Source organism: Alterinioella nitratireducens, assembly GCF_013155465.1.
Lineage (GTDB): Bacteria > Pseudomonadota > Alphaproteobacteria > Rhodobacterales > Rhodobacteraceae > Alterinioella > Alterinioella nitratireducens.
Map to the genome: position 1 here is coordinate 1 of NZ_JABJVX010000007.1, position 55,137 is coordinate 55,137.

Sequence of the window (55,137 nt, forward strand, 5' to 3'; positions counted from 1 at the left end):
GATCTCGCGCCGAAGCCGATCATTCTCTTTGGCGAGGCTCAAATCTTCTTTCGACACGACATCAGTGTCTCGATGCGCCGTGATCCACTTGTTAAGTGTCGACATGCCGACACCGAGATCATCAGCCACCTGCTTGCGCGTCAGTCCACTGGTCAGGGCAATCCGCACCGCATCTTGCCGGAATTCGTCCGTCCGTTTCAGTCCCATAGTCAGTCTCCTTTGTTGCAGTAAATGCTATCAAAGGAGCGGCATCAAACCGTGACAGGTCCACTCCGGATACCTCTAGGCCCTGGCACGCGATGACCGGAGTTGGGGCGGCGATGATCCGCCGGGGGTGGTATACTTCTACGCCCCCGGGCGCCACGGTGAAAACGCCGAGACGTTCCTGACCGGGTTCGACGGGACACTGCAACTCGACGGATATACGGGCTACAACCGGCTGACCAAACCGTCCCGCAAGGGTGGCGAGCCGATCGTTGTCGCGCATTGCTGGGCGCATGCGCGCCGCAAGCTCAAGGAAATCTTCGATCGCGACGGTTCCGAGATCGCCGCCGAGGGCCTGCGCCGGATCGCCGAAATCTACGCCATCGAAAAGGACATTCGCGGCACTTCCCCCGGACAGCGCCTGTCGGCCCGTCGGGCACGATCCGCCCTTCTGGTCGCAGCCTTCGGCACCTGGCTGCAAGCACAGCGCCTGCGCATCTCGGCCAAATCGCGCCTCGGCGAAAAGCTCGCCTACATCCACCGTCACTGGGACGGATTGCAGACCTTCCTGACTGACGGCCGCGTCGAGATCGACTCCAACAAGGTCGAGAATTGGGTCAGGCCGATCGCTCTGAACAGAAAAAACGCGTTGTTCGCGGGCCATGACGAGGGCGGCAAGGCATGGGGCCGCATCGCATCGCTGATCGAGACCGCAAAGATCAACGGCGTCGAACCCTTCGCCTATCTGAAATCCACGCTCGAAGCTATCGCTGCGGGCCATCCGCGACATCGCATCGACGAGTTGCTTCCTTGGAACCTTCAGCCATCAAGCTGAAATCCCGGTGCCATTCAGCCGCCGCTTACGATCAAGCTGTCCCATGCCCGGATCAAGCGGGAGCACGTCAACGTCCCCGATTCGCGGCCCGCGATACTGGTGAGAGACATATCCTGTTGCCGAAACCGGTTTCGGAGCCGAATGTATGATTCGGAGGAGGAAAATCGTGGCATTATCGAAGGGCCAGTCGAAAGGGCGGTATCGCGTGACGATCAACGATCTGTCGCGGGAACTGGGCCTGACCAAGGGCACCGTCAGTCGGGCGCTGAACGGCTATGACGACATCTCCGAGTCGACGCGCACGCGGGTGGCGCGCGCCGCCGAACGGATGGGATACCGTCCGTTGGCACAGGCGCAGGCGATCCGGACCGGCATGGCCCGGGCATTGGGACTGGTGCTGAACGCAGGGCCGGACAACACCCACAAACCCTTCCTGACCGATTTCCTCGACGGCATCTCGCGGGCCGCGTCGGAAGAAGGCTGGTCGCTCAGCATCGCCACCGCTTTGGATGAGCAGGACGAGGTCGCCACCATCGCGCGGCTGGTGGCCGAGCATAAGGTCGATGGTTTCATCCTGCCGCGCACGCGCGTCTCGGACCCGCGCATCGACCTGTTGCGCGACCTGGAGGTTCCCTTCGTGCTCTACGGGCGGACCGGCGACACCGAGGGCTGTGCCTGGCATGACATCAGCGGCGAGGATGCGATGCGCGACGCGGTCCTGCGCCTGCACGGGTTGGGCCATGTCCGGATCGGGTTCGTCAACGGGGATAGCGGCTTCAACTACGCGCCGCTGCGCCGCGACGGATACCTGGCCGGGCTTGCCGAGGCCGGGTTGCCGCATGACCCCGACCTGGTGCGCTCGGGCGCGATCACGCCGCAACAGGGCATGGCGCGGGGGGCCGAACTGCTGGACCTGCCCAACCCGCCGACGGCCATCGTCTGCGCCCTGGACCGGGCGGCGCTTGGCGTCTATCGCGCGGCCGAGGCGCGCGGGCTGCGGATCGGCCGCGACCTGTCGGTCATCGCCTATGACGGCATTCCCGAGGCCGCGACCGCGACCCCGCCACTGACCACCTTTGCCGTTGATACCCGCGCCGCCGGGGCCCGCCTGGCCAAGCTGCTTTTCGCGCGCATTCGCGGCGCCGACCTGAACCATCTGCGCGAGGTCGTTCCCGCGCATCTGATCGCGCGCGGCTCGGACGGGCCGCCACCCAATACCGAACCGGGACCGGCAAGAAACACCGGCCCCACACCACCAACACAAAAGGGAGAGACTTGATGACAATGATGACCACAGGCACACGGGCGCTGCTGCTGGCAGCGGCATCGACGCTGGCGCTGAGCGCCGGGGCGGGGGCCGAAACGATCCGCTTCTGGACCACCGAGGAACAGCCCGAGCGGCTGGCGGTGCAGGAGGCGATGGCCGCCGATTTCACCGAGGAGACCGGTATCGAGGTCGAGGTGATCCCGGTCACCGAAAGCGATCTGGGCACCCGCGCTACCGCAGCCTTTGCCGCGGGCGACCTGCCGGACGTGATCTATCACACGCTGCAATACGCGCTGCCCTGGGCCGAGGCCGGTATCCTGGACACCGATGCCGCGACCGACGTGATCGAGAACCTGGGCGCGGAAACCTTCGCCTCGGGCGCGCTGGAAATGGCGAGCTTTGCGGGTGGCTATGCCTCGGTTCCGGTCGATGGCTGGACCCAGATGCTCGTCTATCGCGCCGACCTCTTCGCCGAGGCCGGGCTGGAGCCGCCGAACAGCTACGAGAACGTGCTGGCCGCGATCGAAGCGCTGCACAACCCGCCCGAGATGTACGGCTTCGTCGCCGCCACCAAGGTCGATGAGAACTTCATGAGCCAGGTGCTGGAGCATGTCTTCCTGGCCAATGGCGTCAGCCCCGTCGGTCCGGACGGCCTGCAAGAGCTGGATGTCGAGGCCACCACCGAGGTGCTGGAGTTTTACCGCGCCATCACCGAGGCCAGCCCCGAGGGTGAGCTCTACTGGCAGCAGAGCCGCGAGCTCTACTTTGCCGGACGTGCCGCGATGATCATCTGGTCGCCCTTCATCCTGGACGAGCTGGCCGGCCTTCGCGACAGCGCCCCGCCCACCATCAACGATGATCCCACCACCCGCGACCTGGCCGCGGCCACCGGTATCGTGACCACTTTCTCGGGCCCGTCGAACCCGGACGGGGCGGCCTGGGGCGACATGCGCTATTTCGGGATCACGGCGGATGCCGATACCGATGCCGCCATGCAGTTCGTCGAATACTCGATGAACGAGGGCTACACCGCGACGCTGTCGATCGCGCCCGAGGGCAAGTTCCCGGTCCGTCGCGGCACCGCCGAGGATCCCGACATGTTCACCGAAGCCTGGGCGGGCCTCGATGTCGGTGTCGACCGCCGCGCGCCCCTGAGCGACCTCTATGCCCAGGAGATGATCGACGAGATCGTCGGCGGCCTGGACGTGGCACAGCGTTGGGGCGTCGAGGACGGGCAGCTGGCGCTGGCCAGCCGCATCATCAACAGCCAGATCATCAACCGTCTGGTGCGCGAATACATGGACGGCGTCCGCGACGCCGAGGCCACGGTCGCGCTGATGAACGAGGAACTGGCCAGCATCGAGTAGGCCAAGGCGTTTCAGGTTCTGACGAAAACTGCGGATCGGTTTTCGCGTTCGGCCCTGAAAGGGGCGAGGCAGAGAAAACCGATTCAGCCCGAACCTGAAACGATCCAGGCCATGATCTCGCGGTCCCGGCCCCTTGTTGCGGGCCGGGACCGCACCCCGCCATCCTCTTTCGTAGGAGACTTCGCCGATGACTGCTGCCACCCCTCCCAAGGGCAGGGGCCCGCTTGCGCGCCGCGAGGCGCGACTGGCCTGGGGCCTGCTGCTGCCGACACTGACCGCCGTGATGCTGGTCGTGATCCTGCCGCTGCTGGCGATCTTCTGGATCAGCGTCAAGCCAGTCGAACTGTCCGACCTGCGCGCGCCCGCCCCGGTCGCCAACGAACAGATGCGCGGCCGTCCCGCAGAGGCGGGCGACGAGGCAAGCTGGCGCTTCCGGCTGCGCAATTCCTCGCCCGAGGCGCTGATCACCGGCGTGACGCTGCGCGATGTGGTGCCCGACGGCTTCGAGATCGCCGAGCTGGACCCGCGCTGCACCATCGAGGGCGAAATCCTCGCCTGTGACCTTGGCGATTTCGAGGGCGGCGCGCGCGAGACCATCGAGATCCCCGGCATCGTGACCCAGGCCTATTTCGACAACGATGTCGATGTGGACGCGACCGAGCCCGCCCTGACTGGCGACGCCGACTTCGTGCTGACCAATTTCGAGTTCACCTGGGAAAACTTCGCCCTGCTGTTCGACAGCCGCGATTTCTGGACCGTGATCGGCGCGACCCTGTTCTACACCGTTTTCGGCACCATCGGCGCGCTGGTGGTGGGCCTGTTCGCGGCGCTGCTCTTGAACCGCGAGTTTCGCGGCCAGGGCCTGATGCGCGGCTTCTACCTCTTTCCCTATGTCGCTCCGGTGATCGCGGTGGCGTTTTCCTGGGTGATCCTGTTCGACCCGTTCTCGGGCTCTGTCAATGCGCTCCTGGTCCAGATGGGCGTCAGCGACAGCGCGATCAATTTCTTCGGCGAGCGGCCCCTGGCGCTGATCATGGTGACGGTGTTCGAGATCTGGCGCTATTTCCCGCTGAGCTTCCTGTTCATCCTGGCGCGGATGCAGTCGATCGACACCGACATGTACGAGGCCGCCGACATGGATGGGGCCTCGCCGTTCCAGAAGTTCCGCTATCTCAGCCTGCCGCAGCTGATGGGGATCCTGTCGGTCCTGTTCCTGCTGCGCTTCATCTGGACCTTCAACAAGTTCGACGACATCTTCCTGCTGACCGGCGGCAATGCGGGGACGCGGACGTTGACGGTCAATGTCTACGAGCAGGCTTTCGCGCTGTCCAATATCGGCGCGGGCGCGGCGGTGGCCGTGGTCATCATGCTGGCGCTTCTGTGTTTCTCCTGGCTGTTCTTCCGCTTCATGTCACAGGAGGAGGGGCTATGAGGATCCCATGTTTCGTCGCCTTCGGCGCCGACCCGTGCGAGGGGCCAGCCCCTCGCGCTCCCCGAGGTATTTTCAGCAAAATGAAGGAGGATCGGTGATGGCTGGCTTGCGTCAGGGACGGGTGATCGGCCCGCAGATCGCGGTTCTCTGGGCCTATGTGATCGCGCTCAGCGTGTCGGTGCTGCTGTCGTTCACCACCGGGGCCGCGTTCCGGCCCGGCGTGATCGGCGCGCTTCTGATCGGCGTTGCGGTGGGGCTGGCCGCGGTGCAGGGGCTGCGCGGATGGGCCCTGGCGGGGCTGGCGGTGGCGCTGGCCATCGCGCTTGGCTTCACGCCTGTCGGCGTGATCCGCTTCGGCGACGGGACCGGCGCGGGGCTGAAACTGCTGGCGGGGGGGCTCTTTGGCCTCTCCCTGGGGCTGCCGCTGTCATGGATGATGGCGGGCTGTCCGGCGGGGGCGCTGACCCGGCACGAATTCGAGGAGGCCGAGATCCGGTTCCTCACCGGGTTCGGCTATATCTTCTTCACCGCCATCGTCGCGATCCCGTTCTACGTGATGGTGATGACCAGCCTGAAAAGCCAGGGCGAGCTGATCGCCAACCCGCTGGATTTCACCATCGACCTGAGCCAGGGCTGGGGCCTCTTCCGCTCCTATGTGGAGCTGTTCCGCGACTTCAACTTCGGCAGCTACCTATGGACCAGCTTCTATGTCTCGGTCCTGACCGTGCTGATCACGCTGGCCTTTTCGATCCCCGGCGCCTACGCCATCGCGCGGCTCAAGTTTCGCGGCCAGAAGCCGATGAGCCGGTCGATCCTGCTGATCTACATGGTGCCGATGATCGTTCTGGCGCTGCCGATCTATATCGCCTTCTCCATGCTGGGGCTGCGGAACTCGATCCTGGGCATCGTGATGATCTACCCGGTCACCACCATTCCGGTCTCGCTCTACATGTTGCAGGGCTATTTCCGGGGCCTGCCCGCCGAGATCGAGGAGGCGGGGCTGATGGACGGGCTGAGCCGGCTGAAGGTGATCTGGAAGATCACCCTGCCGCTGAGCCTGCCGGCGCTGGCCTCGGTCAGCCTCTATGTCTTCATGATCGCCTGGAACGAGTTCCTGCTGGCCTTCATGCTGCTCGACGATCCGTCGCGTTTCACGCTGACGCGGGGGGTCGCGATGCTGAACTCATCGGAAGTGCCGCGCCAGCACCTGATGGCGGGCGCCGTCATCGCCACGGTGCCGGTGATGGCGCTGTTCCTCGGACTCGAAAAATTCATGACCCGCGGCCTGACCGCCGGGTCGGTCAAAGGATGACGCAAATGCAGACCCTGACGGATACCCGCGTCGACGCCCTCGATTCCGAGGCCCGCCGCATTCTTCGCCTGAACGACCGGGGCGGCTATACCGTGCCGACCGACGGGCTTTACCCCTACCAGTGGAACTGGGACAGCGCCTTTGCCGCGCTCGGCTTTGCCGCGTTCGATGTCGATCGGGCCTGGACCGAGCTGGAGACGCTGATGGCGGGCCAGTGGCAGAACGGCATGCTGCCGCATATCCAGTTCCACCAGGAGGATGCGGGCTATTTCCCCGGCCCCGGGGTCTGGGGCACCGAGGGCGCGCCGGGCAAGGGGGCGGGGCGGGTCGCCTCGTCGGGGATCACGCAACCGCCGGTGGCCGCGAGCTTTGCGCTGCGCACCTACGCCAAGGACGGCGCGACGGGGCAGGACCGGTTGCGGGCGCTGTTCCCGAGGCTGATGAAGCTGCACCGCTGGTTCATGGAGAGCCGCGCCGAAAGCGGGGCCATCGCCATCGTCCACCCCTGGGAATCGGGGCGCGATAATGCCCCCGACTGGGACAGCGCCATGGCCGCCTTCGAGCCCGAGGGGGTCGAGCCCTACACGCGGCGCGATACCGGTCATGTCGATCCCAGGATGCGCCCGACCAAGGCCGATTACGACCGCTATATCTGGCTGGTCCAGTTCGGCCGCGACACCGATTGGGACGACGCCGCCTTTGCCGAACGCAGCCCCTTCCGCGTGGCAGACCCGACCATGACCTTTACCCTGATGCGGGCCAGCCGCGACCTGGTCGGGATCGCCCGCATCCTGGACGAACCCACGGAGGAGATCGAGGGCTGGATCACCCGGCTGGAGGCCGGGGCCGAGACGCTGTGGAACGAGAAGACCGGCTGTTACGACAGCCGCAACCTGCGCACCGGAGAGCTGAGCGGCTGCGTCTCGAACGCGTCCTTTCTGGGCTGGTGGGGCGGCCTGCGGCAGGGCCAACCTACCGAGACGCTGCACCGGGTGCTGGCCGATGCCCGCTACGCGGTGCCCAGTTTCGACCCGGCGGACCCCAGGTTCGACAGCCTGCGCTACTGGCGTGGCCCGGTCTGGGGGGTGATGAACATGATGGTCTCGACGGGCCTGCACGAGGCCGGACTGACCGACGAGGCCGAGCGCATCCGGCGCGACACCGTGGCATTGATCGACCAGAACGGCTTTGCCGAATATTTCGACCCGCAGGACGGCACACCCGCCGGTGGCGGAACCTTCACCTGGACGGCCGCCATCTGGCTTGGATGGGCCTCCCCCACGGCACAGGAGCGTTGAGACATGGGCGCGATCACACTGAACGCAATCGAGAAATGGTTTGGCGACGTGCAGGTCATCAAGGGCGTCGACCTTGAGATCGAGAAGGGGGAGTTCATCATCTTCGTCGGCCCGTCGGGCTGTGGCAAGTCCACCCTTTTGCGGATGATCGCGGGGCTGGAGGAAATCAGCCGCGGCAGCCTGGTCATCGACACCCGCGAGGTCACCGCCGAACCGCCCGCCAAGCGCGGCCTGGCGATGGTGTTCCAGTCCTACGCGCTCTACCCGCATATGTCAGTGCGGGACAATATGGGCTTTTCGCTGCTGACGGCGGGCGCACCCAAACCCGAGATCAGGGAAAAGGTCGATGCGGCGGCGCAGGCGCTGCGGCTAGAGGAGTATCTGGATCGTCGCCCCAAGGACCTGTCCGGCGGGCAACGCCAGCGGGTCGCGATCGGGCGGTCGATCGTGCGCGACCCCACCGCGTTCCTGTTCGACGAGCCGCTGTCGAACCTCGATGCCGCCCTGCGCGTCGAGATGCGCCACGAGATCGCCAAGCTGCACGAGCAACTGACCGCGACGATGATCTATGTCACCCATGACCAGGTCGAGGCGATGACGCTGGCCGACCGCATCGTGGTGCTGAACGCAGGCCGGATCGAGCAGGTCGGCACACCAAGGCAGCTCTACGAACATCCCGCCAACCTCTTCGTGGCGCAATTTATCGGCAGCCCCAAGATGAACGTGTTGCCCTGCACCGTGTCGGACGGCCAATTCAGCCTTCAGGGCGGGCGCGGCGGGGCGGCACCGGGCGCGGACGGCGCGGTGCATCTGGGGATCCGGCCCGAGGTGATCAGCATTGTCGAACCGGGCGACGGGCAGCTTGACGGGCGTATCGACCTGGTCGAGTACCTGGGCGCGGATACCTACCTGATCGTCGATTGCGGCGCGGTGGGATCGCTGATCGTGCGCGCCAGCGGCGAGAGCGAGGCCAGGGTCGGCGACCGATTGGGGCTGGAATTCGCGCCTGACAAGCTGCATTTCTTCGACACTGACGGGGTGGCGCTGGCCTGAACCCGGTGCAAACAGGGGATTGATATGAAACGCTCGCACGTCAACCGTATCCTGACCGAGGCGGAGGGGATGATCCGAAGCCACGGCTTTGCCCTGCCGCCTTTCGCAGCCTGGACGCCGGAGGAGATGATCGCCAACAAGACCGCCGCGCGCGCCCTGATCGAGGCGCGCTGCGGATGGGACGTGACCGATTACGGCGGCGGCGATTTCGACGCTTTGGGCCTGGCCCTCTTCACCCTGCGCAATGGCCGACTGGCCGACCTGCAACGCGGCGGCGGCATGTGTTACGCGGAAAAGCTGCTGATCTCGAAACAGGACCAGGTCGCGCCGATGCACACGCATGTGATCAAGGCCGAGGACATCATCAACCGCGGCGGCGCGACCCTGATCGTGGAGCTTTACGGGTCCGACGATGACGGAAACTATGCCGAGGATCGCGGCGGCACCGTGCTGCGCGACGGCATCGCCTATGACTTCGCCCCCGGCGAACGACTTGCCTTCGCGCCGGGCGAAAGCGTCACCCTCATGCCGGGCGACTGGCACGCCTTCTGGGGCGAGGGCGGCGACGTGCTGATCGGAGAGGTCTCGACCGTCAATGACGACGAGACCGACAATATCTTTCGCGATCCGGTGGGCCGGTTTTCCACCATCGAGGAGGATGAGGCCCCCATCCACCTGCTGGTCAGCGATTACGCGACATGGCTGACAGCATGATGAATGACGCCGGGGCGGTGGGTCTGACGGCAACCGGAACCCGCAGAACGGGAACGCCGTGATGACCGACCCGGCCCTGGACCCGCGCGCGTTCCTGACCGGGCTGTTCCGCTCTGCCGTGGATGCCGCAGACCCGATGCAGGTCGTCGCCGCGCAGTTGCCGCCGCGCCCGTCGGGTCGCCTTCTGGTGATCGGGGCGGGCAAGGCCAGCGCGCGCATGGCCGAGGCGGTCGAGGCTGAATACGGACCCTGCGAGGGCCTCGTCCTGGTGCGCTACGGCTATGCGCGGCCCTGCGAGGGGATCGAGATCGTCGAGGCCGCGCATCCGGTGCCGGACGCTGCGGGGGAGGCCGCGACCGCGCGGCTGCTGGATCTGGTGAGGGGGCTCACGGCAGATGACCTGGTGATTGCGCTGATTTCCGGCGGCGGCTCATCGCTGCTCTGCGCGCCGGTCGAGGGGCTGACGCTGGCCGACAAGCAGGATCTCAACACCGCGCTGCTGGCCTCGGGCGCGCCCATCTCGGCGATGAACCGGCTGCGAAAGGCCGCCTCCCGCGTCAAGGGCGGGCGTCTCGCGGCGGCCTGTGCCCCGGCGCGGGTGCTGAGCCTCATCATTTCCGACGTTCCGGGCGACGCGCCCTCCGAGATCGCGTCCGGCCCCACGGTCGGCGACCCGGATGCGGACGGGCCGGGTGTGGCCGAGATACTCGGCCGTCACCGCATCGACGTGCCGACCCATCTGCGGCGCGCGCTGCTGGAGGGTGCCGCACCGCTCAAAGCCTCGGATCCCCGGCTTGCCCATGCCGATGCACAGGTGATCGCGGCCCCGCGCCAGTCTCTGGACGCGGCCGCGGGCCTGGCCCGCGCCGCCGGAGTCACAGTGCGCCAGCTAGGCGACGCGCTTGAGGGGGAAGCCCGCGATCTGGCCACGGCACAGGCCGCCGAGGCAATCGACATCGCCGCCGCTCTGGCGCCCGGGGATGCGCCCGTGCTGCTCCTCTCGGGGGGGGAATGCACCGTGACGCGGCGCGGCGACGGGGTCGGCGGGCCCAATGCCGAGTTCGCGCTGGCGGCCATTATCGCGCTGGCTGGCCACCCGCGCATTCACCTGATCGCTTGCGATACCGACGGCGTTGACGGCGCGGCCGAGGTCGCGGGGGCCTATGCGGGCCCCGAGACGCTCACCCACGCTGCTGCGGTTGGATGCGACCCGGGCCTTGCGCTCGATACCAACGATGCCCACGCGTTTTTTGCAGCGACCGGCGGTCAGATCGTCACCGGCCCGACGCTGACCAATGTCAACGATTTCCGCGCCGTGCTGATCCTGCCGCCCGAAATGGCGACAGGGGCCGGGTGATCAGCGAACGCCGCATGCGCGATGGCCCGCCCGCCCGTTCAAGTCGCCCCTAGCTGGCGGCAGTGACGCCGTTCGACGCAGGATAGAGCCACGCGGTTGAACCGATCTCGACCTCTTCATAGAGGTCGATGATATGCGCCATCACCATCCGCACGCAGCCGGAACTGGCGCGGCTGCCGATGGACCAGGGCTGCGGCGTGCCGTGAATGCGCAGATAGGTGTCGCGGTTGCCGACATAGAGATAGAGCGCGCGCGAGCCCAACGGGTTGGTCGGGCCACCGGGAACGCCATCGGCATATTGCTCATACTCTTCCGGGTTGCGGCGGATCATGTTGGCGGTCGGCGTCCAGGAGGGCCAGCGCGCCTTGCGCGCGATGGTGTAGGTGCCGGGCTCATAGAGGTCACCGCGCCCGATGGCGACGCCATAGCGCATCGCGGTGCCGCCCTCGCGGATATGGTAGAGGTAGCGCGCCACTGCATCGACATGAATATCGCCCGGTGTCAGACCCGGATTGGCCTCGACCAGCCGGGGCAGGAACCGCTCGTGAATGCCCCAGGGGTTCGACGTCGCAGGGTCATAGCCAAGGGGCGTCACCTGTGCGTCCCAGGCATCCCAATTGGACGGCTGAGCAAAGGCGGGCATGGCGATGGGTGCCGAAAACATCGCGGCACTGGTCATGATGAAATGGCGTCTCTTAAGCATTAGTGATTCTCCAGTCACATCGGAAATGGCGGCGTTCAGGATAGCACATACATGGGCAACGGCACGACCGCCCGAAAGGTTGGGTCACAAAGCCGTGTGAATCCGCCTATGCGGCAGGATGTCGCCCGCCGCTGGCGCGCGTGATTTCGTCCGCCGCAGCCCTGACCACCTTGCCGATAGCGCCGGTTCTGTCGCCGGTGAAGCGGTCCGAGGGCCCCGAGACCGAGACGCCCGCGCAGGGCTGCCCGGACTGGTCGTAGATCGCGGCCCCGATACAGGACATGCCGTCATAGCGTTCGGCGTGATCATAGGACCAGCCGCGCACGCGGGTCTGGCCAAGGTCGGCTTCCAGCGCGGCGCGGTCGGACAGCGTGTGATCGGTATGACGTGGCAGGTCTTCATCGCGGAAGAACCGTTGCAGCCGATCCTCGGGCCAGGCCGCCAGGATCGCCTTGCCGGTGCCCGAGGCGTGCATCTTGGCGCGGCTACCGGGCGGAAAGAAGGCGCGGATCGGGTTTTCCGTCTCGACCTGGCCGACAAAGACCACATGCGCGCCGTCCGGCACAGCCAGGTTCGCGGTCTCGCCGGTCTCGCGCATCAGGCGGCGCAGCACGGGCTGGCCGACCTCGATCACGCTGTTGCGTTTCAGGTAGGTCGCCCCGGCGCGATAGGCCCCGATGCCGATCATCCATTCCTGCCGTTCCTCGTCGAACCCGACGTAGCCGTGTTTCTGCAAGGTGGTCAGGATGCGGTGCGTGGTGGCGGTGGGAATATCCAGCGCCTGCGCCAGGTCGGTCAGGGACGAACGGTCGGTGCCCGCCACCGCCGTCAGCACGCTCAAGGCGCGGTCAAGCGCCTGCATGGTGCCCGCCGAGCTTTCCTTGAACTGCGATTTGGGGCGCCCGCGCGGGCGGCGCTGATTCTGCATGGTGGCGGCCTCCTGATCCGGCTTCGTAGTTTTTCCCTGACAAAATGAGAAATGGAAAAATATTCAAAACCAATGTCTTGCTATTTTCCTGCCATAAATGAAAAAACATTTCAAGAAAATTGCACGGGCCCGCCGGATCGCCGATATTGGCCCCAATCAGGAGGAAACCCCCATGCCCAACCAGAACCCGCTCTTCATTCCCGGTCCGACCAATATCCCCGATCGCCTGCGCCACGCCATGAACGTGCAGACCCAGGACCACCGCGCGCCGGATTTCGTCAAGACCTTCGCGCCGGTGCTGGAGAAGACCAAGACCGTCTTCGCCACCCGTGATGGCCAGATCATCACCTTCCCCGCCTCGGGCACCGGCGGCTGGGAGGCCTGCATCACCAACACGCTGTCGCCCGGCGACACCGTGCTGGTCGCGCGCTATGGGATGTTCAGCCACCGCTGGATCGACATGTGCCAGCGGCATGGGCTGGACGTGCAGATCATCGAATGTCCCTGGGGCTCGGGCGCGCCCGCCGACAAGTTCGAAGAGGCGCTGAAGGCCGATACGGACCACAAGATCAAGGCCGTCCTCGTCACCCATAACGAGACCGCGACCGGCGTGAAATCCGACATTGCCGCTGTGCGCGGCGCGATGGATGCCGCCGGCCACCCCGCGATGCTCTTCGTCGATTGCGTCTCGTCGCTTGGCTCGATGGAGTTCCAGTTCGATAATTGGGGCGTCGATATCGCTGTTTCCGGCAGCCAGAAGGGCTTCATGCTGGCCACCGGCATGGCGATCCTCTGCGTCAGCCCCAAGGCGCTGGCCGCGATCGAGACCGCGACCCTGCCGCGCACTTTCTTCGACTTCCGCGACATGATGAAGGCCAATGCCTCGGGCGGCTTCCCCTACACGCCGCCGCTGAACCTGATCTATGGCATGGCCGAGGCGCTGAAGATGCTGGAGGAGGAAGGGCTGGAGAACGTTTATGCCCGCCACCACCGCCTGGCCGAGGGCGTCCGCAAGGCCGTCGCTGCCTGGGGCCTGAGGCTGGTCGCGCAATCGCCGGACCTCTATTCCGATAGCGTCAGCGCCATCTATGTTCCGGAAGGTTTTGACAGCAACAAGCTGGTCGCGCGCGCCTTCGACGCCTATGGTGTGTCCTTCGGCATCGGGCTGGGCGAGATGAACGGCAAGGCGTTCCGCATCGGCCACCTTGGCAGCCTGACCGATGTCATGGTCCTGTCGGGCCTGGCCACCATTGAAATGGCCATGGCCGATCTGGACTATCCGATCGCCCTGGGCTCGGGCGTCGCGGCGGCGCAGGAATATTTCCGCACCACCCGCGCCGACACCCTGAAAGCGGCAGCATAAGGATCTACCTGGATGTATATCCCCACCTATGAGGACATGCTGGAGGCGCATGAGCGCATCAAGCCGCATATCCGGCAGACGCCGGTGCGCGAGTCCGACTATCTGAACCAGCTGACCGGCGCCAAGCTGTTCTTCAAATGCGAGAACTTCCAGGAGCCGGGGGCCTTCAAGGTTCGCGGCGCCTCGAACGCGGTGTTCGGGCTGGATGAGGAGCAGGCCAAACTGGGCGTCGCGACCCATTCCAGCGGCAACCATGCCTCGTGCCTGTCCTATGCCGCGATGAAGCGGGGCATCCCCTGCAATGTCGTCATGCCGAAGACCGCGCCGCAGGCCAAGAAGGACACCGTCGCGCGTTACGGCGGCAAGATTACCGAATGCGAGCCCTCGACCACCAGCCGAGAGGAGACATTCGCCAAGGTGCAGGCCGAAACGGGGGGCGATTTCGTCCACCCCTATAACGATCCGCGCGTCATCGCGGGCCAGGGGACATGTGCCAGGGAACTGGTCGAACAGACCGGCGGCCTCGATATGGTCGTGGCCCCCATCGGCGGCGGCGGCATGATCTCGGGCACCTGCCTGACGCTTGCCACGCTGGCCCCCGAAACGCAGGTCATCGCGGCGGAACCCGAACAGGCCGACGACGCCTATCGCAGCTTCAAGGCGGGGCATATCATCGCCGATGACGCGCCCAAGACGGTGGCCGACGGCCTGCTGGTGCCGCTCAAGGATCTGACCTGGCATTTCGTGTCAAACCATGTGACCGAGATCTATACCGCCTCGGATGCCGAGATCATCGACGCCATGAAACTGATCTGGAAACATGTCCGCGTGGTGGCCGAGGCCAGCAGCGCCGTGCCGCTGGCGATCATCCTCAAGAACAAGGATGCCTTTGCCGGCAAACGTGTGGGCGTGATCCTGACCGGCGGCAATGTGGATCTGGACAAACTGCCGTGGATGGCGGGCTGACCCCCGCCTGACAAGAATTTGCGAAGGGCGGGCTCCCCCCGCCGCCCCTGAAAGGAGCACCAAGATGAACAAGCAAGCAAACCTCGACGATTTCGAAGTCGGCTACGACATCCCTGCCCATATCGGCATGGATGAGGCCGACATCCAGACGCCTGCCCTGATCCTCGACCTCGACGCGCTGGAGCGGAACATCAAGAAGATGGGCGACTATGCCAAGGCACACGGCATGCGTCACCGCGCGCATGGCAAGATGCACAAATCCGTCGATGTGCTGAAACTGCAAATGGACCTGGGCGGGGCCATCGGCGTCTGCTGCCAGAAGGTCAGCGAGGCCGAGGTTTTCGCCCGCGCGGGCATCCAGGAAATCCTTGTCTCCAACCAGGTCCGCGACCCTGCCAAGATCGACCGCCTGGCGCAATTGCCCAGGATCAGCGGCGGCGAGATCATCGTCTGCGTCGATGACGTGGCCAATGTCTCCGACCTGTCGCAGGCGGCGGGCAAGCACGGCACCAACCTCGGCGTCTTTATCGAGATCGACTGCGGCGCGGGCCGTTGTGGCGTGACCACCACCGAGGCAGTCGTGGAAATCGCCAAGGCCGTGCAAGGCGCCGAGAACCTGACCTATCGCGGCATCCAGGCCTATCAGGGCGCGATGCAGCACATGGACAGTTTCGAGGATCGCCAGGCCAAGCTGGACGCCGCCATCGCGCAGGTGAAAGACGCGGTGGACGCGCTGAAAGCCGAAGGGATCGAGACCGACCTGGTGTCTGGCGGCGGCACCGGCTCCTACTATTTCGAGAGCAATTCGGGCGTTTATAACGAGCTTCAGTGCGGCTCCTACGCCTTCATGGATGCCGATTACGGCCGTATCCTGGACGCCGATGGAAACCGCATCGACGCGGGCGAATGGGAAAACGCCTTCTTCATCCTGACCAGCGTGATGAGCCACGCGAAGGCCGACAAGGCCATCGTCGATGCGGGCCTCAAGGCGCAATCCGTCGATAGCGGCCTGCCGGTGATCTACGGGCGTGACGACGTGGAATACGTCAAATGCTCGGATGAACACGGCGTCGTCGCTGACTCCAAGGGCGTGCTCAAGGTCAATGACAAGCTCAAGCTGATCCCCGGCCATTGCGACCCCACCGCCAATGTCCATGACTGGTATGTCGGTGTGCGGAACGGCAAGGTGGAAACACTCTGGCCCGTCTCGGCACGCGGCAAGGCCTATTGATCATTGGCGGCGCGCGGGAAATTGCGCGCGCCACACACGACATCGGGTGCGTGCCTCGCGCGCACCCTTTTTCATGAAGGATTGCAGACATGATCATCGTTCCCGAACGTGAAATCCCCGCCCTGCTGACGCGCGAAGCCTCCTACAAGGCGGTGTCGGATGTCTTCGCCGCCATGGCCTCGGGCGATGCCTACAACTTCCCCGTGGTGCGCGAGGCCATCGGCCATGAGGATGCGCTCTACGGCTTCAAGGGCGGTTTCGACCGCGTGGGCAGCACGCTTGGCCTCAAGGCGGGCGGCTACTGGCCGGGCAACCTGGAGAAACACGGCGTCATCAACCACCAGTCCACCGTGTTCCTGTTCGACCCCGATACCGGCATGGTCCGCGCCATGGTCGGCGGCAATTTCTCGACCGCGCTGCGCACCGCCGCCGCCTCCTCGGTCTCGATCAACCACCTGGCGCGCAAGGACGCGAAGGTCATGGGCATGGTCGGCGCGGGTCATCAGGCGAAGTTCCAGTTGCGCGCGGCGCTGGAGCAGCGCGGTTTCGAAAAGGTGATCGGCTGGAACTACCACCCCGAGATGCTGTCGAACCTGGAGGAGGTCGCGTCCGAGGCGGGGTTGCCTTTCGAGGCGGTGGAGCTTGAGGGGTTGCAGGAGGCCGACGTGATCATCTCGATCACCTCCAGCTTCGATCCGATCCTGTTGGAAAATCACGTCAGCCCCGGCACGCATATCGCCTGCATGGGCACCGATACGAAGGGCAAGCAGGAGGCCAGCGCCGAGCTGGTCGCCAAGGCGACGCTCTTCACCGACGAGGTGGCGCAATCCGTCTCCATCGGCGAATGCCAGCACGCGATTGCCAAGGGGCTGATCAAGGAGGGCGACATTTCCCAGATCGGCGCGGTGATCAACGGCGCCCATCCGGGGCGGTCCTCGGACGACGAGATCACCCTATTCGACGGCACCGGCGTCGGCCTTCAGGATCTCGCGGTCTCCGCCGCGCTGGTCGATCTGGCCATCGAGAAGGGCGTCGCCATCGAGGTCGATCTCTGAACATCTCCGGCAGGTCGGTCCCGCAGTCCGGCCTGTCGGTTTTCCCAAGCGGATCGCGCGCGAATCCGCTATCCCGGCGCTGACACCTCTCCGGGAAAGCGCAGGCCCATGTTCCTTTCGATCTTCGACATCTTCAAAATCGGCATCGGCCCGTCCTCGTCGCACACGATGGGGCCGATGACGGCGGCGGCGTCCTTTCTGGACGCGCTGCGCACCGGCCTGCGTGAACCCGGCGCGGGCGAGGTGGCGCATGTCACCTGTTCGCTGCACGGCTCGCTCTCCTTCACCGGCAAGGGCCACGCCACCGACCGCGCGGTGATGCTTGGGCTTTGCGGGTTCGAGCCCGCCACCATCGACCCCGACCGCGCGGAACAGGCCGAGGCCGCCCTGCACCGCGACAAGGTGATCCACCCGGACGGCCTGCCGCCCCTCAAATTCGACCCCGCCGCCGATCTGATCTTCGATTACGGCCCGCCCCTGCCCGGTCACGCCAATGGCATGGTGCTGCGCGGTTTCGACGCCGCCGGACGCCTGTTCATGGAGGAGACCTATTATTCCGTCGGCGGCGGCTTCGTGATGACGGCGGCAGAGCTGGATGCGCAGAAGAACGGCGGCCCGAAGGAATTTCACGCCGAGAAGGAGGCGCAGGGCTATCCCTATCCCTTCGGCTCCGCGAACGAGATGCTGGCCATGGGCCGCGCCTCGGGCAAGAGTGTCGCGCAGATGAAATGGGCCAATGAGGAGGCCAACGCGCCGCGCGCTGAAATCAAGGCGCGGATGGATGCGATCTGGCAGACGATGGATGACTGCATCGACCGAGGCTTGCGGATGGAGGGCACTCTGCCCGGCGGGTTGTCAGTCAAGCGCCGCGCCAAGGCGATCCACCGGCAATTGCTGAACGAACGCGGGACCAACCAGGCGCAGCCGCACACGATCAACGACTGGATGAGCGTCTACGCCATGGCCGTGAACGAGGAGAACGCGGCCGGCGGCAAGGTCGTGACCTCGCCCACCAACGGGGCCGCGGGCGTGGTGCCTGCCGTGCTGCGCTACTACCGCGACCACTGCATCGGCGCGACCGAGGAGGGACGGCGCAATTTTCTGATGACGGCGGCGGCAATCGGTGGGCTGATCAAGCACAATGCCTCGATCTCTGGCGCTGAAGTGGGCTGCCAGGGCGAGGTCGGATCGGCCAGCGCGATGGCGGCGGCCGGGCTCTGCGCCGCACTTGGCGGCACCAATGAACAGGTGGAAAACGCCGCCGAAATAGCGCTGGAACATCACCTCGGCATGACCTGCGACCCGGCGGCGGGGCTGGTGCAGGTGCCGTGTATCGAACGCAACGGGCTTGGCGCGATCAAGGCGGTCAGCGCCGCGTCGCTCGCGCTGCGCGGGGACGGCACCCATTTCATGCCGCTCGACAATTGCGTCGAGGCGATGCGCCAGACCGGCCTGGACATGAGCGACAATTACAAGGAAACCAGCCGGGGTGGGCTGGCGGTCAACCTGCCGAATTGTTGAGGGGTGCGGCCCATCGACGGGCCGCAAATGCGCCCGGTCGACCGGGCGCGCACGCTTCACTCCGACTGCGCCTCCACCTCGTCCAGGTAGCGCGTGATCAGCTCTTTCGCCTTCTCGTCGGTGACATTATGCTCACTGATCCGGTTGCGCTTGAGCATGTGCCGCAGCTTGCCGGTCTTGCCCGCAGACACGGCCCAGTCGATCCCCTCGATCAATTGCCCCGAGGCCGATTTCGCGCGCAGCCATTGCCCCAGATAGGCGGTGTCCGTGGGCGCCTTTTCGCACCAGACCCTCTCGAAGGTCATCATGATGAACTCCTGCACCGCCGGTTGCAGATGCCGCCGGTCGGGCTTGAAGGGATAGGTGAAGACATCCGTGACGATCTCGTAGGAGGGCCAGTAGAACAGATACCCCTCATCCTTGAACTCGCGCATCACCTCGTCGATGGCGACCCGCAGCACCGCCTTCGAGACGGAATTGGCGCTGATGCAGCTTTCCTCGCGGAAGGTCGTGACCAGCGGGATCGGCGACAGGGTCAGGATGATCCTGGCATCCGGGCGATGCTTGCGGATCAGCCGGTAGATCTCGCGCAGGTTGTCGCGGTTTTCCTCGACGGTCGAGACCCGGAACTTGTGCCGCTCGGGGTCGTATTTGCCCTTGGGCAGGGTGCGCCAGAAGACGCCGCCGGTCGGCTCGTCATACCAGATTTCCGAAAGGCCCAAAGTCAGGATGAAGACATCCGTGTCGTTGAACAGGCGCAGCGTCTCCTGCCGCACGTCCTCGTCATAGCCGAACTCCTCGGCCTTGTAGCCATGCCAGAGCGGCGCGTCGAAGCTCTTGCCCTCGAAGGCCCATTCGAATTGCTGAAGGATGACGAAGCTGTTGACCATGCCTTCGCCGCAACTGACGACATAGGCGTTGGATTCCTTGTTGCGGGTCAGCACGTTGTAGTGGCGCGAGGCCAGCCAGTCCGAGATATAGGCCGCAAAGCACGAACCGAAGGCCGTGACCTTGGTGGTCTCGTTGATCGACGGCGCGTCCGGCGTCCAGCCTTTCAGCACGTAGTCCAGAACCGCCGTTTCCGGCATCATCTGCATCGCCTTGGGGGGCCTGCTGCCGGTGCCGCCGCGAAACCATGTGCGATGGGTTTTGCCCTTGCGGGAGGATTCGATCCCCTCCACCCGGTCAGCCGCCTTCGTAATGGACACCTCGTCCAGGATCTTGTTCATCTGCCTGCCTCTCTCGGTCCGAATTTTCTTCGGTTATCCCGGCAGTTTAGCAGGAAATGCGGAAAAATGAATCCCCGAATCTCAGGGCGCGTCGCGCATCGTCTGGCCGGGGTCGAAGCCGGAATCCAGCGTGATGATCTCGTCACAGGGCTCACCCGCGACGCGCGCGGCGACGATGCGGGCGGCGGCCTCGCCGATCTCGCGGCGGCGCGTGTCCATGGTGGCCAGCTGCATCGGCAGCCCGTCGAGGATTTCCACCGCGTTGAAGCCCGCCAGCCCCATCTTGCCGGGAATATCGAGGCCCTGTTCAATACAGTAGAGCAACCCGCCCGCCGCGATCATGTCATTGGAGAAATAGAGGAAATCCAGATCGTCATGGCGCGACAGCATCTCCTGCGCCAACTCGCGCCCCTTGCCGAGCGCCGAGCCGCCCGCGTAATAGATCCGGTCGGCCAGGTCGATCCCGGCCTCGCGCAGCACGCCCTCGAACCCCTCCAGACGCTTCCGCGCTCGATGATCCTCGGGCATCTTGGTGCCCATGAACCCGATCCGCCGGTAGCCGCGCTTGAGAATCTCGCGCGCCATCCGCGCCCCCGAGGCACGGTGGCTGATCCCGACCATCGCATCAATCGGGTCACCATCGGCATCCATGATCTCGACCACCGGAATGCCGGAATTGGCCAGCATCGCGCGGGAGGCATCCGAATGCTCGATCCCCGCCACGATCATTCCCGAGGGCCGCCACGAGAGCATCTCGTAGATGACCTTCTCCTCGCGCTCGGGCTCGTAATGGGTGGCCCCGAAAACGGGTTGCAGCTCGGTATCGTCCAGCATGTCGGAAATACCCGCCAAAACTTGCGGAAACACCATGTTCGACAGCGACGGAATGACCACGCCGACCAGGTTCACCCGGTTCGAGGCCAGCGCGCCCGCGATCTTGTTGGGCACGTAGCCCAGGGTCCGCGCCGCCTCCATCACCCGGTTGCGGGTGGCCTGGCTGACATCGCCGCGATTGCGCAACACACGGCTCACCGTCATCTCGGAGACGCGGGCCGCCTCGGCCACATCGCGCAGCGTCAATTGCGGCCTGTCGGTCTCGGGGGGGCGAATGGGCACCGCGCTCGGCTCCTCATGGTTGCGTTAACACCCTTGATACGCACCAATTTCGGAATTGTCCAAGCCTCTCGCCCGACGCGCGAAATTTGCCCGCACCGCTTGCGTTGCCGCGCGGAAATGCGCAGAACGGGCAGCGCGTGGCCCTGTGGCTCAACTGGATAGAGCAGCCCCCTCCTAAGGGGCAGGTTGCAGGTTCGAATCCTGCCGGGGTCGCCATTCCTACCCGTCTTCACCCAGCTTCGGCGCGGGCCTGTCCAGGGTCAGGTCGGCATCGGAAAAGGTGAAGGGCGAGCGCACTCCGGGGATACCGCCCGGCGCGATCCGCATGCCGCGCGCCTGCACCTGGGGGTCGGCGAAGACCTCGGCCAGATCGTTGATCGGCCCCGCGGGCACGCCCGCCGCCTCGCAACCCGCCAGCAGGTCGGCCTTGTCGAAGCGCAATGTCGCCTCGGTCAGCGCCTTGGTCATCGCGTCGCGGTTCTCGATCCGGTCGGCATTGGTCAGGTAGCGCGCGTCCTCGGCCATCTCGGCCAGCCCCAGGAGGTCACAGAGTCGCCGGTATTGCGCGTCATTGCCGGTGGCGATGATGATCCATCCGTCGCGGCAGTCGAACACCTGGTAGGGCGTCAGGTTCTGATGCGCATTGCCGATCCGCGCGGGCGCCTTGCCCGTCACCAGGTAATTCATCGCCTGGTTGGCCATCGCCGAGGTCGCCACATCCAGGAGCGACATGTCGATATGCTGCCCCTTGCCGGTCCGCCCGCGTTGATGCAGCGCCGCCAGGATCGCGTTCACGGAATAAAGCCCGGTCAGGATATCCGTCACCGCCACGCCCACCTTCTGCGGCTGGCCCTCGGGGTCGCCGGTGACCGACATCATCCCCGACATGCCCTGGATGATATAGTCATAGCCTGCCCGATGCGCATAAGGCCCGGTCTGCCCGAACCCGGTGATGGAACAGTAGATGAGCGCGGGGTTCACGGCCCGCAGGCTCTCGTAATCCAGCCCGTATTTGGCCAGCCCGCCAAGCTTGAAGTTCTCGATCAGGATATCCGTCCCGGCCACCATCTCGCGCACCCGCGCCTGACCTTCAGGGGTGCGGAAATCCACCACGACCGAGGCTTTGCCGCGATTGCAGGAATGGAAATAGGCCGCCGAGATGTCGCCTTCGCGCGCGACGAAAGGCGGGCCCCAACGGCGGGTATCGTCGCCATCGGGGCTTTCCACCTTGATGACCTCGGCCCCCAGGTCGGCCAGGGTCTGACCGGCCCAGGGACCGGCCAGGATACGGGCGAGTTCGAGGACCTTGACGCCCTCAAGCGGGGCCGTCATCAGCCCTCTTCGGCCAGCAATTCGTCGATGACATCTACAAAGGCATCATAGCCCATGTTCTCGTAGAACTCGCCATTGATGACAAAGCTCGGCGTGCCCCGCACGTTGGCGGCGGCGGTCTGTTCCTCCGAGACCGCAATCATCGCCTCGGCCATCGCGGTATCGGTCAGGCAGGCGTCAAGCTGCTCGTCATTCAGGCCAACGCTGCGCCCGACCCTGCGCAGGCTCTCGGCCACGTCGGCGGGTTCACCCGCCAGCCATTCCGACTGGGTTTCCATCAGCCGGTCAATCACGCCGAAATAGCGCATCTCGCCGCCGCAACGCGCGACCAACCCGCCCCAGAGGCCATAGCGATGCTGATAGACCTCGCGGAAGACGAACCGCACCTGCCCGGTGTCGATGTAGTTTTCCTCAAGCTGCGGCAAGACTTCTACGTGAAAGCGCCCGCAATACGAGCAGGTGACAGACCCGTATTCAATGATCGTGACCGGTGCATCGGGGTCGCCGATCGCCATCTCGATCACTTCGACGCTGCCCGCGTCTTCAGCATCAGCCTCCGTCTCCGTCCCGGTCCGGGCCTCCTGCGCGCTGGCGGCCAGCATGGGTTCCGCTTCGGAACCAAAGCGGTCCAGCCAGATATAGCCGCTGGCGGCGACGATTACGGCCAGCAGGCCGACTGTCAAAACGGTGCGGTTCATCAACCTCTCCTTGAGTGACTGTTCTTGGTCAGGACATTACGCGCCAGGCGTTCCAACGCGTCCTTCAGCGTGCTGTCCTTGATCGGGTCCGCGGCGACACGGGCCGCGTTCAGAATTTCGGGTGTGGGGCGGGGCGGTGCCTCGGGCTTCACCTCGAAACGCACATGCCCCTCGGCAAAGCCCACCGGCGCGGTCTGGGTGATCTGGATCTTGCTGACGGCGTTATAGCCATAGCAGGCGTTGACCTTGCCCCGGATCGCATCCTTCTGCATCTCCAGCATCGGCGCGCGCCCGCCCGTGGTCAGCAGGACCAGCGTGGCCCCGAACCCGCCCCGTGCATAGCGGATCTTGACCGGAATCGCGGCGGCGGCGGTTTCCTCGCCGACGATCTCGGCCCAATGGGTCAGCAGCTTGGTTTCGGAAAACCCGCGCTTCTCGAACGGCTGGCGCAATTGACCGGCGACCAGTTTCGACGCCGCCTCGAAGCCGCGCTTGCGGCGTTTCTGGGTCACGGGCATGGTGCGCGCGGGCGGGGGCATCGGGTTTCCTTTCGTCTTGCCTAGCTTATCTCTCCCGGCAGGGAGAACCAATGGCCTACGAACGGGGGAGCCCAAAAAACGTGCGTGACGAAGACTACAGCCCCTCCTTGCTGGCCTGGTATGACACCCATGCCCGCGATCTGCCCTGGCGCGTTGGCCCGCATGATACCGCCGTTCCCAACCCCTATTTCATCTGGCTGTCCGAGGTGATGCTGCAACAGACCACCGTGGCCGCCGTAAGGGATTATTTTGTCAGGTTCACCATGCTCTGGCCCACGGTCGAGGCGCTGGCGGCGGCCGAGGATGCCGAGGTCATGGCCGCATGGGCCGGACTTGGCTACTATGCGCGGGCCCGCAACCTTCTGAAATGCGCCCGCGTGGTGGCGGCGGATCATGGCGGGCAGTTCCCCGATACCGAGGCGGTGCTGCTGACTCTTCCCGGCATCGGCCCCTACACCGCAGCCGCCATCGCCGCGATCGCCTTCGACCGGCCCGCGACCGTGATGGATGGCAATGTCGAGCGCGTCATGGCGCGGCTTTTCGCGGTCGAGACGCCCTTGCCCGCCGCCAAGCCCGCGCTGAAATCCCGCGCCGGGGCGCTGACGCCCGAAATCCGCCCCGGCGATCACGCGCAGGCGGTGATGGATCTGGGGGCGACGATCTGCACCCCCCGCAACCCGGCCTGCGGCATCTGCCCCCTGCGCGATCCTTGTCAGGCGCGCGCGCAGGGTATCGCGGCCGAGCTGCCCGCCAAGACCCCGAAGAGGCCCAAACCCATCCGCCACGGCATCGCCTATCTCGCGCGCCGCGCCGATGGCACATGGCTCTTGGAAACGCGCCCCGAAAAGGGGCTGCTCGGGGGCATGCTTGGCTGGCCGACGACAGAATGGGTGGAGGAGGCCCCCGCCCCGTCCCCACCCATCGCCGCCGACTGGCACGATCCGGGGCTGGAGGTGCGCCACACCTTCACCCATTTCCACCTGCGCCTGTCGCTGAGGCTTGCCCATCTGCCCGCAGGCACACCCGGCGATTTCCGCCCGCTCCGCCCCGCCGACCTGCCCACGGTGATGCGCAAGGCGCTTGACCTTGCGAAACCCGCTTTTGATCGGGATTGAGTTTCCCTGCGCGGGTCGTAGAATTGACAAACCTGTCAGGAAAACCTGACAAACCCGTCAGGAATATCACGCATGAGCCGCCCCATGACCGCAAGTGCCGAGGTCGCCCGCATCCAGAATGCGCTTCCCTTCTGGATCACGCTGATCCTTGTTCCGCTGGTCTGGACCGGCGCGCTGCAAGGCGGCTGGATGCTGTTCCTGGCCCCGGTCTACGCGCTGGCGCTGACCTCGATCCTGGACCAGATTTCCGGCCTGAACACAGCCAATCCCGACCCTGAAACGCCCGAGGCGAGCCTCTTCTGGTATCGCCTGATCACGCTGATCTGGTTCCCGCTTCAGATCGTGACGCAACTGGGCCTGATCTGGTACGCGACCCGTGCCACGCATCTGTCGGGGGCCGAAAAAGCGTTGCTTTTCTATAATGTAGGGCTGATGGCCGGGGGCGTCGGGATCGTCTACGCGCATGAGCTGATGCACCAACGCACGAAGCTTGAGCGCTGGCTCGGCGATCTCCTGATGGCCTCGGTCCTCTACAGCCATTTCCGCAGCGAACATCTGCTGGTCCATCACATCCATGTCGGCACGCCGAAAGACCCGGTCTCGGCGCGCTATAACGAGGGGTTTCACCGCTTCTTCCTGCGCGTGCTGCGCCAATCGCCCGTCTCGGCCTTCCGCGCCGAAAAGGCGATGCTGGCGCGCAAGGGGCTGCCCTGGCATCACCCCTCGAACCCCTTCTGGCGCTACTGGGCACTGCAGGTCGGCATGCTTGCACTGGCGCTGATCCTCGGCGGATGGGAAGGGATCATGTGGTTGATCGTGCAGGCATTTTTCGCGATCTCCTTCCTCGAACTGACCAACTACGTCGAGCATTACGGCCTGACCCGGAAGCATCTGGAAAACGGCCGCTATGAGCATGTCCAGCCGCATCACAGCTGGAACGCCTCGCATCGCGTCACAAATTGGCTGCTGATCAACCTGCAGCGCCATTCCGACCATCACTACAAGCCGAGCCGCCGCTTTCCGCTGTTGCAGACCTACACCGATGCCGAGGCCCCGCAACTGCCCTTCGGCTACCCGGTGATGACGCTGATGGCGCTGGTCCCGCCGCTCTGGCGTCGTCGCATGAACCCGCGTGTGCGGGCGTGGAGGGCGCGGTATTATCCCGAGATTACAGACTGGTCCGCCTACAACAAGGCGCGCAATCCGATGCCGCGTTAAAGGCACTTTGCGTCAGCCTTGAATCGAAAAACGCTGCCTCTCTCGTTGGTCGAACGCGCCTTTCGCTCCACCTTGTCGCTTTGAAAATGCAACGTGCTGACGGCAAAAAGCCCCGCCGATCCCGGACCGGCGGGGAAGTCGCGTGCGCCGCAAGAAGGGCGCACGGGCGGTATCGGTCTACTTCGGAGTCATCTCGGAGCGGATCTGCTGGCGCAGAAGGTCGATCGGCACGGTCTTGCCCTCGCGGCGGAAATGCCAATAGGTCCAGCCGTTGCAGCTTGGCGCGTTCTCCAGCTTGGCCCCGACCTGGTGGATCGAGCCCTTGGCATCCGACATCACCAGCGTGCCATCGGCGCGGATCTTGGCGATCTTGCCGCGCGGGCTGACCAGTTCCTCGCCGGGGTTCAGCAGCCCACGTTCGACCAGCTGGCCAAACGGCACGCGCGGTTCGGCGCGTTTGGATTGCGTGACCTCCAGCGAGGTGCGATCGAATTTCCGTATGGTTTTCAGGCGCTTCTCGGCGACATCGCGATACGCATCCTCGCGCTCGATCCCGATGAAATCGCGGCCCAGTTTCTTGGCCACCGCGCCCGTGGTGCCGGTGCCGAAGAACGGGTCAAGGACCACATCGCCGGGGTTGGTCGTTGCCACCAGGATGCGGTGCAGCAGGCTTTCGGGTTTCTGCGTCGGGTGCGCCTTGTCGCCCTTTTCGTCCTTGATCCGCTCATGCCCGTTGCAGATCGGCAAGACCCAGTCGGATCGCATCTGCACGCCCTCGTTCAGCGCCTTCAGCGCCTCATAGTTGAAGGTGTATTTCGCGCCCTCGGATTTCGAGGCCCAGATCATCGTTTCATGCGCATTGGTCAGCCGCTTGCCACGAAAGTTTGGCATCGGGTTCGACTTGCGCCAGATCACGTCGTTGAGCAGCCAGAACCCCTGATTTTGCAGCTCATACCCGACGCGGAAGATGTTGTGATAGCTGCCGATCACCCAGATCGCGCCATTGGGTTTCAGTACCCGCAGTGCGGCCTTCAGCCAGGCCTTGGTGAACGTGTCATAGACAGCGAAACTGTCGAACTGGTCCCAGGCATCGTCGACCGCATCGACCATCGAATTGTCGGGGCGGTGCAGGTTGCCCTTGAGTTGCAGGTTATAGGGCGGGTCCGCAAAGATGAGGTCCACGCATGCCTCGGGCAGGCTGTTCATCACGTCGATGCAGTCACCGGGCACAATTGTATTGAGCGGAAGCGTATCAGCCCCCGTTTGGGTCGTTTTTTTCGTCATCTCTGCCTCTGCGTAGACGCCTCTGGCGGGCGCTGATGTGTCGCTCAAGAATGAGTCAAAGCCGATTCGCGGTCAATTTCTTTTTTGAATCAAGAGGTTGCAGATGATGCTTGATACAAGATATTGTGGACCGGCTTGAAGCTTCGTCTATGGTGGGGGGTGACCCCTAAATCTTGAAGGGCCTGACGATGCAGCGGCGTGGGGTATCCGGCGTTCCGCTCCCATCCGTAGCCGGGATATTGTTGCGCCAATGCACACATCGCCCGGTCGCGGCTTGTTTTCGCCACAATTGAGGCCGCGGCGATGGACAGGCTGATCCCGTCGCCCTTGATCAGCGGCGTGGCGGGGCAGCAGAGGCCCTGGGGCAGGAAATTCCCGTCGATGAGGGCATGATCGGGCGGGGTTCGCAGCCCCGCGACCGCGCGGGTCATGGCAAGCAGGCTGGCATGGAGGATGTTGAGGCGGTCGATCTCCTCGACGCTGGCAATGCCGATGGCGACATCCGCGCAGGCCAGAAGCGCATCGTTCAACTCCAGCCGCCGCGCCTCGCTCAACTTCTTGGAATCGTTCAGTCCGGGAGGGATTCGCAGAGGATCCAGAACCACCGCCGCCGCCATGACAGGGCCCGCCAGCGGACCGCGCCCGACCTCGTCGACGCCTGCGACGCGCAGGCCCGAGCGGGTCTCATGGCTGAAATCGGGGCTGAAATCGGGGGTCGGACTCATGCGCCTCAGAAACCACGGCGCGGACGGGGGCGCAATAAAAATGGCGGCGGGGCCCTGACCCCGCCGCCGTCCACCGCACTGCTCGATGGACTATTCCTGTGTCAGGAGCGCACCCAACCGTGACGATAAAGGCACTGCGCATCGTAGACATGACGCCAGCCGCGATTGGTGAAGACGCGATCCAGGCAGGATGACGGCAGCTGGTTGGCGTAGTAGCTGGACTGCATGCACTGCGCGCCGAAGCCGCTGAAATGCCCCTGCGGGCCGCTGAAACGGGTGTAGCAGCGTGACGGCGCGACCAGGCTGTGCCGGACCGGGGGCACGATCACTTGCCGGGTGGGCGGCGCGTAATGCGGATGACCATTGTTGCGGTTGTTGTTCAGGACGGTGCCGAGCAGGGCGATGCCCGCTGCAGCGCCGAGGAACCGGCGCAGGTTTTCATTGTCGGCTTGCGCGGGCGTCGTGCTGGCGACAATGCCGGTCAGGGCAAGGGTCAGCGACAGCGATGCCGCGGCAAGCAGTCTGGGAAGGGATTTGAACATGACATCTTTCTCCGAAAGGAAAGGGGACAAGGGCAGGGCCGCGTTGATGCGGGAATGTCCAATTTTCCTCCCGTGTCGCCCGGACAGGCAATATCAGGGGCGCGCTATCCGATAACATCACGGAAAAAAGCCAATGATATTGCATGACAGGGCCGAAAGCCCCTAACTCCACCCCATGAAACACGCTCTCCTCACCCTTGCCCTCCTGGGCTTTGCCTCTGTCGCCACCGCGGCCAACGCAACTTGTTACGCCGATTACAAGGCAAAGATGGATAACCCGCTGCGCCTGCATTACGGTGTTATCGAGCTGCCGGCCTCCGCTTGCAGTGTCGGTGCCGCAGCGCCCGTCATTTCAAGCCGTCTGACAGGCGGTTGGCAGCTTCTGGAGGTGATGTCGGTCTTTGACGAGTCCGGCCTCGATTCGAGGGAAGCGCGTGCAGGACAATACTACCTTAGTTTCTGAGACCCGGATCAGCGGCACCCGCGTGGTGCAGATCGGGATCGTGATCGTCGTCGCCATTCTGACCGTGACGGCGATCCTGCTATTCACCTATCTGCCCGATGCCAACGCGTTCAACGCGGCGGTCGAGGAGATCTTTGTCGTCAACGACGCGCTGACGACCAGTGAATCCATAAGAATCCTTGAGATCCTGGCCCAATCCGGCACCGCCTTTTCCAAGGTTCTGGCTAGCTACCGGGCGATCATCTTCGTGCTGATCCTCTTTGCCACCGCACTGCTGGTGGCCTGCCTGATCTTTCTCGTCACCATCATCACGCTGAACAAGCGCATGGGCGAGATCGAAAAATCGGGCATCCAGGTCTCCTCGCTGATCGTCAGCCGGGAGGAGAGGATCGTCTACCTCAACAACATGGAATTCAAGCTGACCGGCGCCGCGATGGAGACGTTGTCGGTGCTGGCCGAGGCGCGGATGGATGATGACGTGCTGTCGGGCGCGGAAATCGAGGCGATGGTGTCGGGCAAGGATGCGGCGGATTGCGAGGAAGCGGCGGGGGCCACGCGAATCAAGCGGCTGCGTGATACGCTCGGCAACCAGATGGTCAGCGAGCTGTTGATCAAGAATATCGCAAGGCGCGGTTACATGCTGTCGATCGACAAGGATGTGATCAAGATGGTCTGAGGTGTCTCCGACGCGCGCCATGGTGGGCAAACTGCCCACCCTACACGTAATCCGAATCAGCAGTTGTTCGGGCGTCCCCGACCGTATCCCGAGGCGTCCGAGATGCGGCCATTGTCGCTATCCGTCGCGCCCGTAGGCGTACCTCCCGATCCTCGCGGGCAATTAGCACCATCAGTCCACGACCCGCTATCTCCATCGGCGGCCTGCGCGCTTGTCGGCAGAAGGACCGCCGCGCTGCCAATTGCCGCCATACCGAGGAAGTAGCGCCGGGGCGGGCGCAGCGTCTCGATATCACTGTCTTTCAGGGTCTTGGGCATGTCGTGGCTCCGGGGGAATCGGCGATCCGCGCCAGTGTAAAGGGCGCAGACCGTTCTCTATCATGTCAGAGCTGCGGCGTCAGCAATAAGGACGTCCGCGCCCAAATCCGCCGGCATCGGTGATGCGGCCATTGTCCCGATCGGAGACGCCGGTGTAGCCGCCCCCGCCGCCACGCGGGCAGGATCCGGTATCGGTGTAGGTTCCACTGTCGATATCGGCGGCCTGTGCCTGGCCGGGGGTAAGCGCCACGATACCACCGGCTGCGAGCAGGCCAAGCACGGCCCGCCGCGCCGGGCGGCTTGTGGTGATGTCGGAATCGCTGAGCGTTTTCCGGGGTTTGTCTGGTTTTCTCATCTCATGGCCTTTCGTGTTGCCATTAAGAAAATGTGGTATTTACACTATGTATATAGGGACTATGCTTGACCTGTCAAGCCGAGTCGCGCTGACGCCCGCGTGATGGCGGTTGCCTGCCATGTGCCGCAGCGGCTAGCCTGAGCCCTGGATGGAGGATCTGCCGATGACCCGCGATTTCGACTGGACCATTGCCCCGGTATCGTCCGAGGCCTTCTTTCGCGACAGTTTCGAGAAGAAGCACCTGGTGATCCGCCGCGACGATCCCGGCTATTACGCCGGCCTGCTGTCACTGGCCGATATCGACTGGGCGCTGACCACGCTTGGCCTGTCGGTTCCCGAGGTCAACGTTACCCGCGCCGATGCCGAGATCACGGCGGCGGATTTCGCCTATGGGAATGGGTTTGTCGATCCGGTGGCCGCGACGCGCCTCTTTGCCGACGGGGCCACGATCATCCTGTCGAATCTTCAGGAACGCCTGCCCAAGCTCGCCGATTTCTGCCGCGCGCTGGAAAAGGTGTTCAGCGCGCGGGTGCAGACGAATATCTACCTGACCCCCGCCCATAGCCAGGGCTTCAAGGCGCATTACGATGGTCATGACGTGCTGGTGTTGCAGATCGAGGGCACCAAGGAATGGCGCATCTATGACACGCCCGTCGCGCTGCCGCTGGCCGATCAGGGCTTTGACCCGCATGACGTGCCCATCGGAGACGAGACCGACCGCTTCGTCCTGGGCCCCGGCGACATGGTCTATGTCCCGCGCGGGCTGACGCATGATGCGGTCTCGACCGACCAGACCTCGCTGCATATCACCACGGGGCTGATGACGCGCTCCTGGGCCGACCTGATGGTCGAGGTGGTGCGGATGCTGGCGCATGACGATGTCGCCTTCCGCGAAGCGTTGCCGCCGGGCTTCACCGATGAGGGCTACGATTCGCGCGCGGCGCAGGCCAGGTTCGATGCGCTTCAGAAGAAGCTCGCCGCCGCCGATCTGGGGCCGGTGCTGGATGCCTTCCGCGATGATTTCATCGACACGAGGCTACCGCGCGTGCATGGCCAGATGCAGGAACTGGTGAAGATGGCGGGATTGTCGCCCGCCTCGCGCCTGGTTGCGCGGCCCAACCTGATCTACCGGCTGATGGATGTTCCGGGCAAGGACGGGGCCGAGGATATGGTCGCCGTTTCCTGCCAGGGCGCGGTCCTCAGCCTGCCCGCCTATGCGAAGGGTCCGCTGGCCCATGCGCTGTCGGGTCAGGTCTTCACACTGGCCGATCTGCCGGGCGATCTGGACGAGGAGGGGCGCGCGGTCCTGATCCGCAGGCTCTTGCGCGAAGGGCTGGTGATGTTCAGCGACTAGGCCGACCTTTTCCCGTCAACACCCGGTTCAACCCCGCATCAAGCGGCCCCCAGTCGTCGATCCTGAGCCGCACCGGCACCGTCAGAACCTTCTGCCGGAACCGCCGGGGCAGGCGCACCGCGTCCTTTTCCGTCGTCACCAGTTGCGCGCCAAGCCGGACCGCATCCTGTTCCAGCCGCGCCATCAGTGCCTCGGTCAGCGGCTGGTGATCGCTGAGCGCCTCGCCGTGTTTCAGGTCCACCCCCATCGCGCGCAGGGTGGCGAAGAATTTCTCGGGGTAGCCAATGCCCGCGAAGGCCAGCACGGGCAGCCCCTCGAAAGGCAGACCCGTGGGCAGGGGGGCGAGGTGGCCGGTCAGGTGAGGCACGGTGATCTTGTCCCGCCATCCGTCCCGGAACCGGGCCTGCGCGGCCTCCGGCCCGATGCTGAGCAGCAGGTCGGCGCGGGCGAGGCCGGTGGCGACGGGTTCACGCAAGGGACCGGCGGGGATGACGCGGCCATTGCCAAATCCGCGCGCGGCGTCGACGACGACGATGGACAGGTCCTTGTGCAGGGCGGGGTTCTGGAACCCGTCATCCAGCAAGATCGCCTCGGCCCCGGCGGCGACGGCGGCCTGCGCGCCCGCCAACCGGTCCTTTGCGACCCAGACCGGCAGGAAGGCGGCCAGCAGCAGGGGTTCGTCTCCCACCTGATCGGCGCGGTCTTTCGCCTCGACCACCCGGTGCGGCCCCGCCACCGTGCCGCCATGGCCCCGGCTGACCACATGCGCCTGCACCCCGCGCGCAGAGAGCCTCTCGGCCAATGCGATCACCGTCGGCGTCTTGCCCGTGCCGCCCGCGCTGAGGTTGCCGACGCAGATCACCGGAACGCCGACGCGCGCGGCTTTGCCCTTCGCCAATCGCCGTGCCGTGCCAGCCGCATAGAGCGCACCAAGCGGGGCGAGGGCCGTGCTGAGAACCCCGGCGGGGCGCTGCCAGAACCCCGGCGCGCGCATCAGGGGGCCAGCCGTGGGGCGCTGTCGAGCCTGTCCAGCAGCATCTCGAGCGCCTGATCGGTCACATCCGCCCCGGCCGAGCAGACCTCCCAGGCCGCATGGGCCAGTTCGGCGGCCTTGTCGGGGTTCTGCAGGTCGGTCACTGCCTCGGCCAGCGATCCCGGCGAGGTGACGAGGCGCGCGGCGTGCGCCTCGGTCAGACGCTGGAAGATATCGACGAAATTGGTCACATAAGGTCCATGCAGGATGGCCGAGCCGAGGGCGGCGGGCTCGAACGGGTTATGCCCGCCAATGGGCTCCAGCGAGCCGCCGACAAAGCTGATCGGGGCCAGCCGATACCACAGGCCAAGCTCGCCCATCGTGTCGGCCAGGTAGACCTGCGTGTCGGTGTCAGGAAGCTCACCTTCCGAGCGGCGCGCGACGCTCAACCGATGGCGGTCGATCAGCGCGGCCACTTCATCGGCGCGGTTCGGATGGCGCGGGACCAGGATCAGCAGCAGCCGGTGATTGACACGCAGCGCCTGGATGTGGGCCTCCAACACCTTCTCCTCCTCGCCCTCATGGGTCGAGGCGGCAAGCCAGACGGGGCGTCCGTTCAGGTGCCGCGCCATGCGGGTGCGCTCGGCCTCGTCGACCGGCAGGGCGGCGGCGCCTTCCTTGAGCGTGCCGGTGACATGCAGACGCTCGGCGGGCAGGCCGAGGCGGCGCAGGTATCCGGCGGTGATGTCGTCCTGCACATGGGCGATGTCGAACTTGCGCAGCAGTTTGCGCACCATGGGCCGCAGGAACCAGCGCCACCGGTCATGGCTGGCCTTGGACATGCGCGCGTTGATCAGGACCATGGGGATAGCCCGCGCGCGGGTTTCGGTCAGCAGGGCGGGCCAGAACTCGCTTTCCGTCCAGACCGCCAGATCGGGCTTCCAATGGTCGAGGAACCGGCGCACCCAGGGCAGCACGTCCACGGGCACGAACTGGTGCACGGCACCTGCGGGCAGGCGGGCGGCCATCACCTGGGCCGAGGTGACGGTGCCGGTGGTGACCAGGAAATTCAGCTCGGGCCGGTCTTCGCCCATGCGGCGGATCAGCTCCAGCAGGGACAGGGATTCCCCGACGCTGGCGGCATGGAACCAGATCAGCGGACCCTTCGGGCGCGGTTCAGACGGGATGCCGCGCCGTTCATCCAGCCGGTCCTCGTCCTCCTTGCCCGCCGCCAGCCGGTCGGCAAGCTTGCGTTCGGCATAGCGCGTGGCGCGGGCCGAGAAGGCCAGATAGGCGGACAGCGCCAGGGAGATCGCCATATGCGGGGCTCAATTGTCCAGTTCTTCGGTGGGCGAGGCCTCGGCCTCTTCATCGCGCAGGCGGTGAATATGCGCGATGTAATAGCGCATATGCGCGTTGTCGACGGTGCGCTGCGCCTCGGATTTCCAGGCGTCATAGGCGCTGGCGTAGTCGGGGAACATGCCGACAAGGTGAATGTCGTTCACATCCTTGAAGGCATTGCGCGAGGGGTCGATCAATTCGCCGCCAAAGACAAGGTGCAGGCGTTGGGTCATCTCGGGCCTCTTGGGGCTGTAGGGACAGGTCGGGCGCACCCTAGTGATATGGGGGCAAGGGTCAAGCGGGGCAGCGGCGGGCCAACAGGTCGGCGTGCAGCGGCGCGCCCGCCACGATCACACCGGGGACCAGCGGCGTGGCATTGTTGAAGGCGAGCGCCGCGCCATCGCGGTCGGTCACGGTGGCCCCGGCCTCTTCCGCGATCAGGGTTCCCGCGGCGATGTCCCATTCCCAGGTGTCGCGGAAGGTGACCATGCCGTCAAAGCGCCCTTCGCCGACAAGGGCCACGCGATAGGCCAGTGACGGGCGATAGCTGCGCTCGACCAGCGGCACGCCGCCGGGCCAGTGGTGATCCTTCAGGTTTGGGCGCGCGGCCAGCAGCGTGGCCTCGGGGCATTCACGGGTGGTCGAGGCGGTCAGGCGGTCCCCGTTCAGTGCCGCGCCGTGGCCCCGCGCGGCGGTGAACAGGCGATCCAGCATCGGCAGAAACACGACCCCGGCGGTGACGCGCCCGTTTTCGACCACGGCCAGCGAATGGGCAAAGGCGCGGCGCCCGTCGATGAAGGAGCGTGTGCCGTCAATCGGATCGACGATGAAGACGCGGGTCCGTTCCAGCCGCGACAGGTCATCCTCGGTTTCCTCGGAGAGCCACCCGTAATCGGGCCGCGCCGCCAGCAATTCCGTGCGCAGCATCGTATCGACCTCCAGATCGGCCTCGGAGACGGGGCCGAGGTCGCCGGGCTTGTCCCAGACCTGCGGATCGCGGGTCCAGTGTTTGGCGGCGATCCGGCCCGCCTCTCTGGCCGCGTCGATCAGAAGGGGCAGGTCATGCGCCGGCAAGCGTCATCCCCTCGACCAGAAGGGACGGGCAGACCGTGCTGAGATGCGCCCGCGCGTCATTGGCAGGCTGGATCGTGCGCAGCATGTCGCGCAGGTTGCCCGCGACGGTGCATTCATTGACCGGATAGGCGATCTGCCCGTTCTCGACCCAGAACCCGGAGGCGCCGCGCGAATAGTCGCCCGTGTTGGCGTTGATCGACGATCCGATCAGGCCGGTGATCAGCAGGCCCGTTCCCATCTGCGCAATGAGGTCGTCGCGGGTCGCGTCACCTTGCGTCAGCGCCACGTTCGAGACCGAGGGCATCGGCGGCGAGGAGAGCCCGCGCGCGGCATTGGCGGTGGATTGCAGCCCCAGCTTGCGGGCGGTCGCAAGGTCCAGCGTCCAGCCGGTCAATACCCCATCCTCGATAATCGCGCGGGTCTGCGTCGGTAGCCCCTCGGCATCGAAGGGGCGTGAGCCGGAGGCACGGGGGCGGAGCGGCTCCTCGATCAGCGACAGGCCCTTGGGCAAGACCCGTTCGCCAAGCGCGTCGCGCAGCCACGAGGCCCCGCGCACGATGGCGCTGCCGCTGACCGCGTTCAGGATGTCGCGGATCAGGCTGCCCGCGATGCGTTCGTCATAGAGCACCGGGCAGGCCCCGGTCTTGGGCTGGCGCGCGCCCGCGCGTTCCACGGTGCGGGTGCCCGCGATGCGCCCGATCTTTTCAGGGGCCTCCAGGTCGCCGCGATGCAGGCGCATGTCGCCGTAATAGTCCCGCTCCATCCCGGTGCCGCTGCCGGTGATGGCAACGCAGGAAATGCCGTGATCGGTGCGGGTGTAACCCCCGGAAAAGCCGTTGGTCGCGGCAAGGTGGCGCGTGCGGCGGCCATAGCCCGCGCTGGCAGCCTGCACCTGGGTGACGCCCTCGACGGCACGGGCGGCGGCCTCGGCTTCCAGTGCGGCTGTTTCAAGCGCGGCAGGGTCGGGCTCGGTGCCCTTGTCTGCCATGTCCAGCGCCGCGATATCCCAGTCGCGGGCCAGTTGGTCAGGGTTGGCCAGGCCGATGGTGGGATCATCCGGGGCCTCGCGCGCCATGGCGACGGCCCTTTCGGCCATCTCGCGCAACGTCTCGGGCTTGGTGTCCGAGGCCGAGACGCAGGCCTGACGCTGGCCGAGGATGACGCGCAACCCGATCTCGGTGCCTTCCGAACGTTCCGCTTGCTCCAGCCCGCCGTTCAGCACCTGGATCGACAGCGATGTGCCAGAGACCGCCAGCGCATCGGCGGCGTCGGCCCCGGCGCGGGTCGCGGCCTCCAGCAGGGCATGGGCGAGGGTTTCTGGCGTATTGGTCATCGGGCATGTCCTGTTGCGGGGGTCTGGGGGCAGAGGTAGTCCGCGGACCCCGGCGGCGCAAGCGGAACGAAAAACCCCCGGAGCAGCGCGGCGGCTGCTCCGGGGGCTTGGATGCCGGATGCGCAGGGTCAGCGCAGCGGCACACCATTGGCAGTGATGGAGCCATCGGCGCCGAACTCGATATTCGAAGTGTAGCTGTCAGGCCCCGACCCCGGAACCGCGAACATGCCCAACATGCCGCGCGCCATGCCCGCCTGCTGCGGCGGCACGAGGCCCGCGTTGGACAGGGTCTGCAACAGGCCATTGGCCCCGGTCAGGCTAAGATCCACCGAACCGACCGGCACCGGAATGATCTGGCCGGGCTGGAAATCGACATCTCCCACGCCGGTCAACTCGGCCCCGCCGAAGGACACCCGCAGGTTGTTCAGGGTCAGGTCACGCAATTCCCCGGGGGCGGAGGTCATGTTCTCCATTTCCTCAGGGCTCATCGTCAGCAGGTCGACGAAGATCTGCACCGTGCCCGAGACATCCATGATGATCGTGGCCGGCCCGCGCGGCACCTGCCCGCCGGGATCGACCATGGCCCAGATGCTCTCATCCACGGTGACGCCCTCATAGGCGACCTCGGCGGCGAAGGGCGAGGGCGTGTCGGATCGGGCCAGGGGGATATCGACCGAGACCAGCGTGCTGTCGGCAGCGGCCGAGATCGGGAAGGGCAGATCCTGCGTGAAGACGCTGACCTCGACCCCTTCGGCCCCGAGCGCATAGCGCATCGCCTGTTCCGAGATGGCGAACCCGATGCTGCCGCCGGTGTTGGAGGCCGAGATATCGACATTCTCGAACCGGTCCTCGTAGGCGAAGCGGACCGAGGCGGAGTCGTAGCTGGTGTCCATCTCGATCGCCATGCCGGCGGGGTAGGTTTCGGTGTTCATCCAGTCGACGCCAAGCGGCATGGTGCCGGAAAAGGTGGACTCCGACGCGCCGAAGTTCAGGGCGAATTCGGCAAAACCCTGATCACCGGCCTGCTTGCTTGGCGTCGTGGGCTGCTGCGGCTGCACCGGGGTAAAGCCGCCGCCGTCATTGCCTGTCGAGCCGCCGGGCATTGTCGGGGTGGCGGATTCGTCTGTTTCCGTGCCGCCACTGCCGACGGGCTCTTGCGCTTCGAACGCAATCGCCAGCGGTCCGATGGAGGCAGAACCGTTGAATCCCACAAATCCCGGTTGCGTGAAATCATAGGTGTAGGAGCTCTGGAACCCGGCCAGGCTGAGCGAGGCTTCATGCTCGGGGATCTCGCCGGGGGGGACATTCTCGAAGGCCAGGTCGGCAAGCTCGAAATTGGACATCTGCGAGTCGACCGACAGCATCTCGGTGCTGCCCGACGCCGTGGCCTGCAACCCCGACAGGGTGAAGGTCGCGATGACGGCCGAGGTTCCGGCGGGCGAGGGCCCCTCGAACCGGTAGACAAGCGAGTCGGCCGCGCTGATGCTGACCGTGCCGTCATCCTGGTTGGTCAGCGTGACCTGCGCGAAGCTGGTGGAGACGGTCATGTCCTCGACCACCATTTCCGAGGTCATGTTGTTCAGGACCAGCGAGCCGCCGGTATCGGTGACCTCTGCCGTCACCGGCTGGCCGTATTGCATGGCCTGCTCCTGCCACAGCGCCCAGAGTTCCTGCGCGGTGATCTCGGCCGTTGCGGGCGAGGCTGCCATGAGTGCCGCGGTTGAAAGCGTGAGAGAAAAGGATTTCATCTTTGACATAACGACCTTCCGAATGTGAATTTCCGTTGCAAATGTCCGCCGCGTTCCGGCGGGCGTCAAGGGATGCTCCCTTGACCGTGAGTCGCATGGAAACACTAACCGCAGGAGGTTGATATGGGCAAGCTGGACGGCAAGACGATGATGGTGACGGGGGCCAGCCGGGGCATCGGGGCCGCCGCTGCGCGGGTTTTCGCCGAGGCGGGCGCGAATGTCTGCCTCCTGGCCCGCTCCCGCGAGGAGATCGCGGATATCGCCGGAGAGATCGGCAAAAGCGCGCTGGCCATCCCCTGCGACGTCAGCCGCTACTGGGAGATGGAGGCCGCCGTGCGCGCCAGCATCGACACGTTCGGGCGGCTCGACATCCTGATCAACAACGCGGGCGTGATCGACCCCATCGCCAACCTGTCCGAGGCCGATTCGGACGCCTGGGGGCAGCTTATCGACATCAACGTCAAGGGCGTCTTCCACGGCATGCGCGCGGCGCTGCCCTCGATGATCACGCAAGGCGCGGGCACGATCCTGACCATCAGTTCCGGCGCCGCGCATAACGCGCTGGAGGGGTGGAGCGCCTATTGCACCTCGAAGGCGGGGGCCGCGATGCTGACCAGGGCGGCGCATGTCGAGGCGGCAGGCCACGGCATCCGCGCGATGGGTCTGTCGCCCGGCACCGTGGCCACCCAGATGCAGCGCGAGATCAAGGACAGCGGCGTGAACCCGGTCAGCCAGCTGGATTGGGACGCGCATATCCCCCCTGAATGGCCCGCGAAAACGCTGCTCTGGATGTGCGGCGCGGATGCGGATGAGTTTCTCGGCGAGGAAATCTCGCTGCGCGACGAGGCCATCCGCCGCCGCGTCGGCCTGATCGGATGATCGACATTGTCCGCGAGGGCGGGATCTGGACGCTGACCTTGAACCGGCCCGACAAGGCCAATTCGCTGACGGCGGAGATGCTGGAGAGGCTGGCCGGGTTGGCCGAGGAGGGCGCCCGCGATCCTGAGCTGCGTGCGCTGGTGCTGACCGGTGCGGGCGCGCGCGTGTTCTCCGCCGGGGCCGATCTTGAGGAGGCGCGGGCAGGGCTGGCCACCTCGCCGCTCTGGGAGCGGGTCTCGGCTGCCGTCGCGGCCCTGCCCTGCCTGACCATCGCCGCGCTGAACGGTACGCTCGCGGGCGGCGCGTTCGGCATGGCCTTGGCCTGCGACCTGCGCATCGCGGTGCCGTCTGCGCGGTTCTTCTACCCGGTGGCGAAACTGGGTTTCCTTCCGCAACCCTCGGACCCCGCCCGCATGGCGGCGCTGATCGGGCCCGCGCGGACCAAGCTGGTGCTGCTGGCGGGCGCGAGGCTGGACGCGGAGGAGGCGTTGCGGGTCGGTCTCATCGACCGGATCGACGGCGATGTGGCCGGGGCCGCGCGCAGGCTGGCCGAAGATGCACTGGCGGGGGATGCGGCAGATTTGCGGGCGATCAAGGCGATGTGTGGCGGTGCGTTGCGCTGAAGCGCACCCTACCGGCGGGTCTTCCAGCCGCGCCTGGCCCCCGGCGTCCTGGAGTGGAAATCGGGCGGGCGTTTCCGCACCCAGGCGATGAAGCTGGCCAGCCGGGGATGGGCCTTGAGGGCGTCGATGCTGTTGTAGCTGCGGGCGAGGTCCGCCTCGCTGAGGGTGGCGTGAATCTCGTTGTGGCAGATCTGGTGCAGCAGGACCGTCGGCCCACCCTTGCCGCCGCGCAGGCGCGGGATCAGGTGGTGCAGGCTCTGCTTGGCATGCGGCGGAATGGGCCTGTCGCAAAGCGGGCAGATCGGGAGAGGGTCGTCCATTTGCCTTGTGTCCCCTGTCCGGGCTGGCCCATAGGATGGGGCGAAACCGGGGATGGGCAAGGGTGAAATGACCGAAGAGATCGACGCGCTGGTGATCGGGGCGGGGCCTGCCGGGCTGATGGCGGCGGAGGTGCTGGAGCAGGCCGGACGGCGCGTCGTGATCGCCGAGGCCAAGCCCTCGCCCGCGCGCAAGCTGTTGATGGCAGGCAAGTCGGGGCTGAACCTGACCAAGGCGGAGCCCGAGGCGGATTTTTTCACGGGCTACGCCGAGGCGGCGGAGTGGCTGGCACCGATGCTGACCGCGTTCGGGCAGGACGGGGTGCGGACCTGGGCCGAGGGGTTGGGACAGGAGCTGTTCACCGGATCGTCGGGCCGCGTGTTCCCGAGGTCAATGAAAGCCTCGCCGCTGCTGCGCGCCTGGCTTGGCCGTCTTACGGCCGAAATGCGGTTGCGCTGGCGGTGGCAGGGTTTCGACGGAACCGCGTTGCGCTTTGACATGCCTGACGGCGCGCGCCTGCTGGCCCCGCGCGTCACGGTGCTGGCGCTTGGCGGCGGATCCTGGTCGCGGCTTGGCTCGGACGCGGCGTGGCTGCCCTGGCTGGCGGAAAGGGGCGTCGAGATCGCACCGCTGCAACCGGCCAATATGGGCTTCCGGGTCAACTGGTCGCCGCATATGGCCCCGCATTTCGGCACGCCGGTGAAGGGCTGCGCGCTTGTCGCGGGCGACAATCGGGTGCGCGCCGAGTTCGTGATCTCGGAGAAGGGCGTCGAGGGCGGCGGGATTTACGCGGTCTCGCGCGCGCTGCGCGAGGGGGGGGAACTGCGGCTGGACCTGATGCCGGATCTGAGCGCGGAGGAGGTGGCCGAGCGCCTCTTGCGTCCGCGCGGCAAGACCAGCCTCGCCAATCATCTGCGCAAGACGCTTGGCCTGACGGGCGCGCGGGCGGCGTTGCTCAACGAATGGGGGCGGCCCTTGCCCGAGGGGGCGGCGCTTGGCGCGCTGATCAAGGCGCTGCCCGCGCGGTTGGCGGGACCGCGCCCGATGGATGAGGCGATCTCGACGGCGGGGGGCGTGACCCGTGCGGCGCTGGATGACGGGCTGATGCTGCGCGCGGCGCCGGGCGTGTTCTGCGCGGGCGAGATGCTGGATTGGGAGGCGCCGACCGGTGGCTACCTGTTGACGGCGTGCCTGGCGACGGGGCGATGGGCCGGGCAAAACGCGGCGCGGTGGCGGGGGTAGGGCGTCCGGCCCGTCGACGGGCCGGGGTTGCGCTCGGTCGATCGGGCGCGTTCTCAGCCCTGCGAGGCGCGCTTGTAGGCGGGGCGGGCGCGCATCGCCTCGGCGTAATCGCGCAGGCGTGGTTCCTCGACCGGGAATTTCGCGCTGATCGCCCATCCCAGGCAATGGGTCAGCACGATATCGGCGATGGTCATGGTCTCGCCCATCAGGAACGGACCGTCTTCGGCCATGCGTGTCAGTAGCCGCTCCTGCGACCGGGCGAACTCCCATTTCAGGCTGTCCTTGACCGCTGGCACGCGGCGATCCTCGGGCAGGATGAAACTGTGCCGCGCGGCGGTCCACAGGATCTGGTCGAACTCGTCATTTATGAACTGCGTCAGGCTGTCCTGTCGGGCGCGCTCCAGCGTGCCCGCCGGGAAGGTCAGGCGCCCATGCTTGTCGGCCAGGTAGGTCATGATCGCCAGCGAATCGGTGATCGGCACGCCGCCCACCACCAGCACCGGCACCTTGCCCGCCGGGTTGAAGGCGACGACCTCCTCGGCATGGGGCATGGCCCCGACATGGTCGTAAGGTTGGTCCAACTCCTCCAGTGCCCAGAGGACGCGGAGCGTGCGGGTGCGGGTGGGTCCGATGACGCGATACATGCGGTGTCCTTCCTAGCGGGCGGCACGATGGGCGATGGAGGCGAGCCGGATCAGCGCACGTTCCATCAAGGCGGTCTGCGGCGCCTGCTGGCTGGAGCGCAGGGCGAGGTCGGTATCCAGCAGCGTTTCATGCGCCGCCTCCAGCCGCGACACGCCCCAGAGGCCCGCCTGCCGGATCATCTTGTCACGGCGCGGTCCGTAGACCGGCGGGCGCATCGCGCCGACCCCGGCAGAGGCCCCGCCGGGATGGATCGCGGCCCCGTAGAGGCCCCGGAAATGGCGCAGCGCCTGGATGCACAGCGTGACCGGCAGCACGCCTTGCCCGGTCAGTTTCTGCATCAGCGGGCCGATCGCGCCGATCCGGCCCTCGGCGGCGGCGTTCAGGATGTCATCCACACCGGCCTCGATGGTCGTGGGCGCGCAGGCCATGATGTCGGCGGAGGTGACGGGCGACGGATCGCTCATCTTGTAGAGCGCCAGTTTCTCCATCGTCTGCCGGAAATCGCCGGGGTCCAGCGCCTGCGCAAGCGCGGTCAGTTCGGCCATGCCGTCGCGGCCCACATCGGTGACGCCGGATTTGGCCAGCGTTTCCTCTATCTCGGCGCGCGAGGGGGGTTCGTCATAGATGCCGATGGCATAGGCGCGCTTGTGGCTCTCGAACAGCTTGCGCAGCGCGGATTTGGGGGCAAGCGTCTTGGCGGTGACGATGATCTGCGCGTCGCCTTCGCGCCATTCGGTCAGCGCGTCCTTGATGACGGGGGCGAGGCCATCGGCGGCCTCCTCGACAAAGGCCACGCGCGGGCCGGGGAAGAAGCCGACGGCGCGCATCGCATCGGCCAGCATCGCCTTGTCGCTGCGCAATTCGCTGGCCGGGATCCGGGTCAGGCGCATTTCCTCCTCGGCGCCGGGGCCGAGCAGTTTCTCGATCACGTCCTGCCGCTTCAGCGCTACCCGCATCGCGTCAGCGCCATAAAGCAGCAGCCCCGCCGCAGACCTGTCGGGCGCGTGAAAATAGGCGGCGGCGTCGCGGGCTGTCAGCTTCATGAGAAGCGGCTGGAGGCGGTCAGGAGGCGCGAAACCAGCCGGTCGGCCAGGATCGTCATCAGCCGATCCTCGGCGTCGCGTTCTGCGGCGGCGGTGGCGACGGAACTGCCGGTGGTGGAATAGGCCGCGAAGCTGGACACGCTGTCGGCCAGGATCTGCGCATCGGTCGCCAGCTCGGTCAGGACGAAATCGACGGTGCCGTTGATGTTGATCCGGGTGATGTCATTGGCGCCGGTAATGGCAAGGTCGGTGGTCGAGGTCGTGATGGTGCAATCCAGCGCGTAGGCCGCGCCGTTCGGCCGCCCAAGCCGCTCCTCCAGCCGCGCGACCAGTTCAAAGCCGAGCCGTGTGTCGGGGGCCGCGACCAGCACCTGGTTGCGCAAGGCCAGCCCGACCCCGCCGGTGCCATAGACCGGGGCAAAGCCGCAGCCCGCCAGGGGCAGGGCGGCCAGCAGGGTCAGGAAGGTGCGGCGGTCAGATGACGACATTGATGATGCGGCCCGGCACGACGATGAGCTTCTTCGGGGCACCCCCGGAGAGCGCCTTGAGAACAGCCTTGTCCGTCAGCGCCAGTTTTTCAACCTCAACCTTGTCCATGTCCTTGGGCACGGTGATCTCGGACCGGCGCTTGCCGTTGATCTGGATCGGCAGGGTGACGCTGTCCTCGACCAGCATCGCCTCATCCGCGACGGGCCAGTCGGCCTGCGCAATCAGGCCCTCGCCGCCCTGATGCGCCCAGATCTCCTCGGACAGGTGGGGCGTCATGGGCGACATGAGCTGCGCCAGGGTCTTGATCGCGGCCTTCTGCGCCTTCGCCCCGGCCTTCGACCTGGCCAGCGTGTTGGTGAAGGCGTAGAGCTTGGCGATGGCGGCGTTGAAGCCGAAACTTTCGATGCCATTGGTCACGTCGCGGATGGTCTTGTGCATCTCGCGCAGGAGATCATCGTCGCCCTCGCCGGGTTGATCCGGGTCCATCGCGCCGATCCGGTCGCACAGCGACCAGACGCGGGAGAGATGCTTGTAGGCGGCATCCGCGCCCGAGGCGGTCCATTCCACGTCGCGTTCCGGCGGGCTGTCGGACAGGACGAACCAGCGCGCGGTGTCGGCCCCGTAGGCCCCGATGATGTTGAGCGGATCGACGACGTTATTCTTCGACTTGGACATCTTGGCGGAGGGGATGATTTCGACGGCCTCGCCAGTCGCCCCCAGACGCGCGCCGCTTTCGTGAACCTCCACATCTTCGGGGAAGTGATAGACCGGGCGGTCATTCTCATCCCGCGTGACGTAGATCGCGTGCGTCACCATCCCTTGCGTGAAGAGCGCATCGAAGGGCTCGCGGGCCGAGGCGGGCAGGTGGCCGGTGATGTGCATCGCGCGGGCGAAGAAGCGGGAATACAGCAGGTGCAGGATCGCGTGTTCCACCCCGCCGATATACTGGTCCACGTTCATCCAGTAGTCCGCATCGGCCATGTTGGTCGGCGTCTCGGCGCGGGGCGCGGTGAAGCGGGCGAAATACCACGACGAATCGACGAAGGTGTCCATCGTGTCGGTCTCACGCTTGGCGTCCCCGCCGCATTTGGGGCAGGGCGCATCGCGCCAGGTCGGGTGGCGGTCCAGCGGGTTGCCGGGGATGTCGAAACTGACATCGTCGGGCAGGGTGACGGGCAGGTTCTCCTTCTTCTCCGGCACCACGCCGCAAGAGGGGCAATGCAGAACCGGAATCGGGCAGCCCCAATAGCGTTGGCGGGAAAGGCCCCAATCGCGCAGGCGATACTTGGTGACGCCCTCGCCCCATCCCTCTTTCTCGGCCGCGGCGATCGTGGCCTCGATGGCCTCCTCGCCCGTCGCCACGTCGAGACCCGCGAAATGGTTGACCCATTGAACCTTGTCGGTCTTGGGCGGCACGAAGGCCTCGCGCTCGACCGGGGTGGGGTCGTCCAGCGCAAAGAACGTGTCGATGACCGGCAGGTCGTATTTGCGGCAGAAGTCCAGGTCGCGTTGGTCATGCGCGGGGCAGGCGAAGATCGCGCCGGTGCCGTAATCCATCAAGATGAAATTGGCGATCCAGACCGGCAATTCCCAGTCGGGGTTCAGCGGATGTTTCACCCGGATGCCGGTATCCATGCCCAGTTTAGGGGCGGTCTCGATGGCTTCCTCGGTGGTGCCGCCCTTGCGGCATTCCGCAACGAAATCGGCAATCTCGGGGTTCTCGGCCTCCAGCTTTTTCGCAATCGGGTGGTCGGGCGAGATGCCGACAAAGCTTGCGCCCATCAGCGTGTCGGGGCGGGTGGTGTAGACGGAAATCGGATCGCCGCCATCGACGCGCTCGAACCCGAATTGCAGCCCGCGTGACCTGCCGATCCAGTTCTCCTGCATCAGCCGCACCTTGGCGGGCCAGTTATCCAGCCCCTCCAGCGCCTCCAGCAACTCCTCGGCGTAGTCGGAGATACGGAAGAACCATTGCGTCAGGTCGCGCCGCTCCACCTCGGCCCCGGATCGCCAGCCCTTGCCGTCGATCACCTGTTCATTGGCCAGCACGGTCATATCGACCGGATCCCAGTTGACGGTCGCGTTTCTGCGGTCGATCAGCCCGGCTTCGAGGAAATCCAGAAACAGCGCCTGCTGCTGGCCGTAATACTCAGGGTCGCAGGTCGCAAACTCGCGGCTCCAGTCGATCGAGAGGCCAAGCGGCTTCATCTGCTCGCGCATCACCGCGATGTTCTGATAGGTCCAGTCCTTCGGGTGGCCGCCGCTGGCCATGGCCGCGTTTTCTGCGGGCATTCCAAAGGCATCCCATCCCATCGGGTGCAGCACGTTATGCCCGGTCGACGCCTTGTAGCGCGCGATCACGTCGCCCATCGTGTAGTTGCGCACATGGCCCATATGGATGCGGCCCGAGGGATAGGGGAACATCTCGAGCACGTAGTATTTGGGCCTGGTCTCGTCGCGCTTGGCCGTGAAGACGCCGGCCTTGTCCCAGGCCTGTTGCCATTTCTTTTCGGTCACACTCGGGTCGAAGCGGGCCATGGTCTGTTCCTCGGGGGTCTGGATACGAAAACGCCGGGCGCTGTCCGGCCCGGCGTCGTGTTTAGAAGCGTGGGGGCGCGAATTCTAGAGGTTACCTTCGGCAATCCGTAGCTGGCGCGCGCGGGTCAGGATCGCATCCTCGACCGCGCGGGCGGTTTCGCGGCTGACCGCGCCGCCGCCCCGTCCCTGAAGCGCCACCCGCAAGCTGCGGGCATCCAGCGCCGGGTCGGTCACGTAGACGGTGGCGCGATAGGCGCGTCCGCCGCCGGGGGGCGTGCCATAGCCATAGACGATGACGCCCGAGAACGGATCGGCGGCCTCGATCGGCATGAAGTCGAGAATCTCCAGCGTCGCGTTCCAGATGTAACGATTCACCTCGACGGTGACGTTAGGGTCATCGTTGTTGTCGAAGAGGTCGAAGATCGTGTCGCGGTTGGGGTCGGGCAGGGCCCCGGATTCGATCAGGCGCTGGCGCGATTCCTGGCTGATCTGCTGGTCGCGGATGCCGCCCGGACCCGATCCGCCACCGCCGCCGAAGCCCGATCCGCCGCCGCCGCAAGCCGCCAGTGCCGTCACCCCAAGCAACATGACCGTGATTTTGCCCTTGAGTCCGAACATGTTACGCCTTGCCTTCCTGTGACCCGCAGTTTTCCGTTAAGCCTTGGTATCGCAGGGCCAATAGTGCGGCAAGGTCTTATAATGCCGGGGCCCGTGCCAGGACTGTGGCATGTCTGCACCACGGTTGTGGCAACATCGCCTTGGCGCCGCCCGATTTCTTGCATTTGCCCGCCCGAAAGTTGAGAGAAGGGCATACCCAATTCGGATGCTCCGATTGGGGAGCTTTTTATCTAACGAGGGAAAAACCATGAAAAAGGTTCTCTTCGCAACGACCGCGCTTGTCGCCACCGCTGGTGTCGCTTCCGCAGAAGTTGCAGTCACCGGTTGGGCTGAAATGGGTCTGTTCGGCGGCGACAACGCCATGGGCATGGGCATCGAAACCCAGTTCTTCACCGACATCGACGTTCTGTTCCGCATGTCCGGCGAAACCGACAATGGCCTGACCTTCGGTGCCGGCGTCGACCTGGACGAATCCACCAACGACAACGGTGCCGGAAACACTGGCGGTGCGTTCAATCCGGCCGACGATGGCGGCGCGTTCGTCTTCCTGTCCGGCAACTTCGGCACCGTGACCATGGGCGACACCGACGGCGCTCTGGACTGGGCCCTGCAGGATGCCGACTATGGCAACGCAGGTTCCATCGCGGACGACGAAACCGCACATGCCGGTTTCCTGGACACCTATGGCGACGGCGCCTATGACGGCCAGATCCTGCGTTACGACAACACCTTCGGCGACTTCGGCGTGGCCCTCTCGGTCGAGATGGACGACACCGGCATGATGGACACCGGCTTTGCCCTCGGCTTCCGCTATGGCATGGACCTGGGTGGCGCTGACGTCGGCTTCGGCGTTGGTTACCAGTTCATCGACGTGTCAAACTACCTGCCCGGCAACCTGAGCTCCATCGCGATCCCGGCTCAGGACTTCGACGGCGAGTATGACATCTTCGGCATCAGCGCCAGCGTTGCGTCGAACGGTTTCTCGGCAAACATCGAGTACACCGACTTCTCCTCCGACACCGCGGGTGAAGAAGAAGCCAGCCACGTGAGCCTCGGCCTGGGTTACACCACCGGCGCGATCACCGTCTCCGCCAACTACGGTATCTGGGATTACTCCTCGGACGTCGCAGCATTCGACGGCGACATCACCGGCTTCGGTCTGGCAGCAGCCTACGACCTGGGCGGCGGTGCCTCGATCCACGCCGCTTACGGTGTGTCGGACTACTCCGACCTGTCTGGCGCTCCGGCAGCCTTCGACGACCTGGAAACCTGGTCGCTCGGCGTCGCACTGTCCTTCTAATCCTCACGGATTATTTGGTAAGGGAAGAGCGGGCTTTGGCCCGCTCTTTTCTTTTGCGTGAACGGGAGGACTTCGCCATGCCGCTTTCCGAGATTACCAAGGCCATCACCAAGGCCGAATCCGATGCAGGCCGCGCCCCGGGTTCGGTCAAGCTGATCGCGGTCTCCAAGGTGCAGCCCGACGCCCGCGTGCGCGCCGTGCTGGAAGAGGGTCACCGCGTCTTCGGCGAGAACCGGGTGCAGGAGGCGGCGGGCAAATGGCCGGGCTTCCGCGAGGAGTATGACGGGATCGAGCTGCATCTGATCGGCCCGCTGCAAAGCAACAAGGCGCGGCAGGCGTTCGAGCTGTTCGATGCCATTCACACGCTGGACCGGCCCAAGCTGGCCAAACGCATCGCCGACCTGGCGCAGGAGACGGGCCACTGCCCCGACCTGATGATCCAGGTGAACACGGGCGAGGAGGACCAGAAGGCCGGTGTCCTGCCTGCCGATGCGGATGATTTCATCGAGATGGCACGGGGGCTGGACCTGCCCGTGAGGGGCCTGATGTGCATCCCGCCGGTCAAGGAGGAGGCGTCCCTGCACTTCGCGCTTCTGGCCAAGATCGCCGCGCGCAACGGGCTGGAAGGGCTGTCGATGGGCATGAGCGCCGATTTCGAGACGGCGATTTCCTTCGGAGCCACCCATGTCCGCGTCGGCAGCGCGATTTTCGGTGAGCGCGTGGCAGGGTGAACCCCACCATCCCCATCACCGCACGATCACACGCGCGCCCGGAGAAATCCGCCGCGTCACCCACAACAGATCGCCCGGATCCATCGCGATACAGCCTTCCGTCGGATATCCCGGTCGGCGCCAGCGATGCAGGAAGATCGCCGAGCCGCGTCCCGGCACCGCGTCGGGCCAGTTCCAATCCGTCAGCAGCACGAGGTCATAGAGCGGATCGGCGCGGCGTAGCCTCTCATGGCTGCCCGCGTAGGGCGCGCGGACCAGATGGTTGTACTCCGCCCGCGCCGCATCGTCCGACCACAGGTCGCGCGGCCCGATCGGCACCGCCCAAGCCACGGGCCGTGCCATGCGGTCGGGACGATAGAGGCAGCCCAGGATCCGATGCCCCCCCCGCGGCGTGGCCCCGTCGCCCTCGCGCTTCTCGCGCGTCAGCCCACCCTTGCCAATGGCGCAGGGAATCACCCGTCCGCCAAAGCGCAGGCCCATCGGCGTCAGCACCATATCGGCGGGGGTCACAGCAGATGCCCCGATTTCGCGGCCTTCACGGCCAGGTAATGCTGGTTGTGCCGGTTCGTGGGCGTGACCAGCGGCACCCGTTCGGTCACCGCGATGCCTTCAGCCTGCAACATCTCGACCTTGCGCGGGTTGTTGGTCATCAGCCGCGCCTGTGAAAATCCCATGCGCCGCAGGATATCGGCCCCGAGGCGGAAATCCCGCTCGTCATCCTCAAAGCCGAGCCGGTGATTGGCCTCGACCGTGTCAAAGCCCTGATCCTGAAGCGAATAGGCCCGCATCTTGTTGGCAAGGCCAATCCCGCGCCCCTCCTGGTTGAGGTAGAGCAGCACACCTGCCCCCGCCTGTCCCATCGTGGCCAGCGCCGTGCGCAATTGCGGCCCGCAATCGCATTTGAGCGAGCCAAGCACATCGCCGGTGAAACAGGCCGAATGCAGCCGCGCCAGCACCGGCGCGTCGCGGTCGGGGCGGCCCACTTCGATGGCGTAATGCTCCACCCCGCCATTATCGGGGCGGTAGATATGCAGCCGCCCGGCCTCGGCCAGCTCCATCGGCATCCGCGCGGCGGCGACGGGCATCAGCGCGTGGTGCCGGTCCAGATCCTTCCGCGTGGCCTCGGGCACCAGCCGGGTCAGGTGCACCCTCTCGGCAAAGCCCGCCGCATCCGGGACCGCAACGGCGAGGACCGCAGGGAGGAGCTGCGCCGATTTCACCAGCGCAATCGCCAGACGGTGCAGATCGGCCGCGCCGTCCCGCGCGCTGATCAGGGGGCCTTTCATTGGCACGCGCAGATCGTCGGCGGGGTCGGCCACGGCGCGCACCCATCCGGCATCCGCACCCTCGGGCAGGATCAGCCGCGCAAGGTCGCCGTCATAGGCCCGCGCCTTCAACGTCTCGGCGCGGCGCCCTGTGATCGCCAGCACCGGGTCGCCCAGGTTGCGCAGCGCCTCCAGCCGGTGGGGTTGCAGCGTCTCGGCGGCCAGCAGGACCAACCCGGCCCCCTCACCGCCCAGAATCACCGGCAGACCGACGCGCAGATCAGCCCGCGCCCGTGCGGTCAACTCGGATGGGGTGGGCAGAAAGGGCATCGCGCGGGCCTACGTTCAGACATGACCCCTCCCATGTAGACCGCCCTGTCATGATTTGAAACATTTGCGCACGCCGCGACACGGCTGCGTGAGGTTTTTTTCCGTGCCCTTGCCAGATGGCCCCGCCAGCGACATTTCTCATTGAATGCAACGGACAGGAGGGTCCAATGGCGAACCTACGGAAGATACTGCTTGTCGATGACGAGGAAGACCTGCGCGAAGCCCTGTCCGAGCAATTGGTCATGACCGAGGATTTCGACGTGTTCGAGGCCGACAACGGATCGGAAGCGCTGGAAAAGGCGAAGGAACAGATCTACGACCTCGTCATCCTGGATGTCGGCCTGCCCGACACCGATGGGCGCGAGCTCTGCCGCCTGATGCGCAAGCAGGGCGTCAAGTGCCCGATCCTGATGCTGACGGGCCATGACAGCGACGCCGACACGATTCTGGGCCTCGATGCGGGTGCCAATGACTACGTGTCCAAGCCGTTCAAGTTTCCCGTCCTCCTGGCCCGCATCCGCGCGCAGTTGCGCCAGCACGAGCAATCCGAGGACGCGGTGTTCCAGCTTGGCCCCTACACCTTCAAGCCCGCGATGAAGATGCTGGAGACCGAGGACAACCGGAAGATCCGGCTGACCGAGAAGGAAACCAACATCCTGAAATTCCTCTACCGGGCGCAGGATGGCGTCGTTGCCCGCGACGTGCTGCTGCACGAAGTCTGGGGATACAACGCCGGTGTCACCACCCACACGCTGGAAACCCATATCTACCGGCTGCGCCAGAAGATCGAGCCGGAGCCGTCAAATGCGCGCCTTTTGGTCACAGAAAGTGGCGGATATCGTCTTTTGGCGTGAAATAACCGCTATATCTTGACTATCGGCGATTTCGCCCGCAAGATTTCATTGTGGTCAATGTACCACCTCCCTGTTGGACTGGCCCGACCCGTAACTGGATCGGGCCGTTTTTTGTGAGGGGCTCAGGGACGCCCGAGCCTGAGGAAGCCGATCCCGTAAAGGAACATTCCGGCCAGCCCGAGGCTTGCGGCCAGGAACGGCGCGCGCAGGGCGGCCTCGCGCCCCAACCCCGGTTCGATCTGGGCCACCAGCACCCCCGCCAACAGCGCCCCGACCGGCATCATGCCCCAACCGAAGAACCGGTAGATCGCGTTGACACGTCCCAGGATCGCCGAGGGGATGAAGCGTTGCCGGTAGGAGACCGTCACCACGTTCCACAGCATCCCGGCAAAGATCCCGAGGAACTCCCCCGCCGCCACGACGCCTGCGCTGCTGGTCAGAAAGATCGCCAGGTAGGAGAGCGGCATCACCGCAAGCGCCAGGCGCAGGCTATGGCGCGGGCCGAGGCGTGCTGCAATCGTGGGGCAGATCAGCCCGCCCAAGACGCCGCCCGCGGCGCCCGCCGTCAGGATCAGGCCGTGGCCGAACGCGCCCAGGCCAAGGATCTCCTGCGAGAACAGCACCAGGAACGTCGCCGCACCGACACGAAGCGCGTTCAACAGGCCCAACATGACGGCGAGTTGCAGGATGATCCTGTGCGCGAACATCCAGGCCAGCCCGTCCCGCATCTCGACCCAGAACCCGGTGCGGATGGCGGGCAGGACGCGGGCCGGAAAGGCGATGGCCCAGACCGACAGCGCCGCCAGCCCGAAGGCCAGCGCATTGAATGAAAACGGCAATGGCAGGGCCAGCGCGATCAGCAACCCGGCCAGCGGCGGCCCGACGAAGGCGCCCATGACCTGCTCGACGCTCCAGATCTGGCCGTTGGCGGTTTCCAGGTCACGCGCCTCGACCAGCATCGGCAACACGGTTTGCGCGGCGTTGTCGCGGAAGACCTCGGCGGTGCCAAGCGCGAAGGCAAGGGCGGCGATGATCCAGATCAGCCGTGTCGCGGAGCCGTCGCCATCGGCGAGGGGCAGGGCGGGCGCACCCAGGATCAGCGCCACGATGCCGAAGGACAGCACAACCCGCGCCAGATCGGCCCGGAACATCAGCGCCTGCCGGTCGGCCCGGTCGGTGATCACGCCGACGGGCAGGGCCAGCAGGAACCAGGGCAGTCGGGTCGCAAAGGCCACAGCCGCGATGTGAAACGGATCACGACTGATCAGTGTGGCCAGCCAGGGCAGCGCCAGCGCCGCGATCCCGTCACCCAGATTGGCCGCCGCCGCTCCCGAAATGAGGAGGCGAAAGCTGCGGTTCCGGCGGATCAGGCGCAATGTCATTGGCCAGCTTTGTCCCCGCGCGGACCCGGATGCAATGCCTCGGGCCATGCCGTCGGATTTGCTTGCCCTCGCTGATTCCGCCATGGGGCCGGTGTGATCGTCATCCCTGATGCCGGTCATTTCTCCAGATAGAGAACGAAGTGGCATTTCTGGACGTGCTCCTGCCCGCAATCCGCGTTATGACGCCGCAAACCCCCAACCGAAAGGACCGCGCTTCATGCCCTTCACGCTCGCCACCTGGAACATCAACTCGGTCCGGCTGCGCGCCGAACTGGTGGCGCGGCTGATGCGCGAGGAGGGGCCGGATATCCTCTGCCTCCAGGAATGCAAATCGCCGGTCGAGAAGATCCCGGTCGAGATTTTCACCAATCTCGGCTACACCCACATGGTTGCGCGCGGGCAGAAGGGCTATAACGGCGTCGCGATCCTGTCGAAGCTGCCGATGGAAGAGGTCGAGGCGCATGACTTCGCCCGGCTCGGCCATGCCCGCCACATCGCGGGACGGCTGGAGAACGGCGTCACCATCCACAATTTCTACGTGCCAGCAGGCGGCGACGTGGCCGACCGCGAGGTGAACGAGAAGTTTGGCCAGAAGCTGGATTACCTGACCGAGATGCGCGATTGGGCGCATGAGACCGCGCCTGAAAAATCCATCCTGGTCGGCGACCTCAACATCGCCCCGCGTGAGGATGATGTCTGGAGCCACAAGCAATTGCTCAAGGTGGTCAGCCACACCCCCGTCGAGGTCGAGCATCTGGGCGCCGCGATGGAGGCCGGTAAATGGGTGGATGTCACCCGTCAGGACATCCCCGAGGGGCAGCTCTATTCCTGGTGGTCCTACCGCGCCCGCGACTGGGACGCCGCCGACAAGGGCCGCAGGCTGGATCACATCTGGGCCACGCCCGACATCTCGAACGCGGCCCATTCCAGCCGCATCCTGCGCCCCGTGCGCGGATGGGACAAACCGTCGGACCACGCGCCGGTGCTGGCGACATTCGATCTCTGAGCCGGGGCTTGGCCTATCGGACCGGACTGCCCATATAGGGCGCAACACATTTCAAGAGGGCAAGACATGCTGGAACTTGGTGGAACCGAAAACACCGCCGCCGCCGACCTGATCAAGGACGCGACCGAAGAAACCTTCATGGCCGATGTGGTCGAGGCCAGCCGCGAGGTGCCGGTCATCGTCGATTTCTGGGCGCCCTGGTGCGGGCCCTGCAAGACGCTCGGGCCGCAATTGGAGGCCGCCGTGACCGCCGCCAAGGGCAAGGTCAGGATGGTCAAGCTGGACGTCGATGCCAACCCGCGACTGGCGCAGGCGCTGGCACAACAGGGGCTGCCGCTGCAATCCATCCCGACGGTCATCGCCTTCCATGAAGGCCGCCCGGTGGACATGTTCCAGGGCGCGGTCCCGCAATCCGAGGTGCAGGCTTTCGTGCAGAAAGCCGCAGCCCTTGCAGGGGATGGCGGACTTGCCGAAGCCGTAGAGGCCGCCGAGGCGATGCTGGAGGAAGGTGCCGCCGTCGATGCCGCGCAGACCTTCGCCGCCATCCTGGGCGAGGAGCCCGAGAATGCCGCCGCCTATGGCGGTCTCATCCGCGCCCATCTGGCGATGGATGAGGTCGACCAGGCCGAGGGGCTACTGGCCTCGGTGCCCGATGCGATCAAGTCCGCAGGCGAGATCGAGGCCGCCCGCGCGCAGCTGGACCTGATGCGCCAGGCCGCCGATGCCGGCCCGCTGGCCGAGCTTTCCGCCGCGGTCGAGGCCAATCCCGACGATCACCAGGCGCGGTTCGACTATGCCAAGGCGCTGCATGCCAATGGGAAGGTGGAAGAGGCCGTCGATCAACTGCTGGACCTTTTCCGCCGGGATCGGGAATGGAATGATGGGGCCGCCAAGGCGCAGCTCTTCACGATATTCGACGCGCTCAAGCCGAATGATCCTGTTGCGCAGAAGGGGCGGCGCAAGCTCAGCTCGATGATATTTGCCTGACGGGGTGCGCCCGCTACATAGTAGGTCATGATGTCCCGCGCCGATCTACCCGCAACGATCCCGATCTTTCCGCTGCCCGGCGCGTTGCTGCTGCCGCGTGCGCGCCTGCCGCTGCACATTTTCGAGCCGCGCTACCTGGCGATGCTGGATGACACGTTGAAAACCGATCACCGGCTGATCGGAATGGTGCAGCCGATGGAAAACCGGTTGCACGATATCGGCTGCGCCGGGCGGCTGACGCAGTTCTCCGAGACCGAGGACGGGCGCTACATGATCACGCTCGGCGGCGTCTCGCGGTTCCGCATCCTGCGCGAGGTCGGTGGCTTCACGCCCTATATCAAGGCCGACGTCCGGTGGGATGGGTTCGAGCGTGACCTCGAGGACGAGGAGACCGACCCCGGCTTCGACCGGCAAACCTTCCTGACCCTGCTGTCGCGCTACTTCACCGCCGCGGGGCTTTCGACCGATTGGGAGTCGCTCAAGGACGCCGATGACGAGTTGCTGATCAACTCGCTCTCGATGCTCTGCCCCTTCGAGGTCGAGGAAAAGCAGGCACTGCTGGAGGCCCCCCGCCTGAGCGACCGGCGCGAGACCATCGCCGCGCTGATGGAGTTCGCCTGCCGGGGCGGATCGGGCGACGAGGTGCTGCAATGAGCGAGACCGGGATCGACCGGAAGATGCTGGAGGCGCTGGTCTGCCCGGTCACGCAGGCCCCGCTGAGCTATGATGCCGACCGGCAGGAGCTGATCAGCCGCGCCGCGAGCCTTGCCTTTCCGATCCGCAATGGCATTCCGATCATGCTGGAGGAAGAGGCGCGGAAACTGGACTGATAACGGTGCAGGCTTGACG

At 65.6% G+C, this 55,137-nt stretch carries 55 protein-coding genes, 1 tRNA gene and 1 pseudogene; 30 read left to right on the plus strand and 27 right to left on the minus strand.

What is annotated here, in order from left to right:
• Positions 1 to 207, minus strand: a 207-nt coding sequence (locus tag HNS34_RS12385) for a transposase (protein WP_172320395.1), incomplete at its 3' end; no start/stop codon positions are given.
• Between the two features lie 79 nt (positions 208 to 286).
• On the opposite strand from HNS34_RS12385, the pseudogene tnpC reads away from it, so the two are divergent.
• The 9 genes and pseudogenes from tnpC to HNS34_RS12430 form a co-directional block, all read left to right on the plus strand.
• Positions 287 to 1,039, plus strand: a pseudogene (tnpC, locus tag HNS34_RS12390) (IS66 family transposase); the annotation flags it as partial.
• Between the two features lie 166 nt (positions 1,040 to 1,205).
• On the plus strand, positions 1,206 to 2,318 hold the full coding sequence (locus HNS34_RS12395; RefSeq protein ID WP_328700523.1) for a LacI family DNA-binding transcriptional regulator: 1,113 nt from the start codon (positions 1,206 to 1,208) through the stop codon (positions 2,316 to 2,318).
• A gap of 8 nt (positions 2,319 to 2,326) precedes the next feature.
• A complete protein-coding gene (locus tag HNS34_RS12400) occupies positions 2,327 to 3,673 on the plus strand; it encodes an ABC transporter substrate-binding protein (protein ID WP_172320618.1) in 1,347 nt (448 codons plus the stop codon).
• Between the two features lie 187 nt (positions 3,674 to 3,860).
• Positions 3,861 to 5,105 (plus strand): sugar ABC transporter permease, encoded by a 1,245-nt coding sequence (locus HNS34_RS12405; RefSeq protein WP_172320397.1) that lies wholly within the window; start codon positions 3,861 to 3,863, stop codon positions 5,103 to 5,105.
• A gap of 97 nt (positions 5,106 to 5,202) precedes the next feature.
• The gene (locus tag HNS34_RS12410; protein ID WP_172320398.1) at positions 5,203 to 6,417 is read left to right on the plus strand and encodes a carbohydrate ABC transporter permease; all 1,215 of its coding nucleotides are present in this window, start codon (positions 5,203 to 5,205) and stop codon (positions 6,415 to 6,417) included.
• Positions 6,418 to 6,422: 5 nt separating this feature from the next.
• On the plus strand, positions 6,423 to 7,715 hold the full coding sequence (locus HNS34_RS12415) for an MGH1-like glycoside hydrolase domain-containing protein (protein WP_235952719.1): 1,293 nt from the start codon (positions 6,423 to 6,425) through the stop codon (positions 7,713 to 7,715).
• Positions 7,716 to 7,718: 3 nt separating this feature from the next.
• Positions 7,719 to 8,768, plus strand: coding sequence for an ABC transporter ATP-binding protein (locus HNS34_RS12420; protein WP_172320400.1), 1,050 nt, complete (start codon positions 7,719 to 7,721; stop codon positions 8,766 to 8,768).
• A gap of 24 nt (positions 8,769 to 8,792) precedes the next feature.
• Positions 8,793 to 9,482 (plus strand): D-lyxose/D-mannose family sugar isomerase, encoded by a 690-nt coding sequence (locus HNS34_RS12425; RefSeq protein WP_172320401.1) that lies wholly within the window; start codon positions 8,793 to 8,795, stop codon positions 9,480 to 9,482.
• Between the two features lie 61 nt (positions 9,483 to 9,543).
• The gene (locus tag HNS34_RS12430) at positions 9,544 to 10,839 is read left to right on the plus strand and encodes a glycerate kinase type-2 family protein (RefSeq protein WP_172320402.1); all 1,296 of its coding nucleotides are present in this window, start codon (positions 9,544 to 9,546) and stop codon (positions 10,837 to 10,839) included.
• A gap of 49 nt (positions 10,840 to 10,888) precedes the next feature.
• Here the strand turns inward: HNS34_RS12430 and HNS34_RS12435 are convergent, their stop codons facing one another.
• Positions 10,889 to 11,542 carry a L,D-transpeptidase gene (locus HNS34_RS12435; protein ID WP_172320403.1) on the minus strand — a complete coding sequence of 218 codons (654 nt, stop codon included), beginning with the start codon at positions 11,540 to 11,542 and terminating at the stop codon, positions 10,889 to 10,891.
• Positions 11,543 to 11,648: 106 nt separating this feature from the next.
• Complete coding sequence (locus HNS34_RS12440) at positions 11,649 to 12,470, minus strand: IclR family transcriptional regulator (RefSeq protein ID WP_172320404.1); 822 nt, start codon at positions 12,468 to 12,470, stop codon at positions 11,649 to 11,651.
• Positions 12,471 to 12,642: 172 nt separating this feature from the next.
• Here HNS34_RS12440 and bhcA point away from each other — a divergent pair, with 172 nt between their 5' ends.
• From bhcA to HNS34_RS12465, 5 genes are all read left to right on the plus strand, one after another.
• Positions 12,643 to 13,833: an L-aspartate--glyoxylate aminotransferase BhcA gene (gene bhcA, locus HNS34_RS12445; RefSeq protein ID WP_172320619.1), complete on the plus strand. Its 1,191-nt coding sequence runs from the start codon at positions 12,643 to 12,645 to the stop codon at positions 13,831 to 13,833.
• Positions 13,834 to 13,845: 12 nt separating this feature from the next.
• The gene (gene bhcB, locus HNS34_RS12450) at positions 13,846 to 14,799 is read left to right on the plus strand and encodes a beta-hydroxyaspartate dehydratase BhcB (protein WP_172320405.1); all 954 of its coding nucleotides are present in this window, start codon (positions 13,846 to 13,848) and stop codon (positions 14,797 to 14,799) included.
• Between the two features lie 64 nt (positions 14,800 to 14,863).
• A complete protein-coding gene (bhcC, locus tag HNS34_RS12455; protein WP_172320406.1) occupies positions 14,864 to 16,030 on the plus strand; it encodes a 3-hydroxy-D-aspartate aldolase BhcC in 1,167 nt (388 codons plus the stop codon).
• A gap of 89 nt (positions 16,031 to 16,119) precedes the next feature.
• Positions 16,120 to 17,085 carry an iminosuccinate reductase BhcD gene (bhcD, locus tag HNS34_RS12460; protein WP_172320407.1) on the plus strand — a complete coding sequence of 322 codons (966 nt, stop codon included), beginning with the start codon at positions 16,120 to 16,122 and terminating at the stop codon, positions 17,083 to 17,085.
• Positions 17,086 to 17,193: 108 nt separating this feature from the next.
• Positions 17,194 to 18,606, plus strand: a complete 1,413-nt coding sequence (locus HNS34_RS12465) for an L-serine ammonia-lyase (RefSeq protein ID WP_172320408.1) — start codon at positions 17,194 to 17,196, stop codon at positions 18,604 to 18,606.
• Between the two features lie 56 nt (positions 18,607 to 18,662).
• Here the strand turns inward: HNS34_RS12465 and HNS34_RS12470 are convergent, their stop codons facing one another.
• Together HNS34_RS12470 and HNS34_RS12475 are read right to left on the minus strand one after the other, a co-directional pair.
• Positions 18,663 to 19,835 carry a GSCFA domain-containing protein gene (locus HNS34_RS12470; protein WP_172320409.1) on the minus strand — a complete coding sequence of 391 codons (1,173 nt, stop codon included), beginning with the start codon at positions 19,833 to 19,835 and terminating at the stop codon, positions 18,663 to 18,665.
• 81 nt (positions 19,836 to 19,916) lie between these two features.
• A complete protein-coding gene (locus HNS34_RS12475) occupies positions 19,917 to 20,951 on the minus strand; it encodes a LacI family DNA-binding transcriptional regulator (protein ID WP_328700524.1) in 1,035 nt (344 codons plus the stop codon).
• Positions 20,952 to 21,090: 139 nt separating this feature from the next.
• Between HNS34_RS12475 and HNS34_RS12480 the strand changes: the two genes are divergently transcribed.
• Positions 21,091 to 21,167 (plus strand) — tRNA-Arg (locus HNS34_RS12480).
• A gap of 3 nt (positions 21,168 to 21,170) precedes the next feature.
• On the opposite strand, the gene HNS34_RS12485 is transcribed toward HNS34_RS12480, so the two are convergent.
• The 3 genes from HNS34_RS12485 to HNS34_RS12495 are packed head-to-tail and all read right to left on the minus strand — an operon-like array spanning position 21,171 to position 23,520.
• On the minus strand, positions 21,171 to 22,283 hold the full coding sequence (locus tag HNS34_RS12485) for a CaiB/BaiF CoA transferase family protein (protein ID WP_172320410.1): 1,113 nt from the start codon (positions 22,281 to 22,283) through the stop codon (positions 21,171 to 21,173).
• On the minus strand, positions 22,283 to 22,981 hold the full coding sequence (locus HNS34_RS12490) for a DsbA family protein (RefSeq protein WP_172320411.1): 699 nt from the start codon (positions 22,979 to 22,981) through the stop codon (positions 22,283 to 22,285). The genes HNS34_RS12485 and HNS34_RS12490 overlap by 1 nt, the downstream gene beginning before the upstream one ends.
• Positions 22,981 to 23,520 (minus strand): DUF721 domain-containing protein, encoded by a 540-nt coding sequence (locus HNS34_RS12495; RefSeq protein WP_235952720.1) that lies wholly within the window; start codon positions 23,518 to 23,520, stop codon positions 22,981 to 22,983. Before HNS34_RS12495 ends, HNS34_RS12490 begins: the two co-directional genes overlap by 1 nt.
• 50 nt (positions 23,521 to 23,570) lie before the next feature.
• On the opposite strand from HNS34_RS12495, the gene mutY reads away from it, so the two are divergent.
• Complete coding sequence (gene mutY, locus HNS34_RS12500; RefSeq protein ID WP_172320412.1) at positions 23,571 to 24,635, plus strand: A/G-specific adenine glycosylase; 1,065 nt, start codon at positions 23,571 to 23,573, stop codon at positions 24,633 to 24,635.
• Between the two features lie 84 nt (positions 24,636 to 24,719).
• Positions 24,720 to 25,853 carry an alkane 1-monooxygenase gene (locus tag HNS34_RS12505; protein WP_172320622.1) on the plus strand — a complete coding sequence of 378 codons (1,134 nt, stop codon included), beginning with the start codon at positions 24,720 to 24,722 and terminating at the stop codon, positions 25,851 to 25,853.
• Between the two features lie 177 nt (positions 25,854 to 26,030).
• Here HNS34_RS12505 and HNS34_RS12510 read toward each other — a convergent pair whose 3' ends face one another.
• The 3 genes from HNS34_RS12510 to HNS34_RS12520 form a co-directional block, all read right to left on the minus strand.
• Positions 26,031 to 27,137 (minus strand): site-specific DNA-methyltransferase, encoded by a 1,107-nt coding sequence (locus tag HNS34_RS12510; RefSeq protein WP_172320413.1) that lies wholly within the window; start codon positions 27,135 to 27,137, stop codon positions 26,031 to 26,033.
• A gap of 89 nt (positions 27,138 to 27,226) precedes the next feature.
• Positions 27,227 to 27,862 (minus strand): ribonuclease HII, encoded by a 636-nt coding sequence (locus HNS34_RS12515; RefSeq protein WP_172320414.1) that lies wholly within the window; start codon positions 27,860 to 27,862, stop codon positions 27,227 to 27,229.
• A gap of 101 nt (positions 27,863 to 27,963) precedes the next feature.
• Positions 27,964 to 28,404, minus strand: coding sequence for a hypothetical protein (locus HNS34_RS12520; protein WP_172320415.1), 441 nt, complete (start codon positions 28,402 to 28,404; stop codon positions 27,964 to 27,966).
• Between the two features lie 175 nt (positions 28,405 to 28,579).
• Between HNS34_RS12520 and HNS34_RS12525 the strand changes: the two genes are divergently transcribed.
• A complete protein-coding gene (locus HNS34_RS12525; protein WP_172320416.1) occupies positions 28,580 to 28,867 on the plus strand; it encodes a hypothetical protein in 288 nt (95 codons plus the stop codon).
• Positions 28,839 to 29,543 carry a winged helix-turn-helix domain-containing protein gene (locus tag HNS34_RS12530; RefSeq protein WP_172320417.1) on the plus strand — a complete coding sequence of 235 codons (705 nt, stop codon included), beginning with the start codon at positions 28,839 to 28,841 and terminating at the stop codon, positions 29,541 to 29,543. Before HNS34_RS12525 ends, HNS34_RS12530 begins: the two co-directional genes overlap by 29 nt.
• 396 nt (positions 29,544 to 29,939) lie before the next feature.
• On the opposite strand, the gene HNS34_RS12535 is transcribed toward HNS34_RS12530, so the two are convergent.
• A complete protein-coding gene (locus HNS34_RS12535) occupies positions 29,940 to 30,215 on the minus strand; it encodes a hypothetical protein (protein WP_172320418.1) in 276 nt (91 codons plus the stop codon).
• A 163-nt stretch (positions 30,216 to 30,378) separates the two neighbouring features.
• On the opposite strand from HNS34_RS12535, the gene HNS34_RS12540 reads away from it, so the two are divergent.
• A complete protein-coding gene (locus HNS34_RS12540) occupies positions 30,379 to 31,569 on the plus strand; it encodes a cupin domain-containing protein (RefSeq protein ID WP_172320419.1) in 1,191 nt (396 codons plus the stop codon).
• On the opposite strand, the gene lpxK is transcribed toward HNS34_RS12540, so the two are convergent.
• From lpxK to HNS34_RS12570, 6 genes are all read right to left on the minus strand, one after another.
• Positions 31,559 to 32,563, minus strand: coding sequence for a tetraacyldisaccharide 4'-kinase (gene lpxK, locus HNS34_RS12545; protein ID WP_172320420.1), 1,005 nt, complete (start codon positions 32,561 to 32,563; stop codon positions 31,559 to 31,561). The genes HNS34_RS12540 and lpxK overlap by 11 nt on opposite strands.
• Positions 32,563 to 33,861, minus strand: coding sequence for a 3-deoxy-D-manno-octulosonic acid transferase (locus HNS34_RS12550; protein ID WP_172320421.1), 1,299 nt, complete (start codon positions 33,859 to 33,861; stop codon positions 32,563 to 32,565). The genes lpxK and HNS34_RS12550 overlap by 1 nt, the downstream gene beginning before the upstream one ends.
• A 9-nt stretch (positions 33,862 to 33,870) precedes the next feature.
• Positions 33,871 to 34,116: a DUF4170 domain-containing protein gene (locus tag HNS34_RS12555; RefSeq protein WP_172320422.1), complete on the minus strand. Its 246-nt coding sequence runs from the start codon at positions 34,114 to 34,116 to the stop codon at positions 33,871 to 33,873.
• 61 nt (positions 34,117 to 34,177) lie between these two features.
• Positions 34,178 to 34,957 (minus strand): 3'(2'),5'-bisphosphate nucleotidase CysQ, encoded by a 780-nt coding sequence (locus tag HNS34_RS12560; protein WP_172320423.1) that lies wholly within the window; start codon positions 34,955 to 34,957, stop codon positions 34,178 to 34,180.
• Entirely contained in the window at positions 34,944 to 36,290 is a 1,347-nt protein-coding gene (locus HNS34_RS12565; RefSeq protein ID WP_172320424.1) for a TldD/PmbA family protein, read from the minus strand. Before HNS34_RS12565 ends, HNS34_RS12560 begins: the two co-directional genes overlap by 14 nt.
• Before the next feature lie 128 nt (positions 36,291 to 36,418).
• On the minus strand, positions 36,419 to 37,999 hold the full coding sequence (locus HNS34_RS12570) for a DUF2125 domain-containing protein (protein WP_172320425.1): 1,581 nt from the start codon (positions 37,997 to 37,999) through the stop codon (positions 36,419 to 36,421).
• Positions 38,000 to 38,161: 162 nt separating this feature from the next.
• On the opposite strand from HNS34_RS12570, the gene HNS34_RS12575 reads away from it, so the two are divergent.
• The gene (locus HNS34_RS12575) at positions 38,162 to 38,917 is read left to right on the plus strand and encodes an SDR family oxidoreductase (RefSeq protein WP_172320426.1); all 756 of its coding nucleotides are present in this window, start codon (positions 38,162 to 38,164) and stop codon (positions 38,915 to 38,917) included.
• On the plus strand, positions 38,914 to 39,540 hold the full coding sequence (locus HNS34_RS12580) for an enoyl-CoA hydratase/isomerase family protein (protein WP_172320427.1): 627 nt from the start codon (positions 38,914 to 38,916) through the stop codon (positions 39,538 to 39,540). The genes HNS34_RS12575 and HNS34_RS12580 overlap by 4 nt, the downstream gene beginning before the upstream one ends.
• A gap of 8 nt (positions 39,541 to 39,548) precedes the next feature.
• On the opposite strand, the gene HNS34_RS12585 is transcribed toward HNS34_RS12580, so the two are convergent.
• Positions 39,549 to 39,860: an HNH endonuclease family protein gene (locus HNS34_RS12585; RefSeq protein ID WP_172320428.1), complete on the minus strand. Its 312-nt coding sequence runs from the start codon at positions 39,858 to 39,860 to the stop codon at positions 39,549 to 39,551.
• A 67-nt stretch (positions 39,861 to 39,927) separates the two neighbouring features.
• Between HNS34_RS12585 and HNS34_RS12590 the strand changes: the two genes are divergently transcribed.
• Positions 39,928 to 41,100: a TIGR03862 family flavoprotein gene (locus tag HNS34_RS12590; protein ID WP_172320429.1), complete on the plus strand. Its 1,173-nt coding sequence runs from the start codon at positions 39,928 to 39,930 to the stop codon at positions 41,098 to 41,100.
• A 53-nt stretch (positions 41,101 to 41,153) separates the two neighbouring features.
• Here HNS34_RS12590 and HNS34_RS12595 read toward each other — a convergent pair whose 3' ends face one another.
• From HNS34_RS12595 to HNS34_RS12615, 5 genes are all read right to left on the minus strand, one after another.
• The gene (locus tag HNS34_RS12595; protein ID WP_172320430.1) at positions 41,154 to 41,744 is read right to left on the minus strand and encodes a glutathione S-transferase family protein; all 591 of its coding nucleotides are present in this window, start codon (positions 41,742 to 41,744) and stop codon (positions 41,154 to 41,156) included.
• A 12-nt stretch (positions 41,745 to 41,756) separates the two neighbouring features.
• The gene (holA, locus tag HNS34_RS12600) at positions 41,757 to 42,788 is read right to left on the minus strand and encodes a DNA polymerase III subunit delta (RefSeq protein ID WP_172320431.1); all 1,032 of its coding nucleotides are present in this window, start codon (positions 42,786 to 42,788) and stop codon (positions 41,757 to 41,759) included.
• Positions 42,785 to 43,276, minus strand: coding sequence for an LPS assembly lipoprotein LptE (gene lptE, locus HNS34_RS12605; RefSeq protein WP_172320432.1), 492 nt, complete (start codon positions 43,274 to 43,276; stop codon positions 42,785 to 42,787). Before lptE ends, holA begins: the two co-directional genes overlap by 4 nt.
• Positions 43,263 to 45,815, minus strand: a complete 2,553-nt coding sequence (gene leuS / locus HNS34_RS12610; protein ID WP_172320433.1) for a leucine--tRNA ligase — start codon at positions 45,813 to 45,815, stop codon at positions 43,263 to 43,265. The genes lptE and leuS overlap by 14 nt, the downstream gene beginning before the upstream one ends.
• An 84-nt stretch (positions 45,816 to 45,899) precedes the next feature.
• Positions 45,900 to 46,433 carry a DUF3576 domain-containing protein gene (locus HNS34_RS12615; protein WP_172320434.1) on the minus strand — a complete coding sequence of 178 codons (534 nt, stop codon included), beginning with the start codon at positions 46,431 to 46,433 and terminating at the stop codon, positions 45,900 to 45,902.
• A gap of 247 nt (positions 46,434 to 46,680) precedes the next feature.
• Between HNS34_RS12615 and HNS34_RS12620 the strand changes: the two genes are divergently transcribed.
• Together HNS34_RS12620 and HNS34_RS12625 are read left to right on the plus strand one after the other, a co-directional pair.
• Positions 46,681 to 47,733: a porin gene (locus HNS34_RS12620; RefSeq protein ID WP_172320435.1), complete on the plus strand. Its 1,053-nt coding sequence runs from the start codon at positions 46,681 to 46,683 to the stop codon at positions 47,731 to 47,733.
• Between the two features lie 77 nt (positions 47,734 to 47,810).
• Complete coding sequence (locus HNS34_RS12625) at positions 47,811 to 48,464, plus strand: YggS family pyridoxal phosphate-dependent enzyme (protein WP_172320436.1); 654 nt, start codon at positions 47,811 to 47,813, stop codon at positions 48,462 to 48,464.
• 15 nt (positions 48,465 to 48,479) lie between these two features.
• Here the strand turns inward: HNS34_RS12625 and HNS34_RS12630 are convergent, their stop codons facing one another.
• Positions 48,480 to 48,974, minus strand: coding sequence for a L,D-transpeptidase family protein (locus tag HNS34_RS12630; RefSeq protein WP_328700525.1), 495 nt, complete (start codon positions 48,972 to 48,974; stop codon positions 48,480 to 48,482).
• Positions 48,971 to 50,059 carry a GTP cyclohydrolase II gene (gene ribA / locus HNS34_RS12635; RefSeq protein WP_172320437.1) on the minus strand — a complete coding sequence of 363 codons (1,089 nt, stop codon included), beginning with the start codon at positions 50,057 to 50,059 and terminating at the stop codon, positions 48,971 to 48,973. Before ribA ends, HNS34_RS12630 begins: the two co-directional genes overlap by 4 nt.
• A gap of 167 nt (positions 50,060 to 50,226) precedes the next feature.
• Here ribA and HNS34_RS12640 point away from each other — a divergent pair, with 167 nt between their 5' ends.
• Positions 50,227 to 50,913, plus strand: a complete 687-nt coding sequence (locus HNS34_RS12640) for a response regulator transcription factor (RefSeq protein ID WP_172320438.1) — start codon at positions 50,227 to 50,229, stop codon at positions 50,911 to 50,913.
• A 122-nt stretch (positions 50,914 to 51,035) separates the two neighbouring features.
• On the opposite strand, the gene HNS34_RS12645 is transcribed toward HNS34_RS12640, so the two are convergent.
• On the minus strand, positions 51,036 to 52,295 hold the full coding sequence (locus HNS34_RS12645) for an MFS transporter (RefSeq protein ID WP_172320439.1): 1,260 nt from the start codon (positions 52,293 to 52,295) through the stop codon (positions 51,036 to 51,038).
• 217 nt (positions 52,296 to 52,512) lie between these two features.
• Between HNS34_RS12645 and HNS34_RS12650 the strand changes: the two genes are divergently transcribed.
• The 4 genes from HNS34_RS12650 to HNS34_RS12665 all read left to right on the plus strand — a co-directional run bounded on the left by HNS34_RS12650 (position 52,513) and on the right by HNS34_RS12665 (position 55,118).
• Positions 52,513 to 53,301 carry an exodeoxyribonuclease III gene (locus HNS34_RS12650; RefSeq protein WP_172320440.1) on the plus strand — a complete coding sequence of 263 codons (789 nt, stop codon included), beginning with the start codon at positions 52,513 to 52,515 and terminating at the stop codon, positions 53,299 to 53,301.
• A 66-nt stretch (positions 53,302 to 53,367) separates the two neighbouring features.
• A complete protein-coding gene (locus HNS34_RS12655; RefSeq protein WP_172320441.1) occupies positions 53,368 to 54,288 on the plus strand; it encodes a tetratricopeptide repeat protein in 921 nt (306 codons plus the stop codon).
• A gap of 27 nt (positions 54,289 to 54,315) precedes the next feature.
• Positions 54,316 to 54,942: an LON peptidase substrate-binding domain-containing protein gene (locus tag HNS34_RS12660; protein WP_172320442.1), complete on the plus strand. Its 627-nt coding sequence runs from the start codon at positions 54,316 to 54,318 to the stop codon at positions 54,940 to 54,942.
• Positions 54,939 to 55,118 carry a Trm112 family protein gene (locus tag HNS34_RS12665; protein WP_172320443.1) on the plus strand — a complete coding sequence of 60 codons (180 nt, stop codon included), beginning with the start codon at positions 54,939 to 54,941 and terminating at the stop codon, positions 55,116 to 55,118. Before HNS34_RS12660 ends, HNS34_RS12665 begins: the two co-directional genes overlap by 4 nt.
• Positions 55,119 to 55,137 lie beyond the last annotated feature (19 nt).

Excerpts from the sequence above, each read along its gene's own strand:
- HNS34_RS12400 (WP_172320618.1), top strand. The coding sequence starts at position 2,327 with ATGACCACAGGCACACGGGCGCTGCTGCTGGCAGCGGCATCGACGCTG.
- HNS34_RS12405 (WP_172320397.1), top strand. The coding sequence starts at position 3,861 with ATGACTGCTGCCACCCCTCCCAAGGGCAGGGGCCCGCTTGCGCGCCGC.
- HNS34_RS12410 (WP_172320398.1), top strand. The coding sequence starts at position 5,203 with ATGGCTGGCTTGCGTCAGGGACGGGTGATCGGCCCGCAGATCGCGGTT.
- HNS34_RS12415 (WP_235952719.1), top strand. The coding sequence starts at position 6,423 with ATGCAGACCCTGACGGATACCCGCGTCGACGCCCTCGATTCCGAGGCC.
- HNS34_RS12420 (WP_172320400.1), top strand. The coding sequence starts at position 7,719 with ATGGGCGCGATCACACTGAACGCAATCGAGAAATGGTTTGGCGACGTG.
- HNS34_RS12425 (WP_172320401.1), top strand. The coding sequence starts at position 8,793 with ATGAAACGCTCGCACGTCAACCGTATCCTGACCGAGGCGGAGGGGATG.
- HNS34_RS12430 (WP_172320402.1), top strand. The coding sequence starts at position 9,544 with ATGACCGACCCGGCCCTGGACCCGCGCGCGTTCCTGACCGGGCTGTTC.
- HNS34_RS12435 (WP_172320403.1), bottom strand. The coding sequence starts at position 11,542 with ATGCTTAAGAGACGCCATTTCATCATGACCAGTGCCGCGATGTTTTCG.
- HNS34_RS12440 (WP_172320404.1), bottom strand. The coding sequence starts at position 12,470 with ATGCAGAATCAGCGCCGCCCGCGCGGGCGCCCCAAATCGCAGTTCAAG.
- bhcA (WP_172320619.1), top strand. The coding sequence starts at position 12,643 with ATGCCCAACCAGAACCCGCTCTTCATTCCCGGTCCGACCAATATCCCC.
- bhcB (WP_172320405.1), top strand. The coding sequence starts at position 13,846 with ATGTATATCCCCACCTATGAGGACATGCTGGAGGCGCATGAGCGCATC.
- bhcC (WP_172320406.1), top strand. The coding sequence starts at position 14,864 with ATGAACAAGCAAGCAAACCTCGACGATTTCGAAGTCGGCTACGACATC.
- bhcD (WP_172320407.1), top strand. The coding sequence starts at position 16,120 with ATGATCATCGTTCCCGAACGTGAAATCCCCGCCCTGCTGACGCGCGAA.
- HNS34_RS12465 (WP_172320408.1), top strand. The coding sequence starts at position 17,194 with ATGTTCCTTTCGATCTTCGACATCTTCAAAATCGGCATCGGCCCGTCC.
- HNS34_RS12470 (WP_172320409.1), bottom strand. The coding sequence starts at position 19,835 with ATGAACAAGATCCTGGACGAGGTGTCCATTACGAAGGCGGCTGACCGG.
- HNS34_RS12485 (WP_172320410.1), bottom strand. The coding sequence starts at position 22,283 with ATGACGGCCCCGCTTGAGGGCGTCAAGGTCCTCGAACTCGCCCGTATC.
- HNS34_RS12490 (WP_172320411.1), bottom strand. The coding sequence starts at position 22,981 with ATGAACCGCACCGTTTTGACAGTCGGCCTGCTGGCCGTAATCGTCGCC.
- HNS34_RS12495 (WP_235952720.1), bottom strand. The coding sequence starts at position 23,520 with ATGCCCCCGCCCGCGCGCACCATGCCCGTGACCCAGAAACGCCGCAAG.
- mutY (WP_172320412.1), top strand. The coding sequence starts at position 23,571 with ATGGCCTACGAACGGGGGAGCCCAAAAAACGTGCGTGACGAAGACTAC.
- HNS34_RS12505 (WP_172320622.1), top strand. The coding sequence starts at position 24,720 with ATGACCGCAAGTGCCGAGGTCGCCCGCATCCAGAATGCGCTTCCCTTC.
- HNS34_RS12510 (WP_172320413.1), bottom strand. The coding sequence starts at position 27,137 with ATGACGAAAAAAACGACCCAAACGGGGGCTGATACGCTTCCGCTCAAT.
- HNS34_RS12515 (WP_172320414.1), bottom strand. The coding sequence starts at position 27,862 with ATGAGTCCGACCCCCGATTTCAGCCCCGATTTCAGCCATGAGACCCGC.
- HNS34_RS12520 (WP_172320415.1), bottom strand. The coding sequence starts at position 28,404 with ATGTTCAAATCCCTTCCCAGACTGCTTGCCGCGGCATCGCTGTCGCTG.
- HNS34_RS12525 (WP_172320416.1), top strand. The coding sequence starts at position 28,580 with ATGAAACACGCTCTCCTCACCCTTGCCCTCCTGGGCTTTGCCTCTGTC.
- HNS34_RS12535 (WP_172320418.1), bottom strand. The coding sequence starts at position 30,215 with ATGAGAAAACCAGACAAACCCCGGAAAACGCTCAGCGATTCCGACATC.
- HNS34_RS12540 (WP_172320419.1), top strand. The coding sequence starts at position 30,379 with ATGACCCGCGATTTCGACTGGACCATTGCCCCGGTATCGTCCGAGGCC.
- lpxK (WP_172320420.1), bottom strand. The coding sequence starts at position 32,563 with ATGCGCGCGCCGGGGTTCTGGCAGCGCCCCGCCGGGGTTCTCAGCACG.
- HNS34_RS12550 (WP_172320421.1), bottom strand. The coding sequence starts at position 33,861 with ATGGCGATCTCCCTGGCGCTGTCCGCCTATCTGGCCTTCTCGGCCCGC.
- HNS34_RS12555 (WP_172320422.1), bottom strand. The coding sequence starts at position 34,116 with ATGACCCAACGCCTGCACCTTGTCTTTGGCGGCGAATTGATCGACCCC.
- HNS34_RS12565 (WP_172320424.1), bottom strand. The coding sequence starts at position 36,290 with ATGACCAATACGCCAGAAACCCTCGCCCATGCCCTGCTGGAGGCCGCG.
- HNS34_RS12570 (WP_172320425.1), bottom strand. The coding sequence starts at position 37,999 with ATGGCAGCCTCGCCCGCAACGGCCGAGATCACCGCGCAGGAACTCTGG.
- HNS34_RS12575 (WP_172320426.1), top strand. The coding sequence starts at position 38,162 with ATGGGCAAGCTGGACGGCAAGACGATGATGGTGACGGGGGCCAGCCGG.
- HNS34_RS12580 (WP_172320427.1), top strand. The coding sequence starts at position 38,914 with ATGATCGACATTGTCCGCGAGGGCGGGATCTGGACGCTGACCTTGAAC.
- HNS34_RS12585 (WP_172320428.1), bottom strand. The coding sequence starts at position 39,860 with ATGGACGACCCTCTCCCGATCTGCCCGCTTTGCGACAGGCCCATTCCG.
- HNS34_RS12590 (WP_172320429.1), top strand. The coding sequence starts at position 39,928 with ATGACCGAAGAGATCGACGCGCTGGTGATCGGGGCGGGGCCTGCCGGG.
- HNS34_RS12595 (WP_172320430.1), bottom strand. The coding sequence starts at position 41,744 with ATGTATCGCGTCATCGGACCCACCCGCACCCGCACGCTCCGCGTCCTC.
- holA (WP_172320431.1), bottom strand. The coding sequence starts at position 42,788 with ATGAAGCTGACAGCCCGCGACGCCGCCGCCTATTTTCACGCGCCCGAC.
- lptE (WP_172320432.1), bottom strand. The coding sequence starts at position 43,276 with ATGTCGTCATCTGACCGCCGCACCTTCCTGACCCTGCTGGCCGCCCTG.
- leuS (WP_172320433.1), bottom strand. The coding sequence starts at position 45,815 with ATGGCCCGCTTCGACCCGAGTGTGACCGAAAAGAAATGGCAACAGGCC.
- HNS34_RS12615 (WP_172320434.1), bottom strand. The coding sequence starts at position 46,433 with ATGTTCGGACTCAAGGGCAAAATCACGGTCATGTTGCTTGGGGTGACG.
- HNS34_RS12620 (WP_172320435.1), top strand. The coding sequence starts at position 46,681 with ATGAAAAAGGTTCTCTTCGCAACGACCGCGCTTGTCGCCACCGCTGGT.
- HNS34_RS12625 (WP_172320436.1), top strand. The coding sequence starts at position 47,811 with ATGCCGCTTTCCGAGATTACCAAGGCCATCACCAAGGCCGAATCCGAT.
- ribA (WP_172320437.1), bottom strand. The coding sequence starts at position 50,059 with ATGCCCTTTCTGCCCACCCCATCCGAGTTGACCGCACGGGCGCGGGCT.
- HNS34_RS12640 (WP_172320438.1), top strand. The coding sequence starts at position 50,227 with ATGGCGAACCTACGGAAGATACTGCTTGTCGATGACGAGGAAGACCTG.
- HNS34_RS12645 (WP_172320439.1), bottom strand. The coding sequence starts at position 52,295 with ATGACATTGCGCCTGATCCGCCGGAACCGCAGCTTTCGCCTCCTCATT.
- HNS34_RS12650 (WP_172320440.1), top strand. The coding sequence starts at position 52,513 with ATGCCCTTCACGCTCGCCACCTGGAACATCAACTCGGTCCGGCTGCGC.
- HNS34_RS12655 (WP_172320441.1), top strand. The coding sequence starts at position 53,368 with ATGCTGGAACTTGGTGGAACCGAAAACACCGCCGCCGCCGACCTGATC.
- HNS34_RS12660 (WP_172320442.1), top strand. The coding sequence starts at position 54,316 with ATGATGTCCCGCGCCGATCTACCCGCAACGATCCCGATCTTTCCGCTG.
- HNS34_RS12665 (WP_172320443.1), top strand. The coding sequence starts at position 54,939 with ATGAGCGAGACCGGGATCGACCGGAAGATGCTGGAGGCGCTGGTCTGC.